The sequence below is a fragment of the Stenotrophomonas sp. Steno-C18 genome (genome assembly GCF_056393195.1).
The window spans coordinates 114103-168568 of record NZ_JBWJOX010000009.1 but is presented as its reverse complement, the minus strand read 5'-3'; the positions used below and the strand labels follow the sequence as shown (position 1 = coordinate 168568).

The window sequence follows — 54466 nt, the reverse complement described above, 5'->3', positions numbered from 1 at the left end:
TTCTGGGCCTACCCGATCGTGCTGGAAGTCTGGTTCGGCCAGACCCTGGGCAAGCGCGTGCTCGGCCTGCGCGTGGTCGCCAATGACGGTGCGCCGCTGGGCTGGATGCCGGCCATCGTGCGCAACCTGCTGCGCACCGTGGACGCACTGCCGTTCGGCTACGCGGTGGGCCTGATCAGCTGCCTGTGCGACCCCTATGGCCGGCGCCTGGGTGACCTGGTCGCCGGCTCGCTGGTGGTGCATGCCCCGCCCCGCGCGGCTGAACCGCCGGCGCGGATCGAGACCGTGCTTGCCCCGCCGGTGCCGCTGCAACCCGGTGAACAGATCGCCCTGATCGCCTTCGCCGACCGCGCACCGGCCCTGTCCGGGCCGCGCCAGAACGAACTGGCCGACATCGCCTCGGGCCTGAGCCAGGCCAGCGGCGCGGCCGGCGTGCTGCGCCTGTATGCCATGGCCAACTGGTTGTTGGGGCGGCGATGAAGCAGGAGCAGTTCGTCACCCGTTACCAGCATGAGTGGCAGCAGTTCGAGCAATGGCTGCAGCGGCGCGGGGGCCATGCCCGCAGCGTGCGCGGCACCGTGGACGCCGACCTGCCCGGCGATGAGACCATCCCGCAGCGCTACCGGCGGTTGTGCCAGCAGCTGGCGCTGGCCCGCCACCGCGGTTACAGCCCGCAGCTGGTCGAACGCCTGCAGCAGCTCTCGCAGAACGGCCACAACCTGCTCTACCGCACCCCGCCGCCGCGCTGGTCGCGCGCGGTGGAGTTCCTGTTCGCCGATTTCCCATTGGCCGTGCGCAGCCAGGCCGGCGCGATGTGGACCGCGCTGGCGCTGTTCGCGGTGCCGCTGGTGGGCATCTTCGTGCTGCTGCAGCTCAAGCCGGACCTGGTCCACATGCTGTTGAGCACCACCCAGATCGCGCAGATGGAAAAGATGTACGACCCGGCCGCCGACCACCTGGGCCGCGACAGCGGCACCGACTGGGCGATGTTCGGCCACTACATCATGAACAACATCAGCATCGGCCTGCGCACCTTTGCCAGTGGCCTGTTGGCGGGGATCGGCACGGTCCTGGTGCTGCTGTTCAACGGCATCACCATCGGCGCGGTGGCCGGCCACCTGCAGCAGGCCGGCTTCGGCGAACCCTTCTGGCGCTTCGTGGTCGGGCATGCGCCGTTCGAGCTGACCGCCATCGTGATCGCCGGCGGCGCCGGCCTGCAGCTGGGCCTGCGCCTGCTGGCACCGGGTCGCATGCGCCGCATCGATGCCCTGATCGAAGGTGGCCGGGTCGGCGCCAGGCTGTGCCTGGGCGTGGCCTTCATGCTGCTGGTGGCCGCGTTCATCGAGGCGTTCTGGTCATCGATCGCGTGGGTGCCGATGTGGGGCAAGCTGACCGTCTCCGGCGTCCTGTGGACGCTGGTGATCCTCTGGCTGTGGCGCGGTGGACGCGGGAGCGCACATGCGCATTGACCAGCTCGACGTGGTGCTGCGCGCCCGCTCGCAGTGGGAGGCGATGGAGCTGGGCACGGCGCTGGTGCGCCGGCATGCCTGGGCCATCTGGAAACCGTGGCTGCTGGTCACCCTGCCGGTGTTCGCGCTGCTCAACCTGCTCGGCCTGTGGCTGGACAACTTCTGGTTGCCGGCGTTGGTGATGTGGTGGCTGAAGCCGGCATTCGAGCGGATCCCGCTGTACGTGATCTCGCGCGGTGCCTTCGGCGCGGTGCCGACCACCGCTGAGACACTGCGCGCGCAGCTGCGCTGGGGCTGGCGCGGCATCGGCGCCTACCTGGGCTGGCGCCGGCTCAGCCCGGCACGCTCGCTGCTGATGCCAGTGGACCTGCTGGAAGGTGGCGATGGCCCGCAACGCGGCATGCGCCGGCGTGCACTGGGCGGTGCCAGCTATGGCCACGCCACGCTGCTGACCTCGGTGTGCTGGCACTTCGAGGCCATGCTGCAGCTGGCCGGCATCGCCCTGATCTTCATGTTCATGCCGGTGGAAGACCTGCCCGAATCGCTGCGTGCCTCCTGGTCGCTGATCGGCGACGAAACGCCCGCGTGGGCGTGGATCGGCTTCAACCTGCTGGCCTGGGGCGCGATGACCCTGATCGGCCCGTTCTACAGCGGTGCCGGCTTCGGCCTGTACCTCAACCGCCGCACCCAGCTGGAAGCCTGGGACGTGGAGATCGCTTTCCGCCGCCTGCGCGAGCGCCTGGCCCGGCTGGCGCCATTGATGGTGCTGTTCCTGCTGGTCGGCATCGCGCCGCTGCGCGCGCAGCAGAGCAACGCCCTGCCCGACTCGGTGCTGAGCAACCACAAGGAAACCGCCGCGCCGTCGAACGCGATCATCCCGGCCACGCCGCATGCGGTGTTCGGCCAGGGCGACGCCGACACCGACGGCTTCCGCCAGGCCGCCGCACGCGCCTACGAGGATCCGCAGCTGGGCGCCAAGCGCACGGTGGACAAGTGGGTGTTCAAGGAACGGGACAAGCCCACGCAGGACAACAGCGACCAGACGCGTGACCCGTCGTTCATGACGTTCGTCTCGCAGGTGCTCGCGCTGATCGGCGAAAGCATCCTGTGGATCGTGCTGGCCGCACTGCTGATCGTGCTGGCGCTCACCGCCCGCTGGTGGTTGCCGTGGCTGCGTGGCAGTGGCCGGCGCACGCGCGAAGCACAGACCCCGGTGCAGCACGACGCGCTGCTGGTGCCCGAAGTGCTGCCGCCGGACATCCTGGGCAGCGCGCGCCGCCTGTGGCGCGAAGGCAAGCCGCGTCATGCACTGGCCTTGCTGTACCGCGCGTCGGTGGAGGTGCTGGGTCAGCGTGCCGACATCGTGTTGCCACCCGGCGCCACCGAGGCGCAGTGCCTGCGCGCCTCGCGGCGCATGCCGCAGGAAGCCGACCGCACCCTGTTCGCGCGCATGGTGCGCACCTGGCAGTACGCCGCCTATGCCGGCCGCCTGCCCAGCGAGGACGAGTTCGAGGCATTGATGGGTGAACTGCACCGGCAGTACGGGTGGCGCACGTGAGCGCGCGTCTGCGCTACGGGCTGATCGCGGGCATCGGCGTGCTGGTCAGCGCGCTGGTGGTGGCATGGGTGTTCTCCGCCGTCGAACGGCGCAAGGAGGAGATCACCCTGCCCGCCTACGGCGAGCCCACCTACAACCCACTGTATGCCCTGCGCGAGACCCTGCGCCGCGACGGGCAGAAGGCCGAGTCGCGGCGCCAGCTCGACCTGGCCGACATGAAGCTGCAGCCCGGCGACACCGTGGTGATGCTGGACGACCCGCGCCTGCTCTCGCCGCCGCAGGTCAGCGGCCTGCTCGACTGGGTGCAGTTCGGCGGGCACCTGGTCCTGCAGATGCCCGGGGCCGATGAGGAGCTCGATGGCGACGACGCGGGCCTGCTGGAGCAGCTGGGCGTGGAGACCAGCGAGGTCCCGGCACGCTGCCTGCCATGGCGCGTGAACGGCCAGGAGGAGCACCAGGAGTTCTGCTCCGGCAACCGCTTCACCGTGGATGGCAGCACCCGGGTCGAGCGCCGCTGGGGGGACGGCACGGATGCCACGCTGGCCTGGGCGCGGCTGCGCTACGGCACCGGCCGCATCGACGTGCTGGGCAGCACCGACTTCCTGCGCAACGGGCGCGGCGAATATGAAACCGGCCTGCGCGACATCCCGCACCGCGACCTGGCCCGGCTGGTGCTGGCGCCCAACTACGGCAAGGGCACCACGCACCTGGTCTACGAGATGCAGATGCCGTCGCTGTGGCGGACCCTGCTCAAGCAGGGCTGGCCGGTCTGGCTGCCGCTGCTGCTCGCCCTGCTGGCGTGGCTGTGGGCGCGCAGCCAGCGTTTCGGCGCGCTGCAGCCGTCCCCGCGCGGCGACCGCCGCTCGCTGCTGGAGCACGTGCGCGCCTCCGGCGAACACCTGCATCGCTACGGCAAATCACCGCTGCTGTACGACGCGGTGCGCCAGTCCTTCCTGGCCCGCCTGCGCCGCCGCGCACCGGTGGCCGCGGCCCTGGTTGGCGACGCCCAGGCCCAGGCCATCGCCGATCACCTGCAATGGCCGCTCGCCCGCGTGCAGAGCGCCCTCCAGGTTCCCCCGTCGCGGGACGACAACGCCCTGCGTGAACGCATCCGCCTGCTCATCCAGATGAGAAACCAGCTATGAACGAGACGCCGTTTCCGCCCGCCCTCCCCGGCGAGGCTCCCGCCGCCGCGCCCGCACCTGCCGCGGCACCCGCGCCTGCACCGGGCAACGCCGAGGTGATCGAACGCGTCGAGCGCATCCGCGAAGCCGTCGGGCAGGCCTTCATCGGCCAGGCCGATGTGCTCGAGCAGATCCTGATCGCGCTGTTGGCCGGTGGCCATGTATTGATCGAAGGCGTGCCCGGCCTGGGCAAGACACTGCTGGTGCGCGCCCTGGCCCAGGCATTGGAGCTGGACTACGCGCGCGTGCAGTTCACCCCGGACCTGATGCCCAGCGACGTCAGCGGCCACGCGGTGTACGACCCCAAGACCGAGAGCTTCAAGATCCGCCGCGGCCCGGTGTTCACCAACCTGCTGCTGGCCGATGAAATCAACCGCGCCCCGGCCAAGACCCAGTCGGCGCTGCTGGAAGTGATGCAGGAAGGCCAGGTCACGATCGAGGGCAAGGCCTTCCCGCTGAACCCGCCGTTCCTCACCTTGGCCACGCAGAACCCGGTCGAGCAGGAGGGCACCTACCCGTTGCCCGAGGCGCAGTTGGACCGCTTCCTGCTGAAGGTGCTGATCGACTACCCGCAGCTGGAAGACGAGAAGCGCATGGTCCAGGCCATCACCGTCGGCCGCACCGCCGGCGACTTCGACCTGTCGCAGGTGCCGCGCGTGCTCAGCGGCAGCGACGTGGTCGCGCTGCAGAAGGCCGTGGCCGAGATCACCGTCGACCCGCAGGTGATCGACTACGCGGTGCGCATCGTCGCGGCCACCCGCAAGTGGCCGGGCATCGCGCTGGGCGCTGGCCCGCGTGGCAGCATCGCGCTGGTACGCGCCGCACGCGCCCAGGCGGTGCTGTCCGGCCGCGATTTCGTCACCCCCGACGACGTGCGCGAGATCGCCAAGCCGGCCCTGCGCCACCGCATCACGCTGGCCCCGGAACTGCAGATCGAAGGCCAGTCCGCCGACGACGCGCTCACCGCCCTGCTCGCCAAGGTCGAGGCCCCGCGCAAGTGAGCCCACGCACGGCCAGCGCGCACGCCTTTGCCCCCTGCCTTGCGCACGCAGTGCGTAGGGGAGGCAGGGGGAGCGCTGCCGATGCTCCCGCTGCTTCCACCCCCTGCACCACCACGGAACCCCATCAGTGAGACCGTCACCGCTGCTGATCACATTGCTGGTGCTGTGGGGCCTGCTGGGTGTGCCGGTGGCCCTGCATTACCTGCCGCTGCAGGCATGGACGCTGACGGCCGCGGCGATCGCGGTGCTGGCGCTGCTCGATGCGTTGCTGCTGTGGCGCCGCCCCACCCCGCAGGTGAGGCGTGAACTGCCCGACTCGCTCGCCTTGGGCGTCGAACGCGAAACCTGGCTGCAGATCGATGCATTCGGGCGGCAACGCGTGGACGTGTACGACCTGGTCCCGGATGGCTGGGAAACGCCGGGCCTGCCGCGTCGCCTGACCCTGCCACGCGCCAGCGAAACCCGTTTCAGCTACCACCTCACCCCGGCCAACCGCGGCACGTTCGTGTTCGACGGCGTGCAATTGCGCCTGCATTCGCTGCTGCGCCTGTGGCGTCAATCGCGCATCGCCGGGCCGCCGCAGACCGTGCGCGTCTACCCCAACTTCGCCCCGCTCACCCGGCTGGCCCTGCTCAGCGCGGAAATGGCCTCGCGCCTGGTCGGCGCGCACCTCAAGCGCCGCCGTGGTGAAGGCACCGACTTCCACCAGATGCGCGAGTACCGCGTCGGCGACAGCCTGCGCCAGATCGACTGGAAGGCCACCTCGCGCGCGCGCAAGCTGATCTCGCGCGAGTACCAGGACGAGAAGAACCAGCAGCTGGTGATGATGATCGACACCGGTCGCCGGATGATGGCGCACGAAGGTGGCCTGTCGCATTTCGACCATGTGCTCAACGCCGCGCTGGTGGTGTCCTACCTGGCGTTGCGCCAGGGCGACGGCGTGGGCCTGTTCGCCACCGGCGGCGACAGCCGCTGGGTAGCGCCGCAACGCGGGCTGGGGGCGATCGACACGCTGCTGCGCGCCAGCTACGACCTGCAGGCGCGGCCGGTCGCCACCGACTACCTGGCCGCCGCCACCGAACTGAGCCTGCGCCATTCGCGGCGCACCCTGGTAATGCTGGTGACCAACGTCCGCGACGAGGACATCGAGGACCTGCTCGCCGCCGTGCGCCTGCTGCAGAAGCGCCACCTGGTCTGCGTGGCCAGCCTGCGCGAAAGCGAGCTGGACGACGCGCTGGCCCGCGACGTGGAGACGGTGTCCGATGCCATCCAGGCCGGTGCCATCACCCGCTACCTGCAACAACGTGCCGACGCCCACGAAGCCCTGCGCAGCCACCGCGTGATGGTGCTGGACGTCACCGCCGAGGAGCTGCCCGCCGCGCTGGTCGAGCGCTACCTGGCGGTCAAGCGCGACGGCCTGCTGTAGCCGGTAGGGGCGGCCCCGGCCGCGAAGCGGGTGTCGTCACCGGCACGGAAAAGCACCCCTCCCCAACCCTCCCCAACCCTCCCCAACCCTCCCCTTGGCTGCGCCAAAGGGAGGGGGCAAGAGCGGCACAACTCGCATGCTGAAAGGCCATGCATGACCGCCCCCTCCCTTTGGCGCAGGTTGGGAGGGGTCGCTCCTTCGCCTATGCCGACAACGCTTCCACCGTCGAGAACAACCGCACGCAGAAGCCCCCCGGCTTCGCGGCCAAGGCTGCTCCTACCCAGGGCATCGTCAGACGTAGATCCGCGTGCTCCCCTGCGGCGCGTCATCGATGATGGCGTGCGGCAGGAAACGGGCGCTGTCGCGGGTGATGCGGCTGTTGTCCTCGCGCACGCCGATGCCACAGGCGCGGTCACCCACCACCCAGCTGCCGACCAGCGGATAGTTGCCCTCGAACATGGGCAGCGCGTGGAACGCCTGGCGGATGTTCGGCCCCGCGTACGGGCCCTCACTCTCCTGCCAACTACCGTCGCTCAGGTGCATGGCCACGTTCGCGCCCTCGCGCGAATGCAGCGGCTTGCGTACCCAGCCGGCCGGCAGGGCACTGCCATCGTCGAAGTACGATTCCAGCAGGTTGGGATGGCCGCGATGGCGTTCCCACAACAGCGGCAGGATGCCCTTGTTGCTCAACACCGCCTTCCACGCCGGCTCCAGCAGCTGCACGCCGGAACGGGGCAATGCCGCGCCGAACTCCTCCTGCATCAGGTCTTCGAGCGGGTACAGCTTGAACAGGCTGCCGATCACCACGTCGTCCAGGTCGGTGAAGCGGCCGTCGGCCGACAGGCCGATGTCCTCGATGGCGATGGCCGCGCCATGCAGGCCGGCCTGCGCCGCGCAGTCGCGCAGGTAGGCCACCGTGCCCTGGTCTTCCTCGGACTCACGCACCGCGCTGAAGTACAGCGGCGGCGGCAGGCGCGCCGACAGTTCGGCAAAGCGCTCCACCAGCGTCTCGTGGAGGGAGTTGAACTGATCGGCCTGCGGCGGCAGGACGCCACGGTTGCGCTGGTCTTCCAGCCATTGCCACTGGAAGAACGACGCCTCGTACAGCGAGGTCGGCGTGTCGTAGTTCAGCTCGTACAGCTTGGCCGGGCCCTTGCCGTCATAGGCGAAGTCCAGCCGGCCGTACAGGTGCGGGTCGCGGCGGCGCCAGCTCTCGGCGATCCAGTCGCGGAACGGCTCGGGAATGGCCAGCTGCGCCATCAGCGCCTCGCTGGCCACCACCTCGCCGACCAGGTCCAGCGCCATCGCATGTAGCTCGGCGCTGGGGTCTTCCAGGTCGTTCTCGATCTGCCGCAGGGTGAAGGCGTAATACGCGCTTTCGTCCCAGTACGGCGCACCGTCGATGGTGTGGAACCGGAAACCTGCCTCGGCGGCACGTGCTCGCCAGTTGTCGCGCTCGGCGATTGCTACACGCCGCACCTGATCAACCGCCGACGCTGTTGCTGCGGCCGCCGCTGCGTGCACCAAAGCCGCCACGGCTGGCGGTCACGGCACGGTTCGGCTCGCTGGTGACCGGGGCCAGGCCGGCCTTGCCGGCACCGATGCCGCTGCCGGTGTTCAGGCCACCGGTACCGGCCGGCTTGGCCCACCCATTGGCGTTGTCCTTGAAGGCCGGCTGTGCGGCCGGCGGTGCCGCCACGGCACCACGGCCGCTGTTGAGCATCTGCGACATGAAGAAGCCCATCATCATCGGGCCGATGAACGAGGTGCCGGCGCTGGTGTGCTGCTGCACGCACTGCTCGGCCGGGTACTCCTTGGCGCACTCTTCCTTGCTGGCGTACTTGGGCGCCGCATCGGCCGACTGCTGCTGCGCGGTGGCGAACGCCGTGCGGCAAGCGGACGGGTCACCGGTGGCCTCGCTGCAGGCCTCCACCGAGGTGTACAGCCCTTCCTTGACCTGCACCGTTTCTTCCTTCTGGCAGGCGGTGAACAGCAGCGGCGCGGCGCTCATCAGCAGCAGCGCGGTGGTCCTTGATCGCTTCATGGTCGATTCCCCGTGAAAGTTGTTTCCGAATGATGCCTGATCCGGCCTGGGAGGCGTAAATCGGCACAGTCCCAAAGCTGAACCGGTTTTCAGGTGCGCCCGGCTAGGAGCGGCCTCGGCCGCGAAGCTGGTGAAGGTACCGGTCGAAGGCATGACTGCAATTGCAGGCGTCAGGTATACGGAAGGGCTCCTGGCTTCGCGGCTGAAGCCGCTCCTGCGCGCCTGCGCCGCCTCGGTATCGTCCAACCATTCCACCCCGCCGGATGGTTGCAACAGCAACCGGGATCTTGATGCAGAATCGCCCACACACGCTTCTGCCAGCCCTTACCTGCTCGCCCCCATGCCTGAATACCGCTCGAAAACCTCCACCGCCGGCCGCAACATGGCCGGCGCCCGCGCCCTGTGGCGCGCCACCGGCATGACCGATGGCGATTTCCACAAGCCCATCATCGCGGTGGTCAATTCCTTCACCCAGTTCGTGCCCGGTCACGTGCACCTGAAGGACCTTGGCCAACTCGTGGCGCGCGAGATCGAGGCGGCCGGCGGCGTGGCCAAGGAGTTCAACACCATTGCCGTGGACGACGGCATCGCGATGGGCCACGACGGCATGCTGTACTCGCTGCCCAGCCGCGAGATCATCGCCGACTCGGTGGAGTACATGGCCAACGCGCACTGCGCCGATGCGCTGGTGTGCATTTCCAACTGCGACAAGATCACCCCCGGCATGCTGATGGCCGCCCTGCGCCTGAACATCCCGGTGGTGTTCGTGTCCGGCGGCCCGATGGAGGCCGGCAAGACCAAGCTGGCCGACCACAAGCTCGACCTGATCGACGCGATGGTGGCCGCCGGCAACGAGGCCATCAGCGACGAACAGGTGGCCGTGATCGAACGCAGCGCGTGCCCCACCTGTGGCTCGTGCTCGGGCATGTTCACCGCCAACTCGATGAACTGCCTGACCGAGGCGCTGGGCCTGTCGCTGCCGGGCAACGGCACCGTGGTGGCCACGCACAGCGACCGCGAGGCGCTGTTCAAGCGCGCCGGCCGCCTGATCGTGGAGCTGTGCCACCGCTGGTACGGCGGCGAGGAGGCCAACGTGCTGCCGCGCGGCATCGCGACGTTTGAGGCGTTTGAGAACGCGATGACGCTGGACATCGCCATGGGCGGTTCCACCAACACCATCCTGCACCTGCTGGCCGCCGCGCAGGAGGCCGAGGTGGCCTTCGACCAGCGCGACATCGACCGCCTGTCACGGCGCGTGCCGCAGTTGTGCAAGGTGGCGCCGAACACGCAGAAGTACCACATCGAGGACGTGCACCGTGCCGGCGGCATCATGGCCATCCTCGGCGAGCTGGCACGCGGCGGCCTGCTGCATACCGACGTGCCCACCGTGCACAGCCGCACGCTGGGCGCGGCCATCGCCGACTGGGACGTCACCCAGACCCAGGACGCGGCGGTGCACCAGTTCTACAAGGCCGGCCCGGCCGGCATCCCGACCCAGGTGGCCTTCAGCCAGTCCACCCGCTGGCCCTCGCTGGATACCGACCGCGCCGAGGGCTGCATCCGCGACGTCGCGCATGCCTTCTCCAGCGAAGGCGGGCTGGCCGTGCTGTACGGCAACCTCGCCGCCGATGGCTGCGTGGTCAAGACCGCCGGCGTGGACGAATCCATCCACGTGTTCGAAGGCAACGCCCGCGTCTATGAAAGCCAGGACGCCGCGGTCAAGGGCATCCTCGGCAACGAAGTGCAGGCCGGCGACGTGGTGGTGATCCGCTACGAAGGGCCGAAGGGCGGCCCGGGCATGCAGGAGATGCTGTACCCGACCAGCTACCTGAAATCCAAGGGGCTGGGCAAGGCCTGCGCGCTGCTCACCGACGGCCGCTTCTCCGGCGGTACCTCGGGCCTGAGCATCGGCCATTGCTCGCCGGAAGCAGCCGGCGGCGGCACGATTGGCCTGGTCCGCGACGGCGACCGCATCCTGATCGACATCCCGCAGCGCGGCATCAATCTGCTGGTGGACGAGGCTGAGCTGGCCCGTCGCCGCACCGAGCAGGAGGCCAAGGGCTGGAGGCCGGCGCAGGCCCGCCCACGCAAGGTCAGCACCGCACTGAAGGCCTATGCCCTGCTCGCCACCAGCGCCGACAAGGGCGCCGTGCGTGACAAGGCCCTGCTCGACGGTTGACGCCCCGCGCGGGGGCGGCAGACTGGTGCGATGGACACCGCCCCGACCCCGCTGATGCCCCGCGCGATCTGCCACTGGAACGACCAGCCCTACCGGCTGACGGAGGCGCAGCTGGGTGCATTCGTCAACGAGCACATCCCTGCCCTGATCTGGGACTTCGACATCCAGGCCGAACGCATCGACCCCGATGACGTGCTGCTGGACGAAGACGACCTGCCACCGGACAGCCTGCACCTGCGCATCCACGACTGCCCCGCCTTCCACAGCGGCCCGGGCGAAGTGACGCGCTGGAATGACATCGCGGGCAAACACATTGCGCTGACCGGCGAGGATGAACCGGAAGTGCTGGTCTACACCGGCGAGCATCTCGGCCTGACCGACGGCGCCTTCGAGCTGCGCGAGATCGACGGCCGGCTGTGGATCCACCTGCACGGACACTGCGATGGCATGCACGGCCCGGCGCGCATCGTGCTGGATGCACCGCTGGACTTCGGCACGATCGCCTGCGGCCGCAGCGACGAAGCCCATGCACGCGCGCGCATCGCCAGCGTAGTGGACCCGGCGCACTACACCTTTGAAAGCGACCGCTATGGCGTGGCCCGCTTCAGGCCGATCGGGGGCCGCTGAGCGTCGGCCGCCATCCCCTCCGCCTGCGATGGCGGCACGGGCAGCAGGTCCAGCGGGCTGCAGGCACCGCCGGCGCCTCGCCCCAACACATGCGTATACAACTGCGTGGTCGTCACGTCCTTGTGCCCCAGCAGTTCCTGCAAGGTACGGATATCGCATCCCGCATCGAGCAGGTGCGTGGCGAACGAATGGCGCAGCGTGTGGCAGGTCGCCGGCTTGAGGATGCCCACCTGCAGCCGCGCACGCTTCACCGCCCGCTGCAGTACCTCCTCGCTGAGGTGATGCCGGCCGCGACGCCCCGTGCGCGGGTCGCGCGAATGCATCCGCGAAGGGAACAGATACTGCCAACCCGGCGCCGCATCCGCGTTCGGGTACTTGCGTGCAAGTGCATGCGGCAGATGCACCTGCCCCCTTCCATCGGCAAGATCGGACGCATGCAGTGACACCGCCCAGCACCGTTGCCGCAACAAGGCGGCCTTCAAGGACATCGGCAGCGGCACACGCCGGTCCTTGTTGCCCTTGCCGCTACGCACGCAGATTTCAGCGCGGGCGAAGTCGACGTCCTTGATCCGCAGCCGCAGGCATTCCATCAACCGCATGCCGGTTCCGTACAGCAGGCGCGCCATCATCGCGGGGGTACCGTCCGGCATCGCGCCGAGAAGCTGCCTCACCTCCTCCTTGGAGAGCACCACTGGTAGACGCCTGGGCCGCTTGGCCCGGACCACATTGTCCATCCACGGCAACGTCACACCCAGCACGTGCCGATACAGGAACAACAACGCGGACAAGGCCTGGTTCTGTGTCGCCGCGGCCATGTTGCCGTCCATCGCCAATGCGGTCAGGAAGGCGACGACCTCATCCGCCCCCATCTCACGAGGATGCCGCTTGCCGTTGGCCAGAATGAAGCGCCTGATCCATCCGACATAGGCCTGCTCGGTACGCCGGCTGTAGTGCAGGACCCGGATCTGGCGGCGCACCTGCTCCAACAACCTCGGGGGCCGACCTTGCGTTATGCCGGATGAAACAGGGGTGTAATCAATATCACGGCTCCAAAGCGGTAGTTTTCCGCGAGCTTGGGGCCGTCAAGGCGCCGCTGGAATGGATTAATTGATTGATTCCCCGTGGGAATTTATTGGTTTGAAACCCGACAGGAACAGGCGATACTCGCGCTACACCGCTGTTCGGCGGTCTACTTAGAGTTAGGGCGCTCATTTCAATTTCAGGGGGGCATGTGGCAACTAAGAAGAAGCGAGGCCGGCCGCATTTCGGCTATTTTATTTTCGATTGTCCTTCTGATCATGAGATAGATGGCTCTCTTGTGACTGAGAGTGACGCCATCCGTTCCGTTTTGTGGAACAAGAGTCTAGGTGGACGACTGAAGGGGCTTCGACTCACTACGGCGGACTCGTTTAAGGATGCAAAGGAGCGCAAGTACACGGGAGTGCGCTACGTTCATCTGGGCGGACATGCGTCAAAAAACGGCATTGCCTTCATCGGGGGATCAGTCAAATGGCAGGACGTCGCGACAAAGCTGACGAAGTTCTTCCCGAAGCTAGCCGAGGGTGAGCAACGTGTTCTTACGTTGTCCTGCTGCCATTCCACCGACGGCGTGAAGGCGATGCGCCCCATACTCAAAGGTCATTTCACCGCGATCTATCACTTTAAGTCGGAGACGATCGGATTTTCGCAGGCAATGACGATTTGGAGCATGTTTTACCTCAAGAAGAAGCTGTCACGGCCTCACGGCGCAATCATGAAAGACATCAATACTTTCATGGGAGATGAGGTGCTTGGCGGAGTCACGCCCTAACAATTCGTCCAAGCCGACGCCACTTCGTGGCGCGGCTTAACTCAGGCGTTAGCCCTCATGAGAAATTGAATCGATGCGAGACCTAAAAGCTGGCCGTGACATCAACGTCGATGGCGACTTCATCATCAACGACAACTCCCAGAACCACAAATTGCTGATGCACTGCTCAAACGACGAGCTTCTGGCAGAGGAGCCACTGCGGCGTCAGCGCCTTTCGGAGGAGCGGGCGGTGAAGTTCAATCGATTCTTGTCGTTCATAGCCGTTGCAGCCTCATTGCTCTTTGTAGCGGGCGTCTGGGGTTGGTTTCACGGCAAGATGGACTTTTTCTCGCTTACCGTTGGCGGTGCAGGCTTCATGGTTGGGGTGGCCTCGTTGAAGATCTATGAGCGTCCTACCGTCTTTGAGCAACGGCAGTTGGCCGCCCTGGCGGAGATCAACATGCTCCTGCGTGAACGCGGCGTTCGATAAAAGAGGGCTAACCCGTCATTCCAGCGGACCGCCTACGGCGGCCGCTGAATTCAAATGTTAGGGCACATATGAAGCGTTTTGGATATCTTTTGGCATTACTACTAAATGCTCCGGCGCTCGCTGCCGGCCCGCCTCCGGTGGAGTATCCACAAGCGTGCGCTCCAACCTACTGCGTTCAAATAACTGCCACTACCCCTGATCAGCCGAAAGAATTTGTCATCCAACATGATGCCAGGACGGGCGCCGCCACGATGACTGTAGACATGGGTCGAGGGTTCTTCGTTGCCTTTAGCTCCAAGTACGTCGAATCGCGCTTAAGTCATACGAGCAGTGAGAATCGGTGGATACAACGTGATGACAGCGCATCAACATGGAGATGCCTGAAGTGCGGCACCATAAGGGGAAAGGACGAGGTTCTCGGAGTCGTACTGCGAGGCATTCCTCCAAGTTATGACTTCAGTAATTTGGGCTTGTCTGTTTGCGTTTGGCCGCTAGACATGGCAGCCGCTGGCTACGGGGACGGCAGATCAATGCGGCTTGACGAAAAGATCTGCATCTCCGCAAATGCACCCTAACAATTCATTCAAGCCGACCCCGCTTCGCGGGTCGGCTTAACTCAGGCGTTAGCCTTCCGAGACAAATCATGCGCAAGCTCCCAGCAACTGCGGTATTGCTTCCGGCTCTTGCGGCGGCATCTCCACCGCCAGATAGCATCAATGACCTTTTCGCTGGTACATGCATGAAGCACTTCTACTCGCAGGACAACCTTCGGAAGGCAATGAGCGATACCCCGGAGGCTCCCCCCGAGAAAGCAGAGTTCTTTCTTGGTGGTAATCCTGGCAAAGCATGGTTCGTGATAGCACCGTCCACTGCATACGTGGTCGCACTCCGCGATGATGCGGTTTGCGCTGTTTTTGCGCAGCGCGCCAACCCCGATCAAGTTCGTATCGGTTTCTCGGCCTTAGTGGGCACGGCTCCGGAACCACTCGTGGCTGCGGTACAGGAAGCAACTGGGTTAGGCCCCAACGACGTTCACACTCGCACCACGGCGTACTCTTGGTCACGGCCCGAGGACAAAGATGAGCTTCTTTTTGTCCTTACTACTTCCACCAGTAACCATGCCACTGCTCAAGCCATGGCTTCAATGTCACTAGTCGGCAAGGCTAACAATTCGTCCAAGGCGATGCCGCTTCGCGGCACGCCTTAACTCCAGCGCTAGGGGAAATTGTGGTTTTTCATAGTTCTCCAATACTAAGAGCCTCAATAATATTCGGATCGCTCGGGCCACTACTTGGACTATTGGCCTTACTAGCCATCTCTATCATTAAAAAGCAACGGAAAACTTTCTTATGCCGCAGATGGGTTCGTCTCCGCGGCGCGATTGCTATTGTTCCTTGCATATCTTTTCGGCCTAATTCCTTCCCTTTTCAGCGGCATCATCTTTGGGCTCATCTGTCGCATTTTCTTCCAAAGCAGGTGTACCAACTTCTGGATGGCTTCAATCCTAGGCACAGTCATTGGATTCTCTACCACCTTCTTATGGTTACTCATCGTCACGCTCTCGACGTCTGACCTTATCGGAGCAATCCCATTCTCTTCGATCGGAGCATTTGCAGGCTGCGGATGCGCTCTCGTATTTAGATGGCGCAACATAGCCTCTAACAATTCATTCAAGCCGAAGCCACTTCGCGGCGGCTTAATCCCAGAGTTAGGCCGCTTATGCAAGCTTCAAGCGAACCCACACATAGGCACTCCAGCACTCCGTTGAGTCAGTGGATTGTGCAGGTACCTGCGGAACTTCCCTTCGACGCCGTTGGCCTTTGGCAGATTGTGCCCGTTTTTCGGCAGGATTTTGGACTGGCTGGAGATGCATTGGTTCAAGCTGTCCGTGCAGCCATCAGAGCGCTAATTGAGGCGGGTGCAATCCCCGTCCAAGGGACGGACCTCCCTATGCGCTGGGTACCACGGCAAGATTTGGCGGCTTCTGGTGAGCGCGGGGTGGAACTCATCGTAGAGTATTGGCAAGCACTGGGACGCGATCCTCATGTTGGGGATGTTTGGCTCACCCTCCCGCCGGACGCGGCCTAACAGTTCATTCAAGCCAACGCCGCTTCGCGGTGCGGCTTAATTCCGGAGTTAGACCTTATGTTCGTTCTCTCGGCGCAGTTGGATGCAGATGGCGAGCAGAACGCGCCGTTTCGGCGCTACACGGAATACCTAGAGCAGAATCGCTCGCTGTTTCCTGCGGCTGCGTACGATCTCGCTTCCTCGGGCCTCCTCCTCAATGCATCTGATCCCAGTTGCCCGCATGACGCTTGGCTTGAGTGGGCCACGTTCGAGGAACCTTCGCAAGGAGAGCGCCGTGAGATTAGGTCGCTGAGCCTTAGGGTTCGCCTGCTAGGGGCGTACCACGACCGTTACATTGAGCTCTTCTATCCAGAGGTGTTCTCCTACACCATGAGCGATGCTCGCTCTGCAGCCGGTCACTTCGATTGGCGCTACAGCGAGATTCGCCTGAGCGCCAGCGGCAACGTGATCCACGAGATCGAGTGGGCCGGCGCGCCAGGTTTGGAGGCACGCTGGGTTATCGAGGCATCGGATGTGCAACTACGGACCTACCCACTGGATAGTATCCAACAATTCATTCAAGCCGAAGCCGATTCGCGGCTCGGCTTAATCCTGGCGTTAGGGCTCACATGGAAGTAATCATGCAACCTGTAGCCAATTATCTTGGCGACCGCATCATCAAGGTCAATCACGCCGGCGAGCATGGCGCCATAGGCATCTACACCGGTCAGATCCTCATGGCCAGACTGACCGCGCCAAAGATGGTCGCTGAGCTTCGCGAATTCCGCTCACATGAGCAACGGCATCGGGCCATCTTTGGCGATGAGCTGCAGCGGCGTGGCCGTCATCGCTGCCGTAGCTACTGGCTTTGTGGCATGGGCGGCTTCCTACTCGGGGCCATAACTGGCTTGCTCGGTAGCAGCGCTATTGCAGCAACTACCACTGCCGTTGAGAGTGTCGTGCTTCGCCACCTTGAGTATCAACTCGTTGTGCTGCAGGGCCATGACCCTTTCGCCGTATCAGCAATCTCATCCATTGTCGCTGAGGAGCAACAGCACCACGACCAGTCTTTGGGGCACGTCCAAGCTGGTACATTCTGGCCCAGGGTTCTCACGCCCATTGTGTCCGCCTCGACCGAGGCAGTTATTTGGCTGGGCTTGCGGCTGTGAGCCCTAACAATTCATTCAAGCCGACGTCTCTTCGCGGCGCGATTTGACTCCGGAGTTGGGTGGCATGGAAGGTTCTATGCGACTTTTGACGAAAGCTCTGGTCATTGCGGCCACGCTCTCACTCATTACTGGCTGTGCGCACACTACGGGGCCACGGATGGAGCCGTCTCACGTCGCAGATGAGGTTGGCTTTCCCAAGTTCCGAGTTTCGGTTCCGCTTAGCCAAGATGAAGTATTGGCAAATGCCCGGTTCACCGGAGTATCAGCTCCGGAAACTCAAGTTGACTGGACCAGAATGAAGGCGACGTACCGCCTAGGCGATCGATTTCGGTTCGTGTCCTGCGTATCGGGCAAGCACCTCGGAGCACCTGGTTACTCCTTCTTCGGCCTGTTCCGCGGCAACAGCGTCGCCCTCCAGATGTTCCAAATCATTGACAACTAGAGATGCGTCGCGTGCCGCCTAACAATTCATTCAAGCCGAACCCGCTGCGCGGGTCGGCTTAATTCCGGAGTTAGGGCCCGCATGTCAAAGCTTCCGGCGGTTGCAATCGCGTTGATCTTTCTGACAAGCGGGTGCACTGAGGCGCCGCAGCCTCAAGAACGTTCTGCGGCTGATCGGACCTACATCCCGGTCACCTCTCTTCGCACGAGCCACTACATTCTTCATTCGTCGGCGAGTGAGACAGAGACCAAGTCAGTATCGATAGCCGTTGAGTCTCTCTATAACGCATACGTTCGTCTGTTCCCACCCAAGTCGCCCGCGGCTGAGCTCAACCTAGTACTGTACAAAGACCAGGTCGAGTTCAAGCGGCACAGTCGAAGCTCACCGTGGGCAGAGGCTTACTACAAGCGGCCCTACTCATACGCCTACCCAGGAACTGGCGAGAATCCGCATCACTGGATGCTACATGAGGCCACGCACCAACTTCTTGCAGAGGCTGGTGGCTACAGGCCGCGTCGCTGGCTCAATGAGGGCATCGCCAGCTATTTCGGAGCCAGCGCCCTTCTGGATGGTTCTTTGGATCTCGGCCGACCAGACCCGGCCGCGTACCCCATCTGGTGGCTCAAGGACGTGCGTATAAATCCCAATGCTCCGCCAACTTTTCAGGAGAGGCGCCTGCCTTCGCTGGAGCAGTTGGTCGAGGACACTGGCCCGCCTATTGGAGAGAACGTCAACCACTACTACATTGCCTATTGGAGCCTCGTTCACTACCTTTTTCACGGCGACAACGGAGCTCATCGGGTGGCAGTCCAAGCCCTGCTTGAGCAGCGCGGCTCTCCACAAGCATTCAAACAGCTGGTTGGTGCTTATGACGTCGTCGAACCTCGCTGGCATGCTCACCTTGCCGACTTGGCTAGTGGCCAAGCAGGCATCGGGCGTGGACCCTAACAATTCATTCAAGCCGAATTCGCTTCGCGGCTCGGCTTAACTCAGGCGTTAGGCGCTATACGGATGCTTGGCCAACTTCTAGATTCTTGGCAATTCAATTTTTGGCGAGGCCTCGTCAGCCTTTGTGCTGGCTTGCTGGCCATTTCGCCCTGCCTGTTGGTCCCAAACTTGCGGCGCAAGATCCTCAAGGTCGCCCCAGACATTGAGGCTATTGGATTGATCGCACTGGTAGTGGCCATCGTTGCCATTGGGTGTTACAACCACTTCGGCAGCGCTAGTGGCGCCTAACAGTTCATTCAAGCCGAACCCGCTTCGCGGGTTGGCCTAATTCCAGAGTTTTGCATCGCATAAGCGTTCCCGCGACACAACAGACCAACTTACCGTCAGCCTATATGACCCATTTGTATCGCTACATACCAATCTGGCGTCGCGTACAGAGCGGCGCAGTTCTTTATCGTGTCTTTGAGGTCATCGGCAGTGGATTCACTGTTCAAAGCAAGGACTTCTTCCACGCAGACGCACCGACTGGTGCCGCGGCATCGCTGGAAGCACAATTCTTGGAACTGTTGATAGAGCAGGATCCACATCACCGGTTCGGAGCTTCATCTACGATTGAAGCGGCTGTTCTGGCATTCGACCAGCACTTTGAGTCTGCGGCCGATGCCTAGCAGTTCATTCAAGCCGATGCCGCTTCGCGGGTCGGCTTAACTCCAGAGTTAGGCATGAAGGACAGATCTGTGCGCGTTGACTTAGCCCTCTTTGACGGCGACGAACTAATGAACCGTAGCAGCTTCCGCGTCGGTGTCGCCGAGCTCGCAAGCTATTCCCCGCTGTTCAAAATCACTCACAAGCTGGGGCAGGAGGCGGCGGATGTTGTTCTTTCAGAGTTCCCGACACATGTTGACCTCAAAACAATCGTTCTTAAGATGCCAATCCATGAGTCCTCTGATTGGGAATCAATCGACATGGGTAGGTACTCACTGGCATTCTGGTGTCGGCTTGATGCCTAACAGTTCATTCAAGTCGATCCCACTCCGCGCGCCAGCTTAATCCCGGAGTTAGACCCACTATGAAGCCACTAGTAATCCCACCTGCAGCGCAACGTGACGACAAAGCGATCCAGATGCTCAGTGCTTGGATTGCTGAGTAAGGCCAGCACTGCACGATCAAGGTGGGGCTTTGGCAGGACAGCGGCCGTGATGAGGCCCCTGCATGGGGTATTTTCCTTGCAGACACCATTCGACACATAGCTAATGCGCTTCAAGAGCAGTATGGGCAGCCTGCATCTGACACCATTTCCGCAATCATGGAATCGCTCCATGATGAGCTGAGCGATGCAACTTCTGATGCCAAAGGCTCCTTTAGTCATGGCCATGGGTAACCGGCCTGACAGGTCATTCAAACCGACGCCGCTTCGCGGCGCGGCTCAATTCAGGCGTTAGGCGGCTATGAACTTCCACTGGTTGCTCCTTTCACTGGCAACGGCGGGCGCTACCACGCCCCACAACTCATGCATGTCGTCAGACCCAGAGCTCATCTATTGCCCGGCGCCAGAAGCACCTCGTATTGCAGAGCTGCGTGGTCGCACAGTTACACGGGAGCTGCAGATCGATCCGGACGGTTCAGTTCGTTCCTCCACGGTACTTTCATCATCTGGCCACTCAGCTTGGCCTAGCGCCGCACAATCCGCGGTGGCAAAGTGGCGCTATTCGGCGGATTCGGCTTCTCGTACACGAAAGGTTCCTTTCGACTTCCAGGTTGGCAGTCCTTAGCCGCCTAACAGTTCATTCAAACCGAATCCGCTTCGCGGGTCGGCTTAATTCCAGAGTTAGACTTTCATGGATATGTCAAAACAACCGCTGATGAATCAAACAGCGCGATTTCTTATCTGCGCTGTTGTCGTACCCATATTTGTGCTTATAGGCCTGCTTCTAAACGGCATGATTGCACCAAACGTCAACGTAACCGGCGAGTTCGCCGGATGGATGGTCATTTTTGTAATGACCATCGTCCTTCCTATGCATTTGGTCACCCTGGTTGTTACTTACCTGCTGGCGAAGAACAGGTTTTCATTCAGGCGGCCCCTCACAACAATTTTCATGTCGTGCATCTTGATAGCCTTGGCGATCATGCTTTCCAAGTCTTCCAATCCATTCTCTCTTGTGTTCTCGGTGACAACAGTACCTCTATCTCTCGTCTCTTACGTCGCCACTGCTGGGCGCATGGACACCAAGCCTGAAAATTCATCCAAGCCGACGTCGCTCCACGACGCGCCTTAACTCTGGCGTTAGACAAAAATAGTCATCCCCATGAGCGATCCAGTCTTTACATTCCAACCCCGCTGGAAAGAGGAGCTGCTATGTTCCTGCTCCGAAGGTTCGTTCGTCCTGGAGATGCCGATGGGAATTGTCTCGGTTTATCTGCCATCACAGGATCAATGGCCCGTCAAAGCACCGTCCTGGACGAAAGGGTACTGGACCGCACTCCAGACACAACTCAGCCAATGGTGCGCAGAGAATGACCTCCCGCTTTACATAGAGGACTCGGCCCATGTTTGGTAGTTGTCACGGGCAGCGGCCTGACAGCTCATTCAAGCCGAGCCGCTTCACGGTGCCGGCAGGCTCTGTACCTGGGCATCACACGTGCTGTCGCCTTGTTGAAATATGCTTCTCATGGACCAAGGCTTGGCAGTTCAGTCGGGCCGAAGCTGCTTCATGGCCGGGCATGGTTCCGGCAACTCGCAACTCGCAACTCGCAATCGGACACATCACATGACAGACGCGCCCCCCATCCCTCTCTCTTCCCTCAGGGACATCTTCGATCACCTGGACCGTACGAGCATGACCGGCTACGAGTGTGATCATACTTTTGCGCTCACAAGTACCTTCCTGCAGAAGAATAATCTGCCCGTCGAGGCGACGCTCGAATGGCTGGGGGAGAACGGCGCGGGCTGCGATTGTGAAGTGATCTTCAATGTTTGCCCGGAATGGGAGGACGCCGTTGGCTACACCCCACCAGACGAGGACGACGCCTGACGGATCAGTCAGGTCGACGCCACTCCGCGGCGCAGCGTGATACCAGAGCCAGGCCGAGGAAAAGCATGAAACGCATACTTTTTGTTCTGCTTGCCGTGTTGATTCCATCCACCTCCTTCGCCGGGCTTCCCTTCGAGGCTACGCTTGAGGAGATGGCTGAGGGCGCGGATCACATTCTGATTGGTCGCATCATCGGCGTTGACATGATCAACAGCAGAGGCGAGGCCGTCCTGGACAGAGAGGCAGCGACTGGCCCCGGGCTCGATAACACCATCAGGCTCCTCATTGCGGTGGATGAGGTTCTTGTCACAAATGTCGCCACTGTGCCGAACGTTCTGCCGGTGCCACTGGCAAGCCATCTGCATTACCGGCTCGGACAGATCGCTGACGCACATGACGGCGATACGGCTGCCCGGCTCGTGCTCCTTGAAGGCAACGACTTTGTCGGTGTGAAGCCCGGTGTTTTCATGCGTCCATTGAGTGACAAAGATGAAGCCCTGCGCATCCATCATGCAGCACATCCATAGGCCTTGGCCTAGCAATTCATTCAGGCCGATCCCGCAGCGCGGATAGGCTGAGGCCTTGGTACTTACAGCGACATGGACGAATCATTCGCAAGGGAACTCGAAGGCATCCGTTGGTTCCAGTCCTGCGGGCAACCACTCCCGCTGTCACTGCCCTTTCCCGTCGCGCAGGTCTCGGGCTGGTCACAGGCCCTCAGCCTGTGCAGTGACCAAGCGTGGGAGGACGTCACCCTCGAGGCCAGGAACCGGCTGACGCAGTTCCTGCACACGCGTCATCGTGATGCGTACCAGCAATGGAACCATATCGCCGCCGCTGCGAAGTCACGCATCGATGCGCCGGTGTGCGATCTGATCTGGCGCCCGTTCGCAGAGCAACAGGGGCTTGGCAAGGCGTTCACGGACGCCGTCTCCTGGGATGTCCTGGCCGCCGTGATGGAACACGCGTATCGGGACTGCTCCGGGCGCCCGACGTTCTTCCTCCAGCTGCTCCAGGTGTATCGCGCCGGGCATTTCCCGTGCGGCTGGTCCGGGGACTGGCCCGACGGCATGCTACTGGTCTGGTAGCGTGGGCAAAGACGATTCATCCAACCGGAACGACACCAGCGAGGGCACGCGCAGATCGCCCGATAGCTGGGGCCGGCATCCACCTCGGCATCAATGGCCTCCTCACCCCGAGGGTGGCCGCTCCCCGGCCGCAGGCTTTGGTACCGTCTCCCAGCGACATCACTCCAACCCAACGATGGACCCTGCAGTGGCATGAACGGGATTGACCAGGACAAGGCTCACCGGATGCTCGGCAGGATCGTTCTGGCCGGGATCACTTCGCATGACCGCGAGGGAAACATCCTCAACCAGACGCAGGTCTTCGGCAGGGTCCTGCGCATCAACGCGCAGGAAGGCGTGGTCCTGGCCAACGGCATCGACGGCACCGAAATCGCCCTCCCGCCCGACCTGGCGCAGTACTCTGCCGCCGAGCCCGGCACCTACACTCTCAGGTCGACGAACACGGTGGTTCATGACCCCGACTACCTCTCCAGCTGGGACATCCATCCACCATCCGGTGGCAAGGATGATGCAGGCTGATCGCTCACTGCCCACCCCGTGCGCCCGATGAAACTGCTGGTTCTCGATCTCGATGAAACACTCATCCACGCCACCGAGGCCGGCCTGGGGCACACACCCGATTTCGAAGTCGGGCCGTACGCGGTGTACAAGCGGCCGGGGCTGGATGCATTCCTGTCCACCATGGGAGCCTGTTTCACACTGGCGGTATGGACCTCTTCCACACGCCCCTATGCCTTACCGGTGGTTGCGAACATCTTCCCGGCCGGGATCGAACTCGCGTTCGTGTGGGCCAGGGAGCGCTGCACGCCGCGCTTCGATCCGGACCAGCAGGACCATGAGTGGACGAAGAACCTCGGGAAGCTGAAGCGGCGCGGCCATCGGCTCGAGCAGGTCCTGATGGTGGATGACACGCCGGCGAAGCTCGCCCGGCATTACGGCAACCTGGTCCGGATCAAGCCCTTTTTCGGCGACCCTGCGGACCGTGAGCTTTTCCAGCTCGGCGAGTACTTACCCACCCTGGCCGGTGCGGCGAATGTCAGGACGATCGAGAAGCGCTTCTGGCGCAGGCGAATCGCCGATGATCGCTGAGCGATCCTTCCCTCCGAACCTGATTGGCGGTACTGACTCCCGCCTTGGCGGTGCGCGACGATCCACCTGCCTGGCCTGCAACGTCGACGCTCCCGCGCCGAATCCGTCTTGAGTCCGGCACCACACCGACACCAGCCCGGCATGAACGACTCCGAAAACCCGTACCGCTCCCCGCGTGCAGCCACAGCCGCCGCCCCCCGGCGCAGGCTGTGGCTGTCGAGCCTGCTGGCCTCCTCACCTGCGGCACTCCTTGCGATTGCCCTGTTGTTCTGCGCCGCCGAGCGCAGGTATTTCCGTACCTCGCAGAATGATCCCGCCCTGCTGTTGGCCGTGCTTCCACAGCTGTTGTGCGTGGCCCTGGTGGCCGGCCTGGTCTGCTCGGTCTCCCGCCACCCCCGTCCGCTGCGAGCCCTGCTTGCCGGCTTGGTAACCGGGCCCATGCTCGCGCTTCTGGCCTATCGCCTGTATCCGCTCCTGAAGCAGTGGGCCTGATGCAGCGTCGCTGCGGGAGCCCTCGTCGCTCACGTATCGGTCGTCTTGAAACCTGTTTGGCACCTGACCCGCATGCACATCCGGCCACCTGATGAACACAAGGACGCTCGAACCCATGTCACCGACGCATATCCAGCTGCTTGCCTTCGCGGTCCATGAGATCCGCCTGCTGCTTGGCCATCACCTCGGCAGCGGCGATGCACCAGACCCCGCCGCACGCGCGGCGGCACACCTGGCCTATGCACTCCACAATCAGGCAGATGCGGTGCTGCAGGGAGGCACCTTCGACGTGCAGCAGGCATTGGGCACCATTGATGCCGTGGACCGGATGCTGGGCACCCGGTTCCAGGAGCGGCTGTTCCAGGTCACCGCGCTGTCCCCTCCAACACCCGAACCCAGAGGATGAGCAGCGCGGTCACAGCCCTTTGCCGTGGCACGGTGCAGGCACAAAGAACGGTCGATCACCTGCTCACCTGCCAGCTACGGACATGCACCCCTATCGTTATGATGCAGAAACACCACACCCCGCACGCTCGCGACCGGGCCCACTTGCCGGCCAGGCTTCATCGGTGCCCATGATGACCTCGTCACTCATTCCACCGGAGGTGCCATGCGTATCCAGCCCGCCGTCATGATGTCTTTTGTGCTCACCGCAGGGCCGACAGATGCCGTCGACCCGCAGGCGCTTGCGCGGGTGCAGGAGTACGTCGGCGCGGGCTGCCTGGTCGACGTGCTTCAAGCCAAGGCGGTCCTGTGGGGGAACAACGGTTTCCGCATCGAACACTGGAATGTCAGGACGCGCGATGGCATCGCGCGCTTCGAGGTGAGTTACCACTCCCCTGCCATACTGCCTTCCAGTGCCAACCCGTACTCGGTTCGAGGCACCGATGCCACCGGGGAAACCCAGCCGCAAGGTCGCCCATGCCTTCCATCCTCAACCCTTGGCAGTAACAACCCCGGTTGATCGCCCTACTCCTGGAGATCGGAAACGACATGCGCAATGAACGGTACTGGTTCGAGGCCAAGCAACATGGCTGGGGATGGCCACTGAGATGGCAGGGCTGGCTGGCGTACGGCATCACCTTCGCCTCGTTGGCGGCACTGTTCTTCGTGGTGCCGCCGACCCGGGCCCCGGGCCCGTTCATGGGAGCGACGGGGGGCATTATCCTGCTGTTGCTCGTGGTGTGCTGGCTGAAGGGGGAGCCGCTGCGGTGACGCAGGGATGGCCCCCGATGGAGTGGCGCCGAGCGTGGCCCGGCACTACCGGGTGTGGCATGATCGGCTCGCTTTGCGCAACACAGACCGGGCGGCTTCGGCTTGGAATTCGGTGGTTGGCCATGGCTCGCCTGACCCTTCACTCACGTCGGCTCCCCCGGGGCACGGCGCTGTTCGGGCGGCGGTGTGCATGGAATGGATCAACGAGCTTGAGAACGAAGCCTGGAACACGGTGATCGACGAGCTGGTCTGGCACCTCCGGCATGGCAGGGTGCCCACCATCATCACGCGCCGGTTCGCCCCCGCGCGTGGCATCGAGTTCCGCTTCGGCGACGCGCCGGCGGTGTTCGCGCCCATCGACGATGCATCGCTGGAAGACCACTGGGACGAAGCCAGCCGCATCATCGGCCGCTTCCCGCAACTGAATGCGACGCGCCTGCGCAGTGATCGCAGCAGCATCCCGGCGGTCATGCGCGCACCCGGATTCGCATGACACGCGCCCATCACCGCGCGCATGCTCTGCTTTCCCTTTCCATGAAGCACCCAGGCGGCCCATGAAGCGCGTGACCGGTATTGGCGGCATCTTCTTCCAGGCGCGCGACCCCGCCGTGCTGCGTGCGTGGTACCAGCGCCACCTGGGCATCGAGGTGCAGCCCTGGGGCGGCGCTGCATTCACCTGGACCGACACCGATGGCCAGCCCTTCGCCGGCACCACGGTCTGGTCGATCAACGCGGCTGGCAGCGAGGCGCTCGCCCCCGGCAGTGCACCGTTCGTCATCAACTACCGGGTGCATGACCTGCATGCCCTGTTGGCGGCATTGCGCGAGGAAGGCTGCCAGGTGCTCGAGCGCAGCGAGGATTCGGAGTATGGGAAGTTCGGTTGGGTGATCGACCCGGAAGGCAACAAGGTCGAACTGTGGCAACCGCCGCAGGGCCAGTGAGCGCACGCTGTCGCCCGATGACGGACGTCTCGCCCTCACCTGCCGCCGCCCGCCCGCCGCGCGGTACGTTCCTCAAGCGCAGCCTTGCCTGGCTGCTGACCGCCATTGCGCTGATAGGCATTCCGCTGTGGGTCGGCAGCCAGAGCCGCGCCGATACCGCGGCCCAGGTAGCCGAGCGAGGCTGGGCCTGCGGCATGTCGGTGCTGGGGCTGTTCCTGTTCGGGCTGATGCTGGCGGCACTGCTGTCGTTGGCGTCACTGCTGCTGGGCGGGCTGGCGTACCGGGCGGCGCCACGCCCGCGCTCGGGGTGGCGGCTGGCCGAACTGCTGGTGTTCTCGCTGCCATTGCTGGCTGGCCTCGCGGTAGTGGTGGTGATGTTTGCCGGCGGATGAAAACGCAGCTCCCTGCCCTCGACGCGAGACCCACATGCCCGGCCCCCTCCCCCCGCCACTGACCCGTCCGCAGCCGCCTGCACCCAATGGACGGGTGTGGCTGCTGATCGGCCTGGCCGGCAGCGTCTCCGCGGCGCTGGTGGTGAGCTATATCGGGCTGGCGGTCGCGCCGCAGTTCGAGTCGGTCTACCGCAGCTTCGGCGCGCAGATGCCCGCGACCTCCCAGCTGTTCATGCGTTTTTTCGGTCTGGTCTGGCTGCTGCCGGCGGGCGTGCTCGCCATCGGCCGCTGCTGGCCGCGCCCCAATGCCCCGGTCATTGCCGGCGTGCTGGGGTTGGTCGCTCCCTTCGTTGCCGTTCCTGTCGCCCTGTTGCTCATCTACCTGCCATTGTTCCGGCTTGCCGACGTCTAGCCGCGGAGAACCGGATGCCGTACTTCCCCGTGACCGCGCCCCGTCTTGGCTTCGTCGTGCTCTACCGCCGTACGTCATTCACGAATCAACTCAACGTGTTCGCGATCTCCTGGCGCAGGCATGGGCAGCAGCTCGGCCGGATGCCAGCCCCGCGTCCCTCACGGATTCAAGCTGCCAGTGCTCTCCGTCGTGTAGTGCCTCATTCACGAGCGGTTGAATGGCGCCGCCGGGAAGTGGGTGCCGGCGGCCGGACCGGTACACTTCCGGTCATCTCCGTTGATGTGTACGACAGCATGGCCAACATCGAATTCAACAAGGACGAGAAAGCCATCCTCGTCCGCAAACTGCAGGGATATTTTTCCGAAGAGCTGCAGCAGAATATCGGGCAGTTTGACGCTGAGTTCCTGCTGGACTTCATCGGCAAGGAGATCGGCGCGTACTACTACAACCATGGCCTGTACGATGCACAGGCCGCATTGAGCGCGCGCATGGAAGACCTGCAGGATGCGATCTACCAGCTGGAGCAGCGCACGGAGTTCCGGCGATGAAACGGGCTTCGGGAATGAGCGCGCGCCCCATGCTCCTGGCCGTGCTGCTGGCGATGATGCTGGCCGCCTGCGGCATGCCGGTGCCCGCGGCCAAGCGCGACTACGTCGGTAGCTGGGCATCGGACACCACCTTGCTGGTCATCGAGCCGAGTGGCCGCGTGCGCTACAAGCACCAGCCCACGCCCAACGTCAGCAAGTCGCTGGATGCGCCGATCAAGTCCTTCGAGGGCGATGACCTGGTGGTCGGCGTCGGGCCGCTGACCACGCGGTTCGTGGTCTCGACGCCGCCGCATGAGGATGGCGGCGTATGGAAGATGACCGTCGATGGCCAGGAGCTGCGCCGGCGCTGAGTTGCGCTGTGCAGCGTGCGTTCCCGCCGGCAGGCGCTAGGCTGGGCAGCATTCAACGTCGTGGAGAGGCCCATGGTCAACGGCAGCTGTCATTGTGGTGCGGTGCGCTTCGAGTGCGATGGCGTGCCGACCGAAGGCTACGAGTGCAACTGCTCGCACTGCAGCCGCAAGGGGTTCGTGCTGTGGTTCGTGCCGCGGCAGGCCTTGCGGGTCACCGCCGGCGAAAGTGCACTCACGACGTACCTGTTCAACCGGCACGTGATTGCACATCAGTTCTGCCCAACCTGCGGATGCCAGCCGTTCGGGCTGGGCAAGCAACCGGACGGGACCGAGACGGCGGCGATCAACCTGCGCTGCCTGGAAGGGTTTGATCTGGAAACGGTGAAACGGATCGCCGTGGACGGACGGGCCTTCTGAGGACCTGTCGGGGGAGCGCGGGCATCGCCATCCTCTCCCGCGTACAGCCCGCCGCTTGCGCATACCCGATGCACGGGAAACGTATGGTCGGCCTGCCGGCCAGCGCCGCTTCGTCGCGCAACTGAATGCCTCCCGCGCATTCCGGGCGAGCCGACGCAACCTTCGTCCGGCTCCCGCCGACCGCCCGATCCCTGCCCGCCGGCAAACCGGGAACGGGCCCGAAACGTGGCAAAGGCCGGCCTGGCGTGGTTTGCGCGTGGCGGCAACGACACCTTGCGCGCGCTTTCCCGCCCGCCGACGGCCCCTTGATCGCCCCGCCGTTGCCACCGGCATTGGAAGATCGCGTCATCGTCGGCGAAAATCCACGGGCCGAGGCCGAGCATGCGCGTCCGAGGGTCAATGCCCGCGAGTTCCCAGCGGAGGAAACGCGGCGCAGTTGACCCGGTCGCCTGCTCGCGCCCACCGCCCCGCGTGGGTGATGGGCCAGCGACACCGCATCAGCCACCTGGAACGCAGGTCCGCCCAGCAGGGCAACCGCGCCGGGCCGATCTGGAATACTGCGCCCTCGGAGATCGTCGCCGCCTCGTGTCGAGGTGGCGGTTCCAGGCAACCGTCGTCGCCCCGTGCGCCGGCCTTTACCCAAGAGCCCCTGCATGAACATTGAAGCCACTTCCGCCCTGCCGCCGCGCGAAGCGATGGAGTTCGACGTCGTCATCGTCGGTGCCGGCCCCGCCGGCCTGGCCACGGCCATCCGCCTGCGCCAGCTGGCCGTGGAGAAGGGCCAGGAGCTGTCGGTCTGCGTGCTGGAGAAGGGCTCCGAGCCGGGCGCGCACATCCTGTCCGGCGCGATCATGGACCCGCGTGCGCTCAACGAGCTGTTCCCGGACTGGGCAGAGCGCGGTGCGCCGCTGAAGCAGGCCGTCACCCGCGATGAGTTCCTGTTCCTGGACGAGACCGGCGCCAAGGCCACCCCGCACGCGCTGCTGCCGGAGTGCTTCCACAACGACGGCAACTACATCATCAGCCTGGGCGAAGTGACCCGCTGGCTGGCGCAGCAGGCCGAGGCGCTGGAAGTGGCGATCTTCCCGGGCTTCGCCGCCGCCGAGGTGCTGTACGACGACAACGGCGCGGTGATGGGCGTGGCCACCGGCGACATGGGCATCCACAAGGACGGCACCCCGGGCCCGAACTTCGAGCGCGGCATGGAGCTGCACGCCAAGTACACGATCTTCGCCGAAGGCTCGCGCGGCCACCTCGGCCGCCAGCTGATCAGCAGGTTCAAGCTCGACGCCGGCAAGGACCCGCAGTCCTACGGCATCGGCATCAAGGAGCTGTGGCAGATCGACCCGGCCAAGCACGAGCCGGGCCTGGTGGTGCACGCCGCCGGCTGGCCGCTGGACAACGACACCTACGGTGGCGCGTTCCTGTACCACGCCGAGGGCGGCAAGGTGTCGATCGGCTACGTGGTCGGCCTGGACTACAAGAACCCGTGGCTGAGCCCGTTCGAGGAGTTCCAGCGCTTCAAGACCCACCCGGCCATCCGCAAGCACCTGGAAGGCGGCAAGCGCATCGCCTACGGCGCACGCGCGATCACCGCCGGCGGCATCCTGTCGCTGCCCAAGACGGTGTTCCCGGGCGGCGCGCTGGTCGGCTGCGAGGCCGGCTACCTCAACGTCAGCCGCATCAAGGGCAGCCACGCCGCGATCAAGACCGGCATGCTCGCCGCCGAGGCCGCGTTCGACGCGCTGGTCGCCGGCCGTTCGCGCGATGAACTGAGCGCGTATCCGGAGGCGTTCGAGAACAGCTGGCTCAAGACCGAGCTGCTGCAGTCCAAGAACTTCAAGCAGTGGTTCAAGAAGGGCCGCACCCTGGCCACGCTGATGACCGGCATCGAACAGTGGCTGCTGCCCAAGCTGGGCATCCGCAATGCGCCGTGGACCATCCACCGTACCAAGGCCGACCACGAGTGCCTGGAGCCGGCCGCCACCCAGCCGAAGATCAACTACCCCAAGCCGGACAACGTGCTGACCTTCGACCGCCTGAGCTCGGTGTTCCTGTCCTCGACCAACCACGAGGAAGACCAGCCCAGCCATCTGACGCTGAAGGACCCGTCCATCCCGGTGACGGTCAACCTGGCCACCTACGCCGGCCCGGAAGCGCGTTACTGCCCGGCCGGCGTGTACGAATTTGTCGGAGAAGGCAGCGACACGCGCCTGCAGATCAACGCGCAGAACTGCGTGCACTGCAAGACCTGCGACATCAAGGACCCCACCCAGAACATCGTGTGGGTGACCCCGCAGGGCGGCGGCGGCCCGAACTACCCGGCGATGTAAGCAGCCCCTGCTGCAGGGCTTCGCCGTGCCGGGCAGCACCTGGCATGGGCGGGGCACCTGCGGCAGTGCCTGCCGCCCCCTGGACGACCCCATGTTGATGCTCCGCCCGCTGTCGTTGTCGTGCCTCGGCCTGCTGCTGGCAGCCTGTGGCCAGCGCGACGCCTTCAACCACACCGCCAACGCCGACCCGCACCAGCAGCAGCTCGAGCGCGCCTTCGCGATCTGCGCCGGCTGCCATGACACCCGCGCCGACCTGGGCCACCGCGTCGGGCCCAACCTGCAGGGCGTGATCGGCCGCAGGGCCGGCACCGCGCCGGGCTATCACTATTCCGATGCGATGAAGGCCAGCGACATCACCTGGGATGCGCAGACGCTGGATGCCTTCCTGAAATCCCCGACCCGGCAGGTGCCGGGTACGCGCATGCTCAATGCCACCTCCGACCCCGCCCGTCGCCAGGCGGTGATCGAATACCTGTCGCAGCAGAAGTAGGGCCAGCGGCACCGGCCGCTGGCCCAGCCATCGGCGCCTACTGGCCGATGTTCTCCTGCAGGAACGTCTCCAGCGCACGGTAGAAGGCGATGCTGTTGTTGTCGTTGTAGAAACCGTGCCCCTCACCGGCCACCGCCATCCACTGCGGCGGCCTGCCCGCCGCGGTCAACGCGCTGCGCATGGCGTTGGCCTGGGCGATCGGCGTGCGCTCGTCGCGCTCGCCGTGGGCCAGGAACACCGGCACGGTGATGCGCGCGGCCACGCCGGTCGGCGAGTTGGCCGCCAGTTCCTCGTCACTGCGCCCGATCACCCGGCCCAGGTAATTGCGGCCGTAGGCGCTGTCCTTGATGTCGCCCTTCTTGTACATCATCTTCAGGTCGTACAGGCCGGCCAGTCCCACCGCGCAACGGATCAGCTGCGGCTCGCGCGCGGCCAGCATCATCGCCGAGTACGCACCGAAGCTGGCGCCATAGCTGCAGACCCGCGAGGTGTCGGCCAGGCCCTGCTTCTCCGCTTCGCGCAGCCCCTCGACCAGGTCCTGCTGCACGCGCGTGCCCCATTGCAGGTAGCCCCGTTCCTCGAACGCCTGGCCGCGTCCGCCGCTGCCGCGGTAGTTGACCTGCACCACCAGGTAGCCACGGTTGGCCAGGAACTGTGCATCGGTGTCGTAGAACCAGTCGTCCCGGACCCCATGCGGGCCACCGTGCGGCAGGATCACCGTCGGCAGCGGGCCCTGGGCGTTCTTCGGCACGGTGAAGACCGCTTCCAGCTCGAGGCCATCACTGGCCTTGAAACGCACCGGACGGCGTTCGGCCATCTGCGTCGGATCAATGCCCTCGCGCGGGGACAGCACCTTCTCCAGCTTGTTGGTGCCGCGCCGGAAGGTGTACCAGCTGCCCGGGTCACGGTCACTGGCCAGGTGTACCAGCACGGTCTGGCCGTCACGACTGACATCGTCGAAGGTGACGTGCTGCTGCGGCAGCAGGTCGGCCAGGGCCTTGTGCAGCTCGGCTTCCGGCCGGCCCGGATCGAAGTACCGGAGCTGCGGCCGCCCGGCCAACGGCGCGGCCGCGAACGGCGTGGCGGGCGTGCGCGTCCACTGGCTCAGCCCGATGCTGCCGAACCCATCCTCGACCAGCACCTCGCGCTGCCCACCGTCCGGGTTGCTGAGCACCAGCGCCGAAGGTCCATCGGCACGGCTGAAGCGCCCGTAGACGCGCTGGTTGTCGCCGCTGAAGGCCATCGGCGTCCACACGCCGCCCACCTGTTCCTGCGCGATGGGCTGCCAGTGCTGTCCATCGCCGGAGGCGAACAGTTGATAGTTGTCCTGGTCATCGCGCCCCCACGCATAACGCGCCACGCCGTTGCGATCGATCACGAACTCCAGGTTCGGCACGTTGACGCTGGCGACCAGCTTGAACGAAGGACGCAGCCCCGCATCCACCAGGTACAACATCGAGTTGGTGGGACTGCGCTTGAGCTGGCGCATGTAGAAGCGCCCATCGTTGCCCTGGCCGATGCCCTCGATGAAACCGAAGCCACGGTCAAGGCCTGCCGCAGCGTTCTGCTGCTCGTACCCATAGATGTAGCGCTGGTTCTCGCCATCGAAGTCGCTGGCGATGATCTCGCCGGTCGGAATCGGCTTCTCGAGCGAGCCGTACCGACGACCCTTGGCGACCACCAGGCGACGGTCGCCCACCCAGATGATCTGGTACGGGCTTTCGTAGCGCGGCAGGCGCAACACCGCGGTGCGGTGCATGTCCGACAGTCGCACCACCTGCAGTGCATGGTTGCCTTCGCCGAAATCGGTGGCGAATGCCAGGTACTGCCCATCGGGCGAGAGCCGCGGCATCGAGAACGGACTGGCCTTGGCGAAGGCTTCCACTGGAACGGTTTGTGCCATGACCGGCAACGGTGCCGTGCTTCCCAACACGGCCAACAACAGGAACATCGTGCTCCTGATCCCCATCACAACCCCCAAGCTAATGATCGGACGCACAGCCTATGCGATCAGCCGGCGGCGCAGAAGTGCCCGGTTTCGCCGCGTTCGGCGGGAGGCGGGCGCGGTGGCCCGTGGCGTGTCCGGGGCGGCGATCGACCGCCTCGCCCGCCGCCGCATCACGCCAGCGTGCGGGGTTGCCCAGCGTCGGTTGGGTGCCTGCGTGCCCGGGCGCCGCAACGCATGGCCGGCATTTCCATGGCAGGATGCTCGCCAACCACGACTTTGCGGGAACCTGGCGTTGCGACACCTGCGTTGCCTACCCATCACCTTGCTGGTCATCAGCTTGTCCTGGCCGGGCCTGGCTTGGGCAATGCGGCAATGCCCACCGGAGTTCGGCGAGAAATCGACCGGCTTCTGGCTGCTGGGCTGGATGGTCTTCGCGCTGTTCGTGATCGCCGGCATCCTGCTGCCGATCCTGATGTTCCGCGCCACCCGACAGGCACCGCTGGTGATGCGCTGGTGGCTACGCGCGGCCAGCTTCCCGGCGATGCTTGCGTTGTGGATCCTCGGCTTCGGGCTCTTCCTCGGCCGGTTCGTGCTGGTCTGCTGAGCAGGCCGTCGGTCACGACGCCGGCTTCGCGGCCAAGGCCGCTCCCATGGCAGGTGCGCCTTCAGCCGCGAAGCCGGTGGCCACGCACCTGCATCACGCGTCGCGATAGCCCTTGCCCAGTTTCTCGGCAACCAGCTTGTCCATCTCGCGACGCGCACGCGCGGGGCTGTCGAACTGCTTCACGTTGCGCTGCCCGGCGCTGCCGATGCGCCCGTAGGTCACCACCAGTTCGCCGCCGCTGACCGCTACGCGCCAGAACTTGTTGGAGGTGCCCTGTTCGAACACCAGTTCGCGGCTGAGCACATCCTCGGCCAGCGCCGCCGGCACCTCGGGCGCGGCCTCCACCACCGCCGTCTCCATCGCCGGCAATGACTCCAGTGCATCCAGCGCCGTCTGCGCATCGACCTCCCGGCCCTGCAACGCCGCATCGATACGCGCCAGCACCGCCTCGGGCGCGCGCAGCCAATCGCGGCCGGGCACGTCGATCACCTGCCAGCCGAAGCCGCGCAGCACGCCGGGACGGAACACGTAGCGTTCGCGGGTATCGGCCACTGCCTGGTCCGGCCCATCGAGCAGGATCGCCAGCTGGTAGTCGCCGCCGGCCGGGTCCACGATCGCCAGGTCGCAGCGGAACTGGGAACGCCCCACCTGCTCGTGCACGATGTGCCCACGCTGGCGCAACGCCTCCGCCATGGCCTGGCGGATGGCATCGGCCGACGGCGGTGCGGCGAACGCCTCCCGTGCGCCGGCATTGAGCGACCCCAGCACCAGCTGCGCGCGGTCGAAATCCCCGCGCGCACTGGCCTGGGCGAACTGCAGGAACGCACGCAACGCCGCCGCGCCGTCGTTGTGGGTATTGGTGATGGCCTCGGCATGGATGCTGGACACCACCGCCATGCGCAGCCGGGCACGGCTGAAGATCACGTTGAGGCGCTTCTCGCCGCCACGCTGGTTGATCGGGCCGAAGTTCATCAGCATCCGGCCGTCCGCACCGGGTGCGTAGCAGATGCTCAGGATGATCACGTCACGCTCGTCGCCCTGCACGTTCTCCAGGTTCTTCACGAACAGGCCGTTGAACTGGTCCTCGTCCTCGCGCACGTACTCGCGTTCAAGCTGCAGCGCGAACTCGGCATCCTCGCCGGCCAGCGTTTCCAGCGCGGTCTCGATTTCGCCCTGCTGTGCCTCGGAGAAGGCGACGATGCCGATGCTCTGGCCGCCGCCCCGGCGCAGCAGCTCGCGCACCATCTGCGCGATGTAGCGCGCCTCGGCGGCATTGCGACGCGCACCGTACACACCGTCGGCGATGTGGTGGAAGCTGACCGCACGCTCCTGCAGGACATCGGCGCCGATCACGCCGGCATCGTCCTGGGTGGACGGCACCGATGCCGGCGCGTCGGCCGAAGGCTCGATGCGACGGTCGGGGATGGTGACCAGGCGGCCGTCGTAGAAGGCGGCGTTGGAGAAGCTGATCAGCGTCTCGTGGCGGCTGCGGTAGTGCCAGGCCAACAGGGTCGCCGGCAGGTTGCGCGCGGCCTGGTTGAGCAGGCTGTCCGACTCCATGTTGATGGCGATGCGCTCGCCATCCTCCTCCACCACGACCTCCTCGTTGTCCTCGCCGTTGGCGGCGAAGAAGCTGGTCGGAGGCAGCTGCATCTCATCGCCCACCACCACGATCTGCCGCGCCCGGCTCAGCGCCGGCACCGCTTCCTCGGTGGGAATCTGGCTGGCCTCGTCGAAGATCACCACGTCGAACAGGTCCGGCGACAGCGGCAACGTGTCGGACACCGACAACGGGCTCATCAGCCAGATCGGCTTGAGGTCGTTGACCACCAGCCCGGTCTCATCGTCGGACAGGTCGCGGATCGAGCGGTGGCGCATGCTCTTGCCGAACTCATGCTCCAGCTCCCGGCGCCCGGTGGAATAGAGCTTCTTGAATGCCTTGCCTTCGGCGTCCAGCTGGGTCGCCGACAGCGACGTGGTCTGCACGTGGTCGGCGAACAGCCGATGCAGCGTGGCCTGCACCACCTTGGCGTTCAGGCCCAGCAGCTCGCGCTGGCCCTCGCCGATGCGCCGTGCGGCCACCGCCAGTGCCGCGCCATCGAAGCGGGCCAGCTCCGGATGCGCACGCTCCAGGCGACGCAACGCTTCATCGGCAACCACCGCCTCGATCTGCAGCGCCGGCAAGGGCAGCTGCCGCAACGCGGCGCTGACGGCGGCATCACCGGCGTGCACGGCACGCAGCAGCGGCAACAGGTCCGGCAGTTCTTCCAGCCCTTCGCGCAGGTCGCGCAGCAGCTCGCCGACCTGCGCCAGGCTCAATGCCGGTTCGCCCTCCACGTTCTCGTCCAGGCGCTGGCCGAGCTTGCGCAGCGGTTCGGCGGCCACGGCTTCGTTGCGGGCGGCGGTCACCGGGTCCAGCGCAGCGCGGAGGTGGTCGAGCATCGCCCGCATCGGTCCGCTGCTTGCCTGGCGTTCGCGCAGCTGGGTCACCGCATCCAGCAGCCCGCGCATGCTCTGCACGCCGAACTGCCTACAGCTGCTGGCATCGGCTTCGGCCAGCGCCACGCTGGCGGCCTGATCGGCCGCCAGCGACTGCAGCACCCGCGCATACCCCGGATGCACCGCGTGCTTGCCGAAGTCGTAGCGACGGCGCAGCTCGCCGCGCAACCGCCACCAGGCCGGCTGCAGCCAGCGCATGAGCGAGCCTTCCAGCTGCTGGGCCAAGGCAAGCGCGGCCTGGGTGTCGCCCGCATCGAGCTTGTCGCGCCAGTGCGTCGTGGCCTGCGCGGCCTGCTGCGCTGCTGCCTGCTGCTGTTCAAGCCTCTCGCGCGCGCGTCGCAGTTCCAGCGCCTGCGAGGAGTCCTCTTCCAGCAACGACAACTGCCCGGCCATGCCATTGTCCAGCAACCAGCGGGCCTGCTCGGCCAGCTGCAGGGCCTGTGCCGGCGTGAGCCCGGCCTTGATCAGGCCCGCGCTGTCATCCAGCACCGGGTCCAGTTGCTCCAGCAATGCCTCACCATCGTCGATCAGGTGCTGCACGCGGCCATAGGCGCGCTCGTCACCGACCAGTGCCGCGGACAGGCGCGCAAAGGGATGCACGGCCAGGCTGTCGATGCCGAAGCGTTCGCGCAGGTTGCGCTCCACGCGCAACGCCAGTTCACGCTGCGCATCCCACGCGGCCAGGGTGGGCAGGGTTTCGCGGCGCGCGGCATCCAGCTCCGGCACGCCGGGCAGCTCGGCCATGCGCCGTACCAGTTGGCGCACGCTGGTGCCCAGCGGTTCGGGGACGACGGACATCGACTGCTCGAACGCATCGACGCGCGCCTGCAGGCGCTGCAGGGTATCCAGCACCGCATCGCGCTGCTGGGCCAGCCGCTCGCTGTTGTGCGGCTGCGCGATCCAGTTCTCGTAGCAGCTGCGCAGGTCGGCGATGAAGGCCTTCTTGTCGGCCTGCGAATCGTGGATCAGGCAGCACAATGCATCCAGGCCGGCCTGCTTGAGCCGGTGGAACACCACGTCCAGCGCGGCGCGTTTCTCGCATACGAACAGGATGCGCTTGCCGCGCCCGGCGTAGTCGGCGATCAGGTTGGTGATCGTCTGCGACTTGCCTGTGCCCGGTGGCCCCTGGATGATGAAACTGCGCTGGCTGCGGGCCAGGCCCACCGCCGCGCCCTGGGTGGCATCGGAGGCGATCACGTTCCACTGCTCGCGCAGCGGCAACGGCGCCGGCGGCGCGGCGTCCACGGCGCGCGGCTCGATGGAGAACACGCGGTCGAAGGCGGGGTTGTCGGTGTTGTCGTCCAGCAGCTGCGTGTAGTCACGCACCAGCGACATCTTCTTGTAGTTGAAGTTGGCCAGCGTGACCTGGGTCAGGTCCAGGTCCCATGCGTAGCGATGGCCTTCGGCCTCCTGCAGCGCATAGCCCACGCGCTCGGCATCGGCCACCTCCTCCACCATCCACGCATGGCGCGGCCCGGCCACCGGCGCGGCACCGGCCTCGAACCGCTGCGGCAGCGCACTGGGGCGCACCCAGCGCTCGAACAATGCCTGGCCCAGTGGCCGGTAATCCTCGCGCTCGTAGCTGTAATCGGGCAGGCGCCCGGCCACGGCACGCGTGCCACGCCCGGCCGGACGGCGACGCTGGTACTGCTGCAGGCGTTGCAGGGCCTTCTGCCGGACCAGCCGCACCTGCGGCTTCTCGATCAGGCGCAGCTCGACCGACGGTTCGGTACGGCGGATCTGCGCCAACAGGTCGGCATGCACCTGCGCGATGGAAGTCTTCTGCAGGTCCACCGTTTCCGGCAGCTGGATGTCGTAGAGCTGGCGCAGCTGGTGGCGCAGCACCGGGTTGAACTCGGCCTCGCCTTCCTCGGCCTGCAGCACGTACTGGTCGCGCACGCCCTTGCGCCGGACCAGCTCCACCGGCAACCACAGCAACGGCGTGGTGATGCGTTCTTCCGGGAATTCCTTGAGGTTGTGCCAACGCAGGAACGCGACCACCAGACGCAGGTGGCTGAAACCATACTCGGCGCGATCACGACGGGTTTCCTGGATCAGCTTGTCCAGCGCGGCCGGCAGGAACGGCTGGTCGTCGAAGCGCAGCCAGCGCTGCAGGTCGACCGCCTTGCCGGCGGTCATGTCCGCCGCGAACGGCCCGCCCCAGGTGCAGATGTGCTCCGGCCGGATGCTCTCCACCTGCAGCATCAGCGGCACGCTGGACACGGTGAGGTTGACCGAGCCGGCGGTGGGCCGGAAGAACAGCAGGCGGTTGCGGCGCGACAGGTCGAACAGGCGGTCGCGCAGGTAGGACAGCACCGCGCCACGGCGCGAGGCCAGGCCGCTGACGCCGGACAGCGCGCGTGCCACGTCCAGCACGTCCGGCTGGTCACGCCAGGTGCGCAGGCGCGTGGCCAGGCTGTCCAGCTCGGTGCTGCGGTCATGCCGGTTGAGCGCGGTCATCTCCACGATCACGCTGGCCAGCACCGGATGCAGGCGGGGGGCCAGCTGGAACAGGTTCTCGCGGTTGCCGGCGAAGCTGCGCAGGTCGTCGACGTCGTCGAAGTCCAGGCCGCAGGCCAACGCCGCCAGCACCATGCCCAGCTGGAAGATGTCGGTCAGCTCGTCATGGTGGCCCAACGCCAGTTCCCAGCTGCGATAGCCCGGCAGGTACACCGGATGCTCGATCGCCGCCTCCAGGTCGGCCTGCACCGCCAGGTCGTCCAGCCGCTCGTAGCCCTGCGCGTCATGCGCGACCCGCAGGGTGCCGACGATGTTGAGCGTGGACGCCGAGCCGGGCTGCACGCGGCTGATCGCGGCCAGCGCCATCGCCGGCGCCTGGCCGGCCGCGTTGCGCAGGGCCAGCCCGCCCGCCGCATCCAGCACGATCGCTTCGGGCGACAGCGCGGCGACGCGGCCACCGGCATGCAGCGACGCCACCTGCGCGAACAGCGGCAACACCAGTACCAGCACGTCATCGGTGGACAGCGCCGCGCCGGCCTGGGCATCGACCAGCGCGGCGAAGTTGCCCGCCGGCACCGGGGTTTCAGTCATCTCGCTCATGCACTCAGGGCCCGTTCGGTGTTCTTCTTCAGCTTGTCCAGCTCACGCTTGCCCAGCCGTGCATCGCGCTTGAGGTTGGCCTGCAGTGCCTGCGCGCTGCCCAGCGCGTGGGCCAGCGCGCTGGCGCGCAGCAGCGCGGCATCCTGCACGTCGGGGTCAACCAGCGCCAGGTCCAGCATCAAGGCGTTGAGGTAGCCACGCACGCTGTCATCGATGTTGCGTTCGACGATGGCCTGGGGCGCAACCGTGGCCTCGCCCGGGTTCCAGTCCGGGAACAGCTGCCGCACCTGGTTGAGCACCAGCGCGCTGCGCAGCGGCACCTCGTCGAGGAAGTGACCGAGGAAGCCGCGCGTGATCTGCTGCAGGGCCTGCTGGTCGAGCAGGTCCAGTGCCTCCAGCGACAACCCGCCGCACAGCTTGTCGCGGATCCAGCCGTCCAGCCGGTCGGTGCGCTGCCACCACTGCTCCAGCGCACGCGCGCGGATGAAGGTCTCCGGGTGGGTGCGCATGGTGCTGCCCTGCTTCTCGTTGGCATCCACCTCCGCGGCCTGGCGCAGGTAGGCCACCGGGTCCGGGTTGGCCACGCCGGTCTGCACCTTCAGCAGCGTGCTGACCGCCGGCCCGGGGGCGGCGGCTGCCACCGCGCCGCCGCGGTCGGCGAACAGCTCGGTATGCAAGGCATACCGGCGCAGGGTTTCGGCCTGGCTGGGGCTGGCCTGCGGCGAGGCCAGGGCGTCATTGAGGATGCGGTCGGCGACGTGGAAGTCGCCGCCGTCCAGCGACCACAGCACGTAATGCGCCAATTCATGCCCGAACAGCGCCAGCCGCTCGTCATCGCTCAGGCGTTCGAGCAGCGGCCCCTGCAGCACCATGTGCACTTCGCCGGGCACGAACACCAGCGCGGCATTCATGTCCTGGCTGCCGGCCTGGTACAGCGTCGCCGGGGCCTGCATGCCCAGCCGTTGCATGGCCAACTGCAGGCTCGCATGCACCTCCGGGTGGGCCTCGGCCTCCAGCCGGTAGGTATCGCGCAGCAGGTCGCTGCGTACCTGCGCGATGTGTTCATCGCGGATCCGCTGCGAGGCCGCCCAGCGCCATACCTCCGGCTCGTGCTGCTTCAGATACGCCACCAACTGGCGGTGGTAGTGGAGCGGTTCCAGTGCCGGCCTATCGCTGGGCATGACATCCATTTACTGATTTTCCCGTGTTTACCCCACCCGAAGTTTAGGAGATTCGCCGCTGCACCCGCGACCGCCAGCTGCGCGTGCAGCATCGGCGCGGGAGCGGCACCGGGCATGGATGGCCCGGCGCCCAGCAGATGTTCTGGAACACCGACAGCGCCCGCTACGTCCTGCAGGCCCCGCCGCATGCGATGAACTGGAGCGTGGGCCAGATCGGCGAGCGCGTACCGGGCAAGTTCCCTCCGGAGGAACCGGCCGGCATCGTGCAGTCGCCGCATGCGGTGGTAACGCCGCGCAGCCTGTACCTGCAGCAGCTGCATGATCGCCTGGGCGAACAGGCAGTCATCAACGTCACCACCCCGGCCCAGCGACAGGGCCGCCTCTGGGATGAACTGGCCGCGCGACGCGGCGAGTAAGCGCAGGACCCCATCCCCGCCGCCACATGCCTTCCGGTCTCTTGGGCGGACCGGGGACGTGGCGTTGTTCCGGCACGGAAGTTCCCCGATTCGCCGCCTAATTTATGTACTGGTCAGTTTGATATTCAGGGTCAGTTCCATTGGCTAACGGATAATTCACAACCATCGAACGGCCCGAAGCATCACGCCGCATCGATCAAACCAATAAAAAAGGTAATGCCGAAATGAAGACTTCCCTGATCGCACTGGGCCTGATGGCCGCCCTGCCGTTCGCTGCCTCGGCTGCCGATGGCCTGTCCTACAACTATGTGGAAGGCGGTTACGTGAACACCGACACCCGCGGCGGCGACGCCGATGGTTGGGCTCTGAAGGGCTCGGTTGCCGTGCACCCGAACTTCCATGTTTTCGGTGAATACAACGCCCAGGAAACCGACAAGGGCAAGGTTGACGTGGACCAGTGGCGCCTGGGTGTTGGCTACAACTACACCGTGGCCCCGAACACCGACCTGCTGGCCCGCGCCGCGTACCAGAAGTTCGACCCGGACTACGGCCCGACCTTCAACGGCTACAGCGCTGAAGTCGGCGTGCGTACCGCCTTCACCCCGAACTTCGAGGCGTATGCCCTGGCCGGTTACGAGGACTACAGCAAGAAGAACGGCTACAACCCGGATGGCGAGTTCTACGGCCGCGTCGGCGCGACCGGCAAGTTCAACGCCAACTGGGGCCTGACCGGCGAAGTGAAGCTGGCCAAGGCTGGCGACAAGGAATGGTTCGTCGGCCCGCGCTTCACCTGGTAAGCCGTTACGGCAACAACGTGTTGTAAAGGCGCGTGCTCTCTCTCCCCCGCGCCTGAAGCCCGGTTCTCCCCGACCGGGCTTCACCTTTTTCGGGGCCTGCGAAATGCTTCCCCTGTCCACCCGTTGGGGCAGGAGCAGGTTCCACTGGCCCAACAAAAAAGCCCGGCAATCGCCGGGCTTTTTGTTTCAACGTCGGTCAACTTACTTGAACAGCGTGTCCGGATACTCCGGCTTCTGCTCGCGTGCCAGCAGCTGCTGCAGGCCCTCGGTCGGGCTCAGCTCACCGTGCAGTACCGATTGCACCGCCTTGGAGATGGGCAGGTCGATGCCATGGCGCTCGGCCTGGCGCATCACCTCGTCGGCGGTCTGCACCGATTCCACCACCTGGCCGATTTCCTTCACCGCGTCGGGCAGGCTCTGCCCACGCCCCAGGGCAAGGCCCAGGCGGCGATTGCGCGAGAGGTCACCGGTGCTGGTCAGCACCAGGTCGCCCAGGCCGGCCAGGCCCATCAGGGTTTCCGGCTTGCCGCCGATGGCGGCGGCCAGACGCAGCATCTCGTTGAGGCCGCGGGTGATCAGGCCGGCACGGGCGTTCAGGCCCAGCTGCATGCCATCGGCCACGCCAGTGGCCACGGCCAGCACGTTCTTCATCGCCCCCCCCAGCTCGGCGCCGACCATGTCGTCACCGGTGTAGGCACGGAAGGCCGGGCCATGCATCGCATCGGCCACCTGCTGGGCGAACGCGTCGTCATCACCGTGGACGGTGATCGCCGTGGGCAGGCCCAGGGTCACTTCCTTGGCGAAGGACGGGCCGGTGACGACGGCCAGCGGCACGTCCGGGCCCAGCACTTCACGGGCCACTTCATGCAGGAAACGCCCCGAGCCGGGCTCGAAGCCCTTGGTGGCCCAGGCCACGCCGGCCCCGGCCGGCCGCAGCGGCGCCAGCGCGCGCACGGTCTCGGCGAAGGCATGCGAAGGCACCACCACCAGGATCCAGCTGGCACCGGCAACGGTGGCAGCCAGGTCGGTGCTGGCGCGCAGGGAATCAGGCAAGGGAATCCCCGGCAGGTACCGGGGATTCTCATGACGCTGGTCGATCGCCTCGATGACGGCGGCATCGCGTCCCCACAGCACGGTCGGGTGACCGTGCCGGGCCAGCAGGGTGGCCAGCGCGGTGCCCCAGGAGCCCGCGCCGAGGACGGCGATCTTGTTCGCGTCGGTCGTACTCATCCGATGTCGCGGACGCCGATCAGGCGTTGCCGGCCGGCTCGGAATCGGCCAGCGAGGCTTCGCCCTGGGCCTGGCGCTGGCGCAGGGTTTCGGCGTACAGGCCTTCGAAGTTGATCGGCTGCAGGTAGAACGGCGGGAAGCCGCCGGCCTGGATCAGGTCCGACACCATCGAACGCACGTACGGGAACAGGATGTTCGGGCACTGGGTGCCGAGCAGCACGTCGATCGCCTGCGGCTCCAGGCCGATCAGGCCGAACACGCCGGCCTGCTGCACTTCGGCAACGTAGGCGGTCTTGTCACCGGCCTTGCAGGTCAGGGTCACGCCCAGCACCACTTCGAAGGCGGTGTCGGACAGGCGCTGCACCTTCTGGTTCAGGTTCAGCTGCAGGTCCGGCTGCACGTTCTCATTGAAGATGACCGGCGAGTTCGGGGATTCGAAAGAAACGTCCTTGACGTAGATCTTCTCGATGGTGAAAGCCGGGCCGTTGGCAGCTTCGTCAGCCGGGACTACGCCGTTGGTGTTCTCTTCGGACATTTCTCAAGACTCCAGAACAGATTGTTCAATGATTGGGATTGTTACCAGACCAGCGATGGGGGCGGTCCACGCCGTCCACAAGGCCTTAACGCAAATTAACTGATCAGCCGCGGCCCTTGACCAGCGGCAGGTCCGCCGCCTGCCAGGCCGGCAGGCCGCCGTCGAGCACGTACACCTGCTCGAAACCGGCCTTCTTCAGCACCTTGGCGGCGGTGGCGGAGGCGTTGCCGGTGCGGCACAGCAGCACCACCGGCGACTGCTTGGCCGGGGCCAGCAGCTTGTGGGTCGGGCTCACCTGGGCCGGCTGCAGGTTGCGGCTGCCGACGATATGGCCCTTCTCGAAATCGCTGGCGGCCGACAGGTCGATCACCACTGCCCCACCGGCATTGATCAGGTGGGTCAGCTCGGACGGCTTGAGCGACTTGTAGCCGCGGAACAGGCGCGCGACCTCGGTGGCGATGATGGCCACGGTGAGGCCGACCAGGGCCAGCGACAGCATCGGATTTCGGCCAGCGAAGGCCAGCAACTCTTCGTAATTCACTCAGGTCACGGGTCGATTAAGCGGGCGGGGATTGTCGCATATGCCGGCAACGGGGCGCCCAGCGGGCTCATTGGCCCTGCCACAGGTCCGGCAGGCCGCCCGCCTGCCACCAGCGCTTGCCCTCCGTGTCCCAGCGCCAGCGTTCGGTGACCACCACGGTGCGCTCGGCCTGGGTGTTGCGGTTGATCACGCTGATTTCCATGCGCCGCTCGACGTTGCCGTCGGCGGCGACGCTGCTGCCGCGTTCGCGGTAACCGGACACCTGCACCTGCTGGTAACGCTGGCGCTGCAGGTCACCGAGCGGGTGGGCCTGCAGGTAGACCGGGTCGAGGAAGCCCTCGGCGGCCTCGAAATCGCTCCAGCGCACCGCGGCCGTGTAGGCAGCCTGCGTCGGCACCAGCTTGGCGCGCTGGCTGCGGCTGGGGCCGTCACCGGCGCTGGCGCCGGCCGCGACCAGCAACGACAGGACAAGGGCGGCTTGGAACAGGCGTCTGAGCATCATGGAATCCCCGGGTAACGGCGCCCATCCTAGCCTTTGCCGAGGGCCACGAAGCGCCCTTCCAGCTCGGCGGCACCGCCCTCGATCTCGGCCCGTACGGTCACCCGTGCCCGGCCACGCTTGTTGAACAGGGCCAGGAAATCGTCCCAATCCTGGTCCGGCGCGGCCCGCGCGACCGCCAGCAGGTCGCCGTAGACGGGCGCGCGATAACGGATGTTGCTGTCGGCGACGTAGACCTCGGCCTGCTTGCCGGCCAATGCCAGGCGCAGGCTGACCAGCGCCCAGCCGGCCAGGGTCATCACCGAGGCCAGGCTGCCGCCGAAGGCATTGCCCTTGTCATTGACGTTGGCGGCCAGCGGTGCCTGCATGCGCAGCACGCCATTTTCATAACCCGCGATGCGGATGTTCATCGCGGCCACCGGCGGCATGGCATCCAGGGTGGCCTGCACCTGCGCGAGCAGTGCAGCGGAATCGGAAGCGTCGGACATGGAAGAAGTAAGCAACACACGGACAGGAAAGCGCCCGCATAATGCATGGAATGAACCGCCGCGCCTATGTGCCAGCCGACACGGCCTGGCACCTGATCTCCCTGCGCCCTCAGGGGCAGCACGACACCCTGCGCAGCGCCGCTGCCCGGCTGGGAGGACATACGCTGGCACTTTCGCCCTGGCGCGTGGCCCTGCGTACCGACACCCTGACCCGTGCGCAGCTGGCCCATGCGGCGACCGCCGACCGCCTAGTGTTCACCAGCCCGACCGCCGCCGAGGCCGCCGCGCGCCTGCTGGCACTACCCGAACTGGGCGAAGGCCGCGTGGTCGCGGTCGGCGAAGGCACCGCGCGGGTGCTGCGCCGCCATGGCGCGCGCGACGTGCAGGCACCGCAGCGCATGGACAGCGAGGGCCTGCTGGCGCTGCCGCGCATGCAGGAGCTGCAGGGCCTGCGCGTGGCGCTGGTCACCGCCCCCGGTGGCCGCGGCATGATCGCCGCGCAGATCGTCGAGCGCGGCGCCACGCTGCAACGGGTGGATGTGTACGAGCGCGTCGGCCTGCCGCTCAGTACCGCCGTCATCGAGCGGCTTGAAGCCCTGCAGGGCCCGGCCGTGCTTGCGCTCAGCAGTGGCGAGGCGCTGGAGACGGTGTTGCCGCAGCTGCCGGCGGCGGTGCTGCGGCGCTGGCAACGGATGCCGGTGGTCGCCGCCAGCGAACGCCTGGCCGCCCTGGCGCGCACGCATGGCTTCACGCATGCCAGCGTGGCGGCCGGCCCCTTGCCGGCACAGCTGGCCAGCGCCGCGCAGCGCGCGATCACGGCGATGGCGGCAGGTCACGCCAGCGCCTGAGCCTGTACGGCGCGTGGCTTGCAGGCATCCACCCGCGCCGCCATCCTGTTGCAGCATGACCCGGTGCCGCGCCGTCCGTGGCCCCGGTGAGCCCGCCAAGGATGCTGTGCCCCGATGAATGATGTTTCCCCCGCTCCCACGCCCCGGCGCCCGCTGCGCTGGTTGATCCCACTGGCCGTGGTCGGCGTGCTCGCCGCCGCCGGCTGGTTCGGCTATCGCGGCTGGCAGGCCCAGCAGCAACAGGCCCACCAAGCGCGCGATGACGCCGCGCGCCAGCTGACCGCCCTGCAGGACAGCATGGAAGCCCTGCGCCGCGACCAGCGCGCCAATGCCCGCAGCATCCAGGACGCGGCCGCCACCAACCGCGTGCTGCGCGACGAAGTGCTGGGCCTGAGCCAGCGCAATGCGCTGCTGGAGGAGAACCTGGCACGCCTGGCCGACAGCTCGCGCCAGGGTGCGCAGGCGCTGCGCCGCGAGGAGGCCGAGCTGCTGCTCAGCCAGGCCGCGCAGCGGATGAACCATGCCGATGACCTGGACGGTGCGCGCCGCCTGTATGCCTTGGCCGCCGGCGTGCTGGAGAGCATCGACGACCCGGCCTACCTCAACCTGCGCCAGGCCCTGATCCAGGAGCGCAACGCGGTCGATGCGCTGGGGCCGGGCGTCCGCACCACCACCGCCAACCGGCTCACCCAGTGGGCGGCCAGCCTGGAGCAGTTGCCCGAACAGGCACGCGCGGCGACCGATGCCGAGCAGCCGTGGTGGCAGCAGCTGCTTTCCCCGTTGGTGGAGATCCGCCCGGCCGATGCCTCGGTGCTGGTCGCCCGCTCCGAGCGGCTGGCCGCCACCGACTCGCTGCAGATCGAGTTGAGCCTGGCCCGTGCCGCCCTTGAACGCGGTGACGACACCGCCTGGCAGCAGGCGCTGGACCGCATCGATGGCTGGTTGCAGCGGCTGTGGCCGGATTCGCCGCAACGCCAGCAGCATCGCGCCGAGCTCAAGGCCCTGCGCGCGGTGGAACTGCGCCCCGCCCTTCCCGAGCTGGGCAGCACCCTGCAGCAGCTGCGCAGCATGCGCGCGGCCAAGGAGTCGCCATGAAAGCCTTCCGTTCCCTGCTGATCGTCCTGCTGGTCGCCGCGCTGGGCATCTTCGGTGCGCAATGGATGGGCCAGGCGTCCGTGCGTGCGCTGGGCGAGGTGATCGTCCGTGCGGGCAACCACGACTACATCGCCACGCTGCCGCAGGCGGTGCTTGCGCTGCTGATCGTCCTGTTGCTGCTGTGGCTGCTGTGGACCCTGGTGAGCACGCCGTTCCGCGTCTGGGCACGGCATCGCCGCGGCAAGGGACGCGCCCGCCTGATCGATGGCCTGCAGGCGCTCGATGGCGGGCAGTGGCAGCGTGCCGAAAAGCTGCTGCAGAGCGCGGCCACCGAGAAGGAGGTGCGACCGATCGCACTGGTCGCGGCGATGCGTGCGGCCGAAGCCCGCGATGATGCCGCCAGTGCCGGCCAGCACCTGCAGCAGCTGGGCGCGGTCGACCCCACCCTGCACGCACTGCACAGCGCCGAGCGCTGGCTGGAACTGGACAAGCCACTGGAAGCGATCACTGCGCTGGACCTGCCCGGCATCCAGCCGTTGCCGCCACGCGGGCTGTCGCTGCGCACCGAGGCGCTGGCCCGCGCCGGTCGCGCCGAGGAGGCCTACGGGCAACTTGGCGCGCTGCGCCAGCAACAGGCCCTGCCACCGCCGGCGGTGGCCGCGCTGGAAACCCGGCTGGCCCTGCAGATGCTGGACGAAGCCGTTGACGTGAACGCACTGGCCGCGCGCTGGGAAGTGCTGCCCAAGACCCTGCGCGTGTCGCCGCAGGCGGTGGCGCGCTATGCCAGCCGCGCGGTGGCGTTGAACTGGAACGACGTGGCGCTGCGCGTGATCGAACAGACGCTGGACAGCAGCTGGGACGAGGCGCTGGTCACGCTGTACGGCACCCTGCCGGTGGACAAGCTGGACTCGCGTCGCGCCAGTGCACAGCGCTGGCTGCAGTCGCACCCTTCCAGCCCGGCACTGTTGCTGACCCTGGCCCGTCTGGCACGCGGCCAGGGGCAATGGACGCAGGCCGAGGAATTCCTGCACCGCGCGATCGCGCAGGGCGCCGGCCCCGATGCCTGGGAAGCCCTGGGCGAGGGTTTCGCTGCGCAGGGCGAGGACGCGCTGGCGCGGCAATGCCTGCTCAACGCCCTGCACCAACGCCGTGGCGATACCCCGCTGCCACTGGAACGCCGTGACCTGCGCCAGCAGATCCAGGACCAGGCCGTGGCCGAGGAGCGCGACGAACATGGCTTCCCGCGCCTGCCCGGCTGAGCCCATGGAATCCAGTCCCCACGCCTTCTTCCCGACGCCATGAACATTCCTCCGGACATGCACGCGCATGTCGTGGCACTGACCGATGCCATCATCGACGCCGGCCAGGCCGGCGACGACGAGGCGGTCCGGGTGCATTACGCCGAACTGGCCCGCTACTGCGAAGCCACCGCCCGCAGTGGCCGTGACCACCCGTTCCTGTGGGAGACGCTGGCCGATTTCACCGGTGATGACCCCACCGCGATCGGCTTCTACCTGCGCGCCCTGCCACTGGCGACGGCGGCCAATGCCGCCGGCTACGCGGCCTCGATCTGCCTGGCGCTGGCCGAGCGCTACTCCAACCTGGAGGAGCTCGACGCCGCACGCGATCACGCGCTGCAGGCCGACGCCTACGCGCGCGCCACCGACGACCTGCCGCTGCGCCGCGAAATCAGCCAGTTCCTGCTCGACCACGCGCCCACCACGGGCGGCGGCTGAGATCCGGCCTGCATCGCCCGGCAACGCGGCCGGGCGCACCTGCGGTCAATCGCGGCGGTGGGGATAGCGGGGCAGCGAGGCCAGCAACCGGGGCGAGACGCCGGCATAGACCGCCAGTTCCGGGGTGATCTTCTTCGGCTTGAGCACACGCATGCCGAGCAGGCCCCAGAACAGCATCACCAGGAACAGCAGCACGCCGAGCAGGATCATGCCGCCGCGCTCGAACATGAAGCCACCGACCAGCGGTACCAGCGACAACCACGCCATCAGGATGAAATTGCGACGCTGGCCCTGGTGCCTGGCGCACAGGCCCACCTGGTGGCTGGCCGGCTTGCGCACGATCAGCGCCACGATCAGGTAGACCACCATGTGCAGCAGGATCAGCAGGTACAGCCACGGCGAATGCCAATAGAAGGTACGGCTGCGATATTCGCTGGCCGGGTCGCCACATTTCACGCACGAACGCGGCAGGTCCGCGCCGGGGCGCACCAGCAGTTCCGCGCCGTCGCGCCAGCAGCGGTCGTCGCCATGCGCGTGCTGCAGTGGTGGCGGCTGCGGCGAACTCCGTGGCGCGGCATACGGGTTGTCGTCATTCACTGCGGGTTTTCCCCTGTGTCATGGCCAATGAAAGGCGCCCCCGCGCCCGTGCGTCCCGCTCAATCCCTGCGGCCACCTGCGGCGGCGGCCGCATCGGCCGCCTGGGCCGCCGCCTGGGCCGCGGCGGCGCTTTCCTGCGTGGCGGCCTCAGCACTCCTGTGCGCCGGTGCGTTGGCATCGACCGCCACCGTGTCGGCGTTGTCGCCTTGCTCGATCAGCTGCAGCTGCTGGGCGATCTCGGCGCGGAACTGCCGGGCACTCCGCTCGCTGTCCTCGCCCACCACCAGCGCTTCCACCTGCGGCTGCAGGCCGGTGAAGCGTGCACGGGCCGCATCGAAGCGCGACAGGCGGCGCTCCCATTCGCCCAGGATCATCTGGCAATGCAGCCAGCGCTGGTCACGCCGGGCGGCGGGGCGTTGGTCCGGGCACTGTTCGGCGAAGGCCGCCGCGGCCGCGGCCACGTAGCGCGGATACTGCGCCGGCGAGGCCTGCCAGGTGGCACGCTGCAGCACGCCGGCCTGTTCGTCCGCCGGGGCATCAATCGCCTGCATCAGACGTGAAACCAGCCAGTAACTGGTTTCGCTCTCGCGCATGCGCCGGTACTCCTCACCCTGCACGTAGGCGTCCAGCGCCCGGACCTCATCGGCGCTGAATGTCTCCCGGAATATCACGAAGCCATTGCCCGGGCATTGCACCAGCGGCCATGGCGACTTGATCGCGCCATAGGCGCGGCCATCGAGGAAGTGTCCGAAAGAGGTGCCCGAGCCCATCGTGCGGGCGCTGAAACGTTCGCCACCGATCGGGCAGACGTAGTCCACCTTCATGAACGTCATCGCCGCTGCCGGGGCAGCCAACACCGACACCATCATCCCCAACCCGATCGCGATGCGCCTCATCCATGTTCCCTCGTCCTTGGTGCGGCGAAGATACAGGCTTGTCAGGCAGCCAGGAAAGGCCTTGGCCGCGAAGTCGGGATGTATCTCGAAGGCGCAAAGACACCCCTCCCCAGTCCTCCCCTCTGCTGCGCAGCAGGGAGGGAGCAGATCCGCCGCGGCTCAAAGGATGCATGCCTGCACCCGGCGCAGGAGCGGCCTTGGCCGCGAAGTCGGGATATATCTCGAAGGCGCCAAGACACCCCTCCCCGGCCCTCCCCTTTGCGGCGCAGAAGGGAGGGGGCAGATCCACCGTGCCTACCGGTTGGGGTGCGCCGGATCAGCGCTCGACGATGGCTACCACGCCCATGCCGCCGGCGGTGCAGATCGACACCAGCGCGCGGCCACCGCCGCGTTCGGCCAGTTCCTTGGCCACGGTGCCGATGATGCGTGCACCGGTGGCGGCGAACGGATGGCCGGTGGCCAGCGACGAACCCAGCGGGTTGATCTTCTCCGGGTCGATGCGGCCCAGCGGTGCGTCCAGGCCCAGGCGGTTGCGGCAGTAGTCCTCGCTCTCCCACGCACGCAGCGTGCACAGCACCTGCGCGGCGAAGGCTTCATGGATTTCGTAGATGTCGAAATCCTGCAGGGTCAGGCCATTGCGCTTGAGCATTTCCGGCACGGCCACGGTCGGGGCCATCAGCAGGCCCTCGCCATGCACGAAATCCACCGCCGCCACCTGCGCGTCGCGCAGATACGCCAGCGGTGCATGCCCGTGCGCGCGTGCCCATTCCTCGCTGGCCAGCAGCACCGCGGCGGCGCCGTCGGTCAGCGGGGTGGAATTGGCGGCGGTCAGGGTGCCGCGGCCGGAGGTCCTGTCGAAGGCCGGCTTGAGCGTGGCCAGCTTTTCCAGCGAGGTGTCCGGGCGCAGGATGTTGTCGCGCTCCACGCCACGGAACGGTGCGATCAGGTCGTTGAAGAAGCCGCGCTCGTAGGCGGCGGCCAGCTTCTTGTGCGAGGACACCGCCCACTCGTCCTGCGAGTCACGCGAGATGTTCCACTCCTTGGCCATGTCCTCGCAGTGGTCACCCATGCTCTTGCCGGTACGCGGCTCGGCCACGCCGGGGAACTCGGGCTTGAGCTCGGAAAACTTGAAGCCCTTGGTCAGTGCGCGGAGCTTGTCGCCGGTGCTCTTGGCGCGGTTGGCCGCCAGCAGGCGTGCGCGCAGCTTCTTGCCATAGACGATCGGCACGTCGGAGGTGGTGTCCGAGCCGCCGCCGATGCCCGACTCGATCTGGCCCAGCGCGATCTTGTTGGCGACGGTGATGATGGTGTCCAGCGAGGTGCCGCAGGCACGCTGCAGGGTGATGCCCGGGGTCAGCGGCGACAGCCCGGAGGACAGCGCGGCCTCGCGGCCCAGGTTCCAGTCGCTGGGATGCTTGATCACCGCGCCCATCGCCACTTCGCCCAGCTGCTGGCCGTGCAGGCCGAACCGTTCAACCAGGGCGCCCAGCGTACGGACCGACATGCCAAGGTTGCCGACATCCGAATAGGCGGTGTTCTGGCGGCAGAACGGAATGCGGACACCACCGAGGATGGCTACGGGACGAGCGCTGGTCATGCGGGTACCTGATGACTGGAATGTGAGTGCAACGTGGCCTGCACGCGATAGCAGGCATAATGGCGTTGAGTGTAGCTTCGAGCCCGTGACGGGCCAACCGCGAACCATGAGCAATTCCAACCCCGACATGAACGCACTGGGCGTACTGGCACTGGAACTGGCCGGTGGCCAGCAGCCGCGCAAGGCCGCGCTGTCCTCGGACCAGGCCGGCGAACTGGCCGCGCTGGTCGGCCGTGACCTGGCCAAGCTGGTGCCGCAGGTCAGCGGCCTGGACCTGGTGTTCGCTGCGGCGCATTTCGACCCGGCCGAGGTGTTGCGCCCGGGCCTGCCGATCCATCGCCGCCTGGAAGAGCTGCAGGCGCGTGCGCCCGGCCGCAACGAGGGGCCGCGCCTGCTGGCCTTCGGTGCCGATGCCAACGGTGAGGTGCCGCTGCCGCTGCAGGCCGATCCGGGCCTGGTCGGCGGTGGGCTGCGGGTGGTGCCGTTCGTGTTGACCGGCACCGATACCGGGCTGCTGCAGGAAGCGCGTGATGCGCTGGAAGAGGTGCTGCTGGCCAACGGCATGGCGCAGCCGGACACCGCGCTGCTGGCGCAGACCGGGTTTGCCGCGCAGATCGAGCACGCACGCTATTTCACCTTCAACGACCTGGCCGCGATGATGGCCATGCAGTACGACAACCAGGGCCTGGCCGACTTGTGGCCGCTGCTGGAGACGGCGATGTTCGCGCCCGGCGAGGAACAGTGGCTGGAAGCCCCGCCGGAACCGCTGCTGCGTTATGTCGGTGGCGAAGTGCGCATGGCCTTGTTCGACCCGGCCGGCTGGTGCGCGCACTACGGCCATGAACGCAATGCCTGCGATCGCCTGCAGCGGGTGTACGAGCAGTACCTGATGCGCCAGCGGCAGATGGCCGCGGTGCTGGAGGCGCATGGCATCGACGTGCTGTACGTGCACGTGCATGCCGGCCAGGACGCCAAGGCGATGCTGGCGCACTGAGCGCGCTGGCGGAGGGATGCAGAAGGGCCGCGCAAGCGGCCCTTTTGTTTGGAGCGGTTCGGCCCGGAGGCGAACCCCTCCCCGCCCTCCCCTGCTGCGCAAGGGAGGGGGTTTGGAGCAGCGCGCCCGCTTACGGTGCCTTGTTGATCACCGCGCAAGCCAGGCGTGCGCCGGCATTGCCGGTCGGCTGGGTCTTGTAGTCGTCCGGGTCGGCATGGACGATCAGGCCGCGGCCGATGATGTCGAACGCATCGCCCTTGCCGGCATTGACGTTGCTGGCCACCGGGCCGTCGATGTGGGCGTTGCCCTGGGCATCGGCCTTGATGTTGGGCATGTCGCCGCCGTGGTGGGCGGTGGCGTCGATGCTGCCGTGTTCGCTGCTGCCCGGGTTGAAGTGGCCACCGGCACTGGTGCCGTCCGGCGCACTGCAATCGCCCTTCTCGTGGATGTGGAAACCGTGCTCGCTGTCCGGCTGCAAGCCGCTGATGTCGCCGCTGGCGCGCAGCTGGCCGTCAACCACGGTGAAGCTGATGCTGCCCTTGACCGTGCTGTCCTTGGTCGGCTCCAGCTGGGCGACGGCGACCGGCGCGGCCATGGCCATGGCCGGCGGAGCGGCCGGATCAGCGGCCGGGGCCGCGGCGGCAGGTGCGTCGGCGGCCGGTTCGGCCGGGGCGGCATCGGGTTCTGCGCCCTGGTTGCAGGCGGTCAGCGCGAGCGCGCCGGCGAGGAACAACGTGGTGTGGATCAAACGCATGGTCTTGCTCCCTATGAATGGGTGGATCAGAGCGACAGGCGCATTCAGCGTACGACGCGGATCACCGCGCAGGCGACACGGGCACCTGCATTGCCGGCAGGCTGGCTACGGTAGTCGTCGGGTGCAGCGTGCACCACGAGGGCGCGACCGGCAATGTCGTTGACTGCGCCACCGCCGAGGGTGACGCCGCGCAGGTGAACGTCGACATTGGCCACGCCTTCGGCATTGGCCAGCAGGTTGTCCATGTCCCCGGCATGGTGCGCGCCGGCGCCGGCGCGGCCATGCGCCTGCGCGGTGGGGTTGAAGTGGCCGCCGGCACTGCTGGCGTCCACCGCGCTGCAATCGCCCTTCTCGTGCACGTGGAAGGCAGACGGCCGGCCGCGCGGCAGGCCACCCACCACGCCGGTGATATGCACGCCGCCGGCTTCGGGCACCAAGGCCAAGCGGCCACTGACCAGGCTGGCCGAGGCCGGCGCGAGGTTGGCTTCGGCCATGCGTGCGGTGCTGACCGACGGTGGTGGCTGCGGCACCTGCGGCCGGGGCGCGGGGCCGGAGCCACAGGCGGCCAGCACCGCGGTGGCGGCCAGGGCAGTCAGGGGAAGATGGATGCGCATTGGAATCTCCTTGCTACGAACGTTTGCCCGGTGTCGTGCGCTCAGCTGCCGCGGCGACGGCCCGGGCCCAGTTTGCGGGTGACGGTGTTACGGCCCAGTCCCAGCCGGGCGGCGGCATCGGCGCGGTGGCCATCGGTGAATGCCAGCGCGGCCTCCAGCAGCACCGTGTCCAGGCGCTCGCGGGCCTCGGCGTGCAGGCCCATGGCACCTTCGGCCAGGCGCTGGCGCGCCCAGGCTTCCAGCGCACGGTCCCAGTGTTCCGGCGACAACGCGGGACCACCGCGCGGGCTGCGTCCGCCGCGGGCCAGCGCGGCGCGGACATCCTCGGCCGACACGGTGTCG

The 54466-nt window shown here is 66.3% G+C and carries 61 protein-coding genes and 1 pseudogene (2 of these 62 running past the window's edge); 44 read left to right on the top strand and 18 right to left on the bottom strand.

What is annotated here, in order from left to right; genetic code table 11:
- From AC06FE_RS16975 to AC06FE_RS16950, 6 genes are all read left to right on the top strand, one after another.
- On the top strand, positions 1–480 hold the 3' portion of the coding sequence (locus AC06FE_RS16975) for an RDD family protein (protein WP_132862411.1). It extends 198 nt beyond the left edge of the window; only the last 480 of its 678 coding nucleotides appear in the window; its start codon lies beyond the left edge, outside the window; it ends in the stop codon at positions 478–480.
- Positions 477–1469, top strand: a complete 993-nt coding sequence (locus AC06FE_RS16970; RefSeq protein WP_478073705.1) for a stage II sporulation protein M — start codon at positions 477–479, stop codon at positions 1467–1469. The genes AC06FE_RS16975 and AC06FE_RS16970 overlap by 4 nt, the downstream gene beginning before the upstream one ends.
- The gene (locus AC06FE_RS16965) at positions 1459–3027 is read left to right on the top strand and encodes a DUF4129 domain-containing protein (RefSeq protein WP_313255088.1); all 1569 of its coding nucleotides are present in this window, start codon (positions 1459–1461) and stop codon (positions 3025–3027) included. Before AC06FE_RS16970 ends, AC06FE_RS16965 begins: the two co-directional genes overlap by 11 nt.
- Complete coding sequence (locus AC06FE_RS16960; RefSeq protein WP_478073704.1) at positions 3024–4172, top strand: DUF4350 domain-containing protein; 1149 nt, start codon at positions 3024–3026, stop codon at positions 4170–4172. The genes AC06FE_RS16965 and AC06FE_RS16960 overlap by 4 nt, the downstream gene beginning before the upstream one ends.
- Positions 4169–5212, top strand: coding sequence for an AAA family ATPase (locus AC06FE_RS16955; RefSeq protein ID WP_132862407.1), 1044 nt, complete (start codon positions 4169–4171; stop codon positions 5210–5212). The genes AC06FE_RS16960 and AC06FE_RS16955 overlap by 4 nt, the downstream gene beginning before the upstream one ends.
- A gap of 127 nt (positions 5213–5339) precedes the next feature.
- Positions 5340–6638, top strand: a complete 1299-nt coding sequence (locus tag AC06FE_RS16950) for a DUF58 domain-containing protein (protein WP_313255082.1) — start codon at positions 5340–5342, stop codon at positions 6636–6638.
- Positions 6639–6929: 291 nt separating this feature from the next.
- Here AC06FE_RS16950 and AC06FE_RS16945 read toward each other — a convergent pair whose 3' ends face one another.
- Positions 6930–8117, bottom strand: a complete 1188-nt coding sequence (locus tag AC06FE_RS16945) for a glutathionylspermidine synthase family protein (protein WP_313255079.1) — start codon at positions 8115–8117, stop codon at positions 6930–6932.
- Positions 8118–8121: 4 nt separating this feature from the next.
- On the bottom strand, positions 8122–8682 hold the full coding sequence (locus AC06FE_RS16940) for a DUF1190 domain-containing protein (RefSeq protein WP_132862403.1): 561 nt from the start codon (positions 8680–8682) through the stop codon (positions 8122–8124).
- 340 nt (positions 8683–9022) lie between these two features.
- On the opposite strand from AC06FE_RS16940, the gene ilvD reads away from it, so the two are divergent.
- Both ilvD and AC06FE_RS16930 read left to right on the top strand, forming a co-directional pair.
- A complete protein-coding gene (gene ilvD / locus AC06FE_RS16935) occupies positions 9023–10861 on the top strand; it encodes a dihydroxy-acid dehydratase (protein ID WP_313255073.1) in 1839 nt (612 codons plus the stop codon).
- Positions 10862–10891: 30 nt separating this feature from the next.
- A complete protein-coding gene (locus tag AC06FE_RS16930; protein ID WP_478073703.1) occupies positions 10892–11488 on the top strand; it encodes a hypothetical protein in 597 nt (198 codons plus the stop codon).
- On the opposite strand, the gene AC06FE_RS16925 is transcribed toward AC06FE_RS16930, so the two are convergent.
- A complete protein-coding gene (locus AC06FE_RS16925; protein WP_478073724.1) occupies positions 11449–12528 on the bottom strand; it encodes an integron integrase in 1080 nt (359 codons plus the stop codon). The genes AC06FE_RS16930 and AC06FE_RS16925 overlap by 40 nt on opposite strands.
- Positions 12529–12719: 191 nt before the next feature.
- Between AC06FE_RS16925 and AC06FE_RS16920 the strand changes: the two genes are divergently transcribed.
- The 12 genes and pseudogenes from AC06FE_RS16920 (at position 12720) to AC06FE_RS16865 (ending at position 21428) form a co-directional block, all read left to right on the top strand.
- A complete protein-coding gene (locus AC06FE_RS16920; RefSeq protein WP_478073702.1) occupies positions 12720–13298 on the top strand; it encodes a hypothetical protein in 579 nt (192 codons plus the stop codon).
- Positions 13299–13371: 73 nt separating this feature from the next.
- Positions 13372–13767, top strand: a complete 396-nt coding sequence (locus AC06FE_RS16915; RefSeq protein ID WP_478073701.1) for a hypothetical protein — start codon at positions 13372–13374, stop codon at positions 13765–13767.
- A 643-nt stretch (positions 13768–14410) separates the two neighbouring features.
- Complete coding sequence (locus AC06FE_RS16910) at positions 14411–14974, top strand: NMCC_0638 family (lipo)protein (RefSeq protein ID WP_478073700.1); 564 nt, start codon at positions 14411–14413, stop codon at positions 14972–14974.
- A gap of 938 nt (positions 14975–15912) precedes the next feature.
- Positions 15913–16473 carry a hypothetical protein gene (locus AC06FE_RS16905; RefSeq protein WP_478073699.1) on the top strand — a complete coding sequence of 187 codons (561 nt, stop codon included), beginning with the start codon at positions 15913–15915 and terminating at the stop codon, positions 16471–16473.
- 2 nt (positions 16474–16475) lie between these two features.
- Positions 16476–17003, top strand: a complete 528-nt coding sequence (locus AC06FE_RS16900; RefSeq protein ID WP_478073698.1) for a demethoxyubiquinone hydroxylase family protein — start codon at positions 16476–16478, stop codon at positions 17001–17003.
- 523 nt (positions 17004–17526) lie between these two features.
- The gene (locus tag AC06FE_RS16895; protein ID WP_446541669.1) at positions 17527–18393 is read left to right on the top strand and encodes a DUF1570 domain-containing protein; all 867 of its coding nucleotides are present in this window, start codon (positions 17527–17529) and stop codon (positions 18391–18393) included.
- A 392-nt stretch (positions 18394–18785) separates the two neighbouring features.
- A complete protein-coding gene (locus AC06FE_RS16890) occupies positions 18786–19061 on the top strand; it encodes a hypothetical protein (RefSeq protein WP_192288271.1) in 276 nt (91 codons plus the stop codon).
- Positions 19062–19115: 54 nt separating this feature from the next.
- Positions 19116–19403, top strand: coding sequence for a hypothetical protein (locus AC06FE_RS16885; protein WP_478073697.1), 288 nt, complete (start codon positions 19116–19118; stop codon positions 19401–19403).
- Positions 19404–19462: 59 nt separating this feature from the next.
- A pseudogene (locus tag AC06FE_RS16880) lies at positions 19463–19774 on the top strand (DUF5076 domain-containing protein).
- Between the two features lie 67 nt (positions 19775–19841).
- A complete protein-coding gene (locus AC06FE_RS16875) occupies positions 19842–20165 on the top strand; it encodes an energy transducer TonB (RefSeq protein WP_478073696.1) in 324 nt (107 codons plus the stop codon).
- Positions 20166–20231: 66 nt separating this feature from the next.
- Positions 20232–20672, top strand: coding sequence for a hypothetical protein (locus tag AC06FE_RS16870; protein WP_446541665.1), 441 nt, complete (start codon positions 20232–20234; stop codon positions 20670–20672).
- Positions 20673–21056: 384 nt separating this feature from the next.
- On the top strand, positions 21057–21428 hold the full coding sequence (locus tag AC06FE_RS16865; protein ID WP_478073695.1) for a DUF2695 domain-containing protein: 372 nt from the start codon (positions 21057–21059) through the stop codon (positions 21426–21428).
- Positions 21429–21436: 8 nt separating this feature from the next.
- Here the strand turns inward: AC06FE_RS16865 and AC06FE_RS16860 are convergent, their stop codons facing one another.
- On the bottom strand, positions 21437–21940 hold the full coding sequence (locus AC06FE_RS16860) for a hypothetical protein (RefSeq protein WP_313255047.1): 504 nt from the start codon (positions 21938–21940) through the stop codon (positions 21437–21439).
- Between the two features lie 87 nt (positions 21941–22027).
- Between AC06FE_RS16860 and AC06FE_RS16855 the strand changes: the two genes are divergently transcribed.
- From AC06FE_RS16855 to AC06FE_RS16780, 16 genes are all read left to right on the top strand, one after another.
- Complete coding sequence (locus tag AC06FE_RS16855; RefSeq protein WP_478073694.1) at positions 22028–22516, top strand: hypothetical protein; 489 nt, start codon at positions 22028–22030, stop codon at positions 22514–22516.
- 192 nt (positions 22517–22708) lie between these two features.
- Positions 22709–23035: a hypothetical protein gene (locus AC06FE_RS16850; protein ID WP_192288278.1), complete on the top strand. Its 327-nt coding sequence runs from the start codon at positions 22709–22711 to the stop codon at positions 23033–23035.
- 27 nt (positions 23036–23062) lie between these two features.
- A complete protein-coding gene (locus AC06FE_RS16845) occupies positions 23063–23605 on the top strand; it encodes an NIF family HAD-type phosphatase (RefSeq protein ID WP_192288279.1) in 543 nt (180 codons plus the stop codon).
- 141 nt (positions 23606–23746) lie between these two features.
- Positions 23747–24097 (top strand): hypothetical protein, encoded by a 351-nt coding sequence (locus AC06FE_RS16840; protein WP_478073693.1) that lies wholly within the window; start codon positions 23747–23749, stop codon positions 24095–24097.
- Positions 24098–24212: 115 nt separating this feature from the next.
- The gene (locus tag AC06FE_RS16835) at positions 24213–24503 is read left to right on the top strand and encodes a hypothetical protein (protein ID WP_478073692.1); all 291 of its coding nucleotides are present in this window, start codon (positions 24213–24215) and stop codon (positions 24501–24503) included.
- 204 nt (positions 24504–24707) lie between these two features.
- Positions 24708–25061 carry a hypothetical protein gene (locus AC06FE_RS16830; RefSeq protein WP_478073691.1) on the top strand — a complete coding sequence of 118 codons (354 nt, stop codon included), beginning with the start codon at positions 24708–24710 and terminating at the stop codon, positions 25059–25061.
- A gap of 29 nt (positions 25062–25090) precedes the next feature.
- A complete protein-coding gene (locus AC06FE_RS16825) occupies positions 25091–25312 on the top strand; it encodes a hypothetical protein (protein ID WP_192288283.1) in 222 nt (73 codons plus the stop codon).
- Between the two features lie 190 nt (positions 25313–25502).
- Positions 25503–25805 carry a hypothetical protein gene (locus tag AC06FE_RS16820; protein ID WP_192288284.1) on the top strand — a complete coding sequence of 101 codons (303 nt, stop codon included), beginning with the start codon at positions 25503–25505 and terminating at the stop codon, positions 25803–25805.
- A gap of 61 nt (positions 25806–25866) precedes the next feature.
- Positions 25867–26253: a VOC family protein gene (locus tag AC06FE_RS16815; RefSeq protein WP_192288285.1), complete on the top strand. Its 387-nt coding sequence runs from the start codon at positions 25867–25869 to the stop codon at positions 26251–26253.
- Complete coding sequence (locus AC06FE_RS16810; RefSeq protein WP_478073690.1) at positions 26250–26645, top strand: hypothetical protein; 396 nt, start codon at positions 26250–26252, stop codon at positions 26643–26645. The genes AC06FE_RS16815 and AC06FE_RS16810 overlap by 4 nt, the downstream gene beginning before the upstream one ends.
- A 34-nt stretch (positions 26646–26679) precedes the next feature.
- On the top strand, positions 26680–27057 hold the full coding sequence (locus AC06FE_RS16805) for a hypothetical protein (protein WP_478073689.1): 378 nt from the start codon (positions 26680–26682) through the stop codon (positions 27055–27057).
- Positions 27058–27071: 14 nt separating this feature from the next.
- Entirely contained in the window at positions 27072–27605 is a 534-nt protein-coding gene (locus AC06FE_RS16800; RefSeq protein ID WP_478073688.1) for a DUF2164 domain-containing protein, read from the top strand.
- 14 nt (positions 27606–27619) lie between these two features.
- The gene (locus AC06FE_RS16795) at positions 27620–27955 is read left to right on the top strand and encodes a hypothetical protein (protein ID WP_478073687.1); all 336 of its coding nucleotides are present in this window, start codon (positions 27620–27622) and stop codon (positions 27953–27955) included.
- 72 nt (positions 27956–28027) lie between these two features.
- Positions 28028–28372, top strand: a complete 345-nt coding sequence (locus AC06FE_RS16790; RefSeq protein ID WP_478073686.1) for a GFA family protein — start codon at positions 28028–28030, stop codon at positions 28370–28372.
- Between the two features lie 653 nt (positions 28373–29025).
- Complete coding sequence (locus tag AC06FE_RS16785) at positions 29026–30705, top strand: electron transfer flavoprotein-ubiquinone oxidoreductase (protein WP_478073685.1); 1680 nt, start codon at positions 29026–29028, stop codon at positions 30703–30705.
- Between the two features lie 91 nt (positions 30706–30796).
- Positions 30797–31195 (top strand): c-type cytochrome, encoded by a 399-nt coding sequence (locus AC06FE_RS16780; protein ID WP_225591934.1) that lies wholly within the window; start codon positions 30797–30799, stop codon positions 31193–31195.
- A gap of 37 nt (positions 31196–31232) precedes the next feature.
- Here the strand turns inward: AC06FE_RS16780 and AC06FE_RS16775 are convergent, their stop codons facing one another.
- Positions 31233–33098 (bottom strand): alpha/beta hydrolase family protein, encoded by a 1866-nt coding sequence (locus AC06FE_RS16775; protein WP_478073684.1) that lies wholly within the window; start codon positions 33096–33098, stop codon positions 31233–31235.
- Here AC06FE_RS16775 and AC06FE_RS16770 point away from each other — a divergent pair.
- A complete protein-coding gene (locus AC06FE_RS16770; RefSeq protein ID WP_478073683.1) occupies positions 33097–33747 on the top strand; it encodes a hypothetical protein in 651 nt (216 codons plus the stop codon). The genes AC06FE_RS16775 and AC06FE_RS16770 overlap by 2 nt on opposite strands.
- A 93-nt stretch (positions 33748–33840) precedes the next feature.
- Here the strand turns inward: AC06FE_RS16770 and AC06FE_RS16765 are convergent, their stop codons facing one another.
- Positions 33841–39306 carry an AAA domain-containing protein gene (locus AC06FE_RS16765; protein ID WP_478073682.1) on the bottom strand — a complete coding sequence of 1822 codons (5466 nt, stop codon included), beginning with the start codon at positions 39304–39306 and terminating at the stop codon, positions 33841–33843.
- On the bottom strand, positions 39303–40487 hold the full coding sequence (locus AC06FE_RS16760) for a M48 family metalloprotease (RefSeq protein WP_478073681.1): 1185 nt from the start codon (positions 40485–40487) through the stop codon (positions 39303–39305). Before AC06FE_RS16760 ends, AC06FE_RS16765 begins: the two co-directional genes overlap by 4 nt.
- Positions 40488–40624: 137 nt before the next feature.
- Here AC06FE_RS16760 and AC06FE_RS16755 point away from each other — a divergent pair, with 137 nt between their 5' ends.
- Together AC06FE_RS16755 and AC06FE_RS16750 are read left to right on the top strand one after the other, a co-directional pair.
- Positions 40625–40903: a hypothetical protein gene (locus AC06FE_RS16755; protein WP_478073680.1), complete on the top strand. Its 279-nt coding sequence runs from the start codon at positions 40625–40627 to the stop codon at positions 40901–40903.
- A gap of 224 nt (positions 40904–41127) precedes the next feature.
- Complete coding sequence (locus AC06FE_RS16750) at positions 41128–41700, top strand: OmpO family porin (protein WP_446541648.1); 573 nt, start codon at positions 41128–41130, stop codon at positions 41698–41700.
- A 201-nt stretch (positions 41701–41901) separates the two neighbouring features.
- Here AC06FE_RS16750 and AC06FE_RS16745 read toward each other — a convergent pair whose 3' ends face one another.
- The 5 genes from AC06FE_RS16745 to AC06FE_RS16725 all read right to left on the bottom strand — a co-directional run bounded on the left by AC06FE_RS16745 (position 41902) and on the right by AC06FE_RS16725 (position 44993).
- Positions 41902–42930, bottom strand: coding sequence for an NAD(P)H-dependent glycerol-3-phosphate dehydrogenase (locus tag AC06FE_RS16745; RefSeq protein ID WP_192288294.1), 1029 nt, complete (start codon positions 42928–42930; stop codon positions 41902–41904).
- Positions 42931–42949: 19 nt separating this feature from the next.
- Positions 42950–43465 carry a protein-export chaperone SecB gene (gene secB, locus AC06FE_RS16740; RefSeq protein WP_132862378.1) on the bottom strand — a complete coding sequence of 172 codons (516 nt, stop codon included), beginning with the start codon at positions 43463–43465 and terminating at the stop codon, positions 42950–42952.
- 103 nt (positions 43466–43568) lie between these two features.
- Entirely contained in the window at positions 43569–44006 is a 438-nt protein-coding gene (locus AC06FE_RS16735; RefSeq protein ID WP_132862377.1) for a rhodanese-like domain-containing protein, read from the bottom strand.
- A gap of 67 nt (positions 44007–44073) precedes the next feature.
- Complete coding sequence (locus tag AC06FE_RS16730; protein ID WP_446541646.1) at positions 44074–44508, bottom strand: hypothetical protein; 435 nt, start codon at positions 44506–44508, stop codon at positions 44074–44076.
- A 26-nt stretch (positions 44509–44534) separates the two neighbouring features.
- Positions 44535–44993 carry a YiiD C-terminal domain-containing protein gene (locus AC06FE_RS16725; protein WP_192288297.1) on the bottom strand — a complete coding sequence of 153 codons (459 nt, stop codon included), beginning with the start codon at positions 44991–44993 and terminating at the stop codon, positions 44535–44537.
- A 50-nt stretch (positions 44994–45043) separates the two neighbouring features.
- On the opposite strand from AC06FE_RS16725, the gene AC06FE_RS16720 reads away from it, so the two are divergent.
- The 4 genes from AC06FE_RS16720 (at position 45044) to AC06FE_RS16705 (ending at position 48672) form a co-directional block, all read left to right on the top strand.
- Entirely contained in the window at positions 45044–45841 is a 798-nt protein-coding gene (locus AC06FE_RS16720) for a uroporphyrinogen-III synthase (RefSeq protein WP_478073679.1), read from the top strand.
- A gap of 114 nt (positions 45842–45955) precedes the next feature.
- Positions 45956–46936: a uroporphyrinogen-III C-methyltransferase gene (locus tag AC06FE_RS16715; RefSeq protein ID WP_446541644.1), complete on the top strand. Its 981-nt coding sequence runs from the start codon at positions 45956–45958 to the stop codon at positions 46934–46936.
- Positions 46933–48195 carry a heme biosynthesis protein HemY gene (locus tag AC06FE_RS16710; protein WP_132862373.1) on the top strand — a complete coding sequence of 421 codons (1263 nt, stop codon included), beginning with the start codon at positions 46933–46935 and terminating at the stop codon, positions 48193–48195. The genes AC06FE_RS16715 and AC06FE_RS16710 overlap by 4 nt, the downstream gene beginning before the upstream one ends.
- 39 nt (positions 48196–48234) lie before the next feature.
- On the top strand, positions 48235–48672 hold the full coding sequence (locus AC06FE_RS16705; RefSeq protein WP_478073678.1) for a hypothetical protein: 438 nt from the start codon (positions 48235–48237) through the stop codon (positions 48670–48672).
- Positions 48673–48717: 45 nt separating this feature from the next.
- Here AC06FE_RS16705 and AC06FE_RS16700 read toward each other — a convergent pair whose 3' ends face one another.
- From AC06FE_RS16700 to AC06FE_RS16690, 3 genes are all read right to left on the bottom strand, one after another.
- A complete protein-coding gene (locus tag AC06FE_RS16700) occupies positions 48718–49269 on the bottom strand; it encodes a hypothetical protein (RefSeq protein ID WP_478073677.1) in 552 nt (183 codons plus the stop codon).
- Between the two features lie 59 nt (positions 49270–49328).
- A complete protein-coding gene (locus AC06FE_RS16695) occupies positions 49329–50165 on the bottom strand; it encodes a hypothetical protein (RefSeq protein ID WP_478073676.1) in 837 nt (278 codons plus the stop codon).
- 316 nt (positions 50166–50481) lie between these two features.
- The gene (locus tag AC06FE_RS16690; protein ID WP_132862369.1) at positions 50482–51762 is read right to left on the bottom strand and encodes an acetyl-CoA C-acetyltransferase; all 1281 of its coding nucleotides are present in this window, start codon (positions 51760–51762) and stop codon (positions 50482–50484) included.
- Between the two features lie 106 nt (positions 51763–51868).
- Here AC06FE_RS16690 and AC06FE_RS16685 point away from each other — a divergent pair, with 106 nt between their 5' ends.
- The gene (locus AC06FE_RS16685) at positions 51869–52756 is read left to right on the top strand and encodes a hypothetical protein (protein ID WP_478073675.1); all 888 of its coding nucleotides are present in this window, start codon (positions 51869–51871) and stop codon (positions 52754–52756) included.
- A 130-nt stretch (positions 52757–52886) separates the two neighbouring features.
- Here AC06FE_RS16685 and AC06FE_RS16680 read toward each other — a convergent pair whose 3' ends face one another.
- The 3 genes in view from AC06FE_RS16680 to ntrC are tightly spaced (at most 44 nt apart) and all read right to left on the bottom strand, a layout consistent with a single transcriptional unit that may run on beyond the window.
- Positions 52887–53510: a superoxide dismutase family protein gene (locus AC06FE_RS16680; RefSeq protein ID WP_132862367.1), complete on the bottom strand. Its 624-nt coding sequence runs from the start codon at positions 53508–53510 to the stop codon at positions 52887–52889.
- A 44-nt stretch (positions 53511–53554) separates the two neighbouring features.
- Complete coding sequence (locus AC06FE_RS16675) at positions 53555–54124, bottom strand: superoxide dismutase family protein (RefSeq protein ID WP_478073674.1); 570 nt, start codon at positions 54122–54124, stop codon at positions 53555–53557.
- Between the two features lie 41 nt (positions 54125–54165).
- Positions 54166–54466 carry the 3' portion of a nitrogen regulation protein NR(I) gene (gene ntrC / locus AC06FE_RS16670; RefSeq protein ID WP_478073673.1) on the bottom strand. Its footprint extends 1142 nt past the window's final position, so the window shows 301 of its 1443 coding nt (coding positions 1143–1443); its start codon lies beyond the right edge, outside the window; the stop codon is at positions 54166–54168.

Bases quoted from the DNA above. Each gene is read 5' to 3' on its own strand.
- AC06FE_RS16705 (WP_478073678.1), top strand. From the start codon at position 48,235: ATGAACATTCCTCCGGACATGCACGCGCATGTCGTGGCACTGACCGAT.
- AC06FE_RS16820 (WP_192288284.1), top strand. From the start codon at position 25,503: ATGGAATGGATCAACGAGCTTGAGAACGAAGCCTGGAACACGGTGATC.
- AC06FE_RS16730 (WP_446541646.1), bottom strand. From the start codon at position 44,508: ATGATGCTCAGACGCCTGTTCCAAGCCGCCCTTGTCCTGTCGTTGCTG.
- AC06FE_RS16885 (WP_478073697.1), top strand. From the start codon at position 19,116: ATGAAGGACAGATCTGTGCGCGTTGACTTAGCCCTCTTTGACGGCGAC.
- AC06FE_RS16710 (WP_132862373.1), top strand. From the start codon at position 46,933: ATGAAAGCCTTCCGTTCCCTGCTGATCGTCCTGCTGGTCGCCGCGCTG.
- AC06FE_RS16835 (WP_478073692.1), top strand. From the start codon at position 24,213: ATGTCACCGACGCATATCCAGCTGCTTGCCTTCGCGGTCCATGAGATC.
- AC06FE_RS16845 (WP_192288279.1), top strand. From the start codon at position 23,063: ATGAAACTGCTGGTTCTCGATCTCGATGAAACACTCATCCACGCCACC.
- AC06FE_RS16965 (WP_313255088.1), top strand. From the start codon at position 1,459: ATGCGCATTGACCAGCTCGACGTGGTGCTGCGCGCCCGCTCGCAGTGG.
- AC06FE_RS16915 (WP_478073701.1), top strand. From the start codon at position 13,372: ATGCGAGACCTAAAAGCTGGCCGTGACATCAACGTCGATGGCGACTTC.
- AC06FE_RS16745 (WP_192288294.1), bottom strand. From the start codon at position 42,930: ATGAGTACGACCGACGCGAACAAGATCGCCGTCCTCGGCGCGGGCTCC.
- AC06FE_RS16750 (WP_446541648.1), top strand. From the start codon at position 41,128: ATGAAGACTTCCCTGATCGCACTGGGCCTGATGGCCGCCCTGCCGTTC.
- AC06FE_RS16955 (WP_132862407.1), top strand. From the start codon at position 4,169: ATGAACGAGACGCCGTTTCCGCCCGCCCTCCCCGGCGAGGCTCCCGCC.
- AC06FE_RS16940 (WP_132862403.1), bottom strand. From the start codon at position 8,682: ATGAAGCGATCAAGGACCACCGCGCTGCTGCTGATGAGCGCCGCGCCG.
- secB (WP_132862378.1), bottom strand. From the start codon at position 43,465: ATGTCCGAAGAGAACACCAACGGCGTAGTCCCGGCTGACGAAGCTGCC.
- AC06FE_RS16675 (WP_478073674.1), bottom strand. From the start codon at position 54,124: ATGCGCATCCATCTTCCCCTGACTGCCCTGGCCGCCACCGCGGTGCTG.
- AC06FE_RS16715 (WP_446541644.1), top strand. From the start codon at position 45,956: ATGAATGATGTTTCCCCCGCTCCCACGCCCCGGCGCCCGCTGCGCTGG.
- AC06FE_RS16760 (WP_478073681.1), bottom strand. From the start codon at position 40,487: ATGCCCAGCGATAGGCCGGCACTGGAACCGCTCCACTACCACCGCCAG.
- AC06FE_RS16840 (WP_478073693.1), top strand. From the start codon at position 23,747: ATGAACGACTCCGAAAACCCGTACCGCTCCCCGCGTGCAGCCACAGCC.
- AC06FE_RS16755 (WP_478073680.1), top strand. From the start codon at position 40,625: ATGTTCTGGAACACCGACAGCGCCCGCTACGTCCTGCAGGCCCCGCCG.
- AC06FE_RS16775 (WP_478073684.1), bottom strand. From the start codon at position 33,098: ATGGCACAAACCGTTCCAGTGGAAGCCTTCGCCAAGGCCAGTCCGTTC.
- AC06FE_RS16680 (WP_132862367.1), bottom strand. From the start codon at position 53,510: ATGCGTTTGATCCACACCACGTTGTTCCTCGCCGGCGCGCTCGCGCTG.
- AC06FE_RS16805 (WP_478073689.1), top strand. From the start codon at position 26,680: ATGCCCGGCCCCCTCCCCCCGCCACTGACCCGTCCGCAGCCGCCTGCA.
- AC06FE_RS16720 (WP_478073679.1), top strand. From the start codon at position 45,044: ATGAACCGCCGCGCCTATGTGCCAGCCGACACGGCCTGGCACCTGATC.
- AC06FE_RS16790 (WP_478073686.1), top strand. From the start codon at position 28,028: ATGGTCAACGGCAGCTGTCATTGTGGTGCGGTGCGCTTCGAGTGCGAT.
- AC06FE_RS16795 (WP_478073687.1), top strand. From the start codon at position 27,620: ATGAGCGCGCGCCCCATGCTCCTGGCCGTGCTGCTGGCGATGATGCTG.
- AC06FE_RS16830 (WP_478073691.1), top strand. From the start codon at position 24,708: ATGCGTATCCAGCCCGCCGTCATGATGTCTTTTGTGCTCACCGCAGGG.
- AC06FE_RS16905 (WP_478073699.1), top strand. From the start codon at position 15,913: ATGTTCGTTCTCTCGGCGCAGTTGGATGCAGATGGCGAGCAGAACGCG.
- AC06FE_RS16895 (WP_446541669.1), top strand. From the start codon at position 17,527: ATGTCAAAGCTTCCGGCGGTTGCAATCGCGTTGATCTTTCTGACAAGC.
- AC06FE_RS16890 (WP_192288271.1), top strand. From the start codon at position 18,786: ATGACCCATTTGTATCGCTACATACCAATCTGGCGTCGCGTACAGAGC.
- ilvD (WP_313255073.1), top strand. From the start codon at position 9,023: ATGCCTGAATACCGCTCGAAAACCTCCACCGCCGGCCGCAACATGGCC.
- AC06FE_RS16725 (WP_192288297.1), bottom strand. From the start codon at position 44,993: ATGTCCGACGCTTCCGATTCCGCTGCACTGCTCGCGCAGGTGCAGGCC.
- AC06FE_RS16875 (WP_478073696.1), top strand. From the start codon at position 19,842: ATGAACTTCCACTGGTTGCTCCTTTCACTGGCAACGGCGGGCGCTACC.
- AC06FE_RS16900 (WP_478073698.1), top strand. From the start codon at position 16,476: ATGCAACCTGTAGCCAATTATCTTGGCGACCGCATCATCAAGGTCAAT.
- AC06FE_RS16690 (WP_132862369.1), bottom strand. From the start codon at position 51,762: ATGACCAGCGCTCGTCCCGTAGCCATCCTCGGTGGTGTCCGCATTCCG.
- AC06FE_RS16695 (WP_478073676.1), bottom strand. From the start codon at position 50,165: ATGAGGCGCATCGCGATCGGGTTGGGGATGATGGTGTCGGTGTTGGCT.
- AC06FE_RS16870 (WP_446541665.1), top strand. From the start codon at position 20,232: ATGGATATGTCAAAACAACCGCTGATGAATCAAACAGCGCGATTTCTT.
- AC06FE_RS16850 (WP_192288278.1), top strand. From the start codon at position 22,709: ATGAACGGGATTGACCAGGACAAGGCTCACCGGATGCTCGGCAGGATC.
- AC06FE_RS16815 (WP_192288285.1), top strand. From the start codon at position 25,867: ATGAAGCGCGTGACCGGTATTGGCGGCATCTTCTTCCAGGCGCGCGAC.
- AC06FE_RS16685 (WP_478073675.1), top strand. From the start codon at position 51,869: ATGAGCAATTCCAACCCCGACATGAACGCACTGGGCGTACTGGCACTG.
- AC06FE_RS16865 (WP_478073695.1), top strand. From the start codon at position 21,057: ATGCTTCTCATGGACCAAGGCTTGGCAGTTCAGTCGGGCCGAAGCTGC.
- AC06FE_RS16825 (WP_192288283.1), top strand. From the start codon at position 25,091: ATGCGCAATGAACGGTACTGGTTCGAGGCCAAGCAACATGGCTGGGGA.
- AC06FE_RS16765 (WP_478073682.1), bottom strand. From the start codon at position 39,306: ATGAGCGAGATGACTGAAACCCCGGTGCCGGCGGGCAACTTCGCCGCG.
- AC06FE_RS16770 (WP_478073683.1), top strand. From the start codon at position 33,097: ATGACCGGCAACGGTGCCGTGCTTCCCAACACGGCCAACAACAGGAAC.
- AC06FE_RS16780 (WP_225591934.1), top strand. From the start codon at position 30,797: ATGTTGATGCTCCGCCCGCTGTCGTTGTCGTGCCTCGGCCTGCTGCTG.
- AC06FE_RS16930 (WP_478073703.1), top strand. From the start codon at position 10,892: ATGGACACCGCCCCGACCCCGCTGATGCCCCGCGCGATCTGCCACTGG.
- AC06FE_RS16800 (WP_478073688.1), top strand. From the start codon at position 27,072: ATGCCGTACTTCCCCGTGACCGCGCCCCGTCTTGGCTTCGTCGTGCTC.
- AC06FE_RS16785 (WP_478073685.1), top strand. From the start codon at position 29,026: ATGAACATTGAAGCCACTTCCGCCCTGCCGCCGCGCGAAGCGATGGAG.
- AC06FE_RS16910 (WP_478073700.1), top strand. From the start codon at position 14,411: ATGCGCAAGCTCCCAGCAACTGCGGTATTGCTTCCGGCTCTTGCGGCG.
- AC06FE_RS16855 (WP_478073694.1), top strand. From the start codon at position 22,028: ATGGACGAATCATTCGCAAGGGAACTCGAAGGCATCCGTTGGTTCCAG.
- AC06FE_RS16970 (WP_478073705.1), top strand. From the start codon at position 477: ATGAAGCAGGAGCAGTTCGTCACCCGTTACCAGCATGAGTGGCAGCAG.
- AC06FE_RS16860 (WP_313255047.1), bottom strand. From the start codon at position 21,940: ATGATGGATGCGCAGGGCTTCATCTTTGTCACTCAATGGACGCATGAA.